Origin of the sequence: Stenotrophomonas sp. YIM B06876 (assembly GCF_030711595.1) — a bacterium.
Classification (GTDB): domain Bacteria; phylum Pseudomonadota; class Gammaproteobacteria; order Xanthomonadales; family Xanthomonadaceae; genus Stenotrophomonas.
Genome location: NZ_JAUJUJ010000005.1, coordinates 53,769 through 110,895 on the forward strand (window position 1 = coordinate 53,769; position 57,127 = coordinate 110,895).

The 57,127-nt window shown below is 66.5% G+C and carries 48 protein-coding genes, 1 tRNA gene and 1 pseudogene (2 of these 50 only partly in view); 29 read left to right on the plus strand and 21 right to left on the minus strand.

Going from position 1 to position 57,127, the window contains the following annotated elements; translation table 11 throughout:
- Positions 1 to 159, minus strand: the 5' end (the start) of a protein-coding gene (locus tag QZH66_RS04090; RefSeq protein ID WP_305804682.1) for a DUF885 family protein. It extends 1,725 nt beyond the left edge of the window; only the first 159 of its 1,884 coding nucleotides appear in the window; it begins with the start codon at positions 157 to 159; its stop codon lies off the left edge, out of view.
- Positions 160 to 490: 331 nt separating this feature from the next.
- Positions 491 to 1,168, minus strand: coding sequence for a DUF502 domain-containing protein (locus QZH66_RS04095; protein ID WP_305804683.1), 678 nt, complete (start codon positions 1,166 to 1,168; stop codon positions 491 to 493).
- 78 nt (positions 1,169 to 1,246) lie between these two features.
- Here QZH66_RS04095 and QZH66_RS04100 point away from each other — a divergent pair, with 78 nt between their 5' ends.
- Positions 1,247 to 2,554: a hypothetical protein gene (locus QZH66_RS04100; RefSeq protein ID WP_305804684.1), complete on the plus strand. Its 1,308-nt coding sequence runs from the start codon at positions 1,247 to 1,249 to the stop codon at positions 2,552 to 2,554.
- Here the strand turns inward: QZH66_RS04100 and QZH66_RS04105 are convergent, their stop codons facing one another.
- The 3 genes from QZH66_RS04105 to trxA form a co-directional block, all read right to left on the minus strand.
- Complete coding sequence (locus QZH66_RS04105) at positions 2,555 to 3,016, minus strand: DUF4442 domain-containing protein (protein ID WP_305804685.1); 462 nt, start codon at positions 3,014 to 3,016, stop codon at positions 2,555 to 2,557.
- Positions 3,017 to 3,082: 66 nt separating this feature from the next.
- The gene (locus QZH66_RS04110; protein ID WP_305804686.1) at positions 3,083 to 3,655 is read right to left on the minus strand and encodes a GGDEF domain-containing protein; all 573 of its coding nucleotides are present in this window, start codon (positions 3,653 to 3,655) and stop codon (positions 3,083 to 3,085) included.
- Between the two features lie 294 nt (positions 3,656 to 3,949).
- Positions 3,950 to 4,813 carry a thioredoxin gene (gene trxA / locus QZH66_RS04115; protein WP_345783823.1) on the minus strand — a complete coding sequence of 288 codons (864 nt, stop codon included), beginning with the start codon at positions 4,811 to 4,813 and terminating at the stop codon, positions 3,950 to 3,952.
- Between the two features lie 297 nt (positions 4,814 to 5,110).
- Between trxA and QZH66_RS04120 the strand changes: the two genes are divergently transcribed.
- Positions 5,111 to 5,716 carry a DUF998 domain-containing protein gene (locus tag QZH66_RS04120; RefSeq protein WP_305804688.1) on the plus strand — a complete coding sequence of 202 codons (606 nt, stop codon included), beginning with the start codon at positions 5,111 to 5,113 and terminating at the stop codon, positions 5,714 to 5,716.
- Between the two features lie 24 nt (positions 5,717 to 5,740).
- Here the strand turns inward: QZH66_RS04120 and QZH66_RS04125 are convergent, their stop codons facing one another.
- Entirely contained in the window at positions 5,741 to 7,033 is a 1,293-nt protein-coding gene (locus tag QZH66_RS04125) for an amidohydrolase family protein (RefSeq protein ID WP_305804689.1), read from the minus strand.
- A gap of 217 nt (positions 7,034 to 7,250) precedes the next feature.
- On the opposite strand from QZH66_RS04125, the gene leuS reads away from it, so the two are divergent.
- The 7 genes and pseudogenes from leuS to QZH66_RS04160 all read left to right on the plus strand — a co-directional run bounded on the left by leuS (position 7,251) and on the right by QZH66_RS04160 (position 13,486).
- Complete coding sequence (gene leuS / locus QZH66_RS04130; RefSeq protein ID WP_305804740.1) at positions 7,251 to 9,893, plus strand: leucine--tRNA ligase; 2,643 nt, start codon at positions 7,251 to 7,253, stop codon at positions 9,891 to 9,893.
- 89 nt (positions 9,894 to 9,982) lie between these two features.
- Positions 9,983 to 10,495: pseudogene (gene lptE, locus QZH66_RS04135) on the plus strand (LPS assembly lipoprotein LptE); the annotation flags it as partial.
- 114 nt (positions 10,496 to 10,609) lie between these two features.
- Positions 10,610 to 11,653 carry a DNA polymerase III subunit delta gene (holA, locus tag QZH66_RS04140; RefSeq protein WP_305804690.1) on the plus strand — a complete coding sequence of 348 codons (1,044 nt, stop codon included), beginning with the start codon at positions 10,610 to 10,612 and terminating at the stop codon, positions 11,651 to 11,653.
- 22 nt (positions 11,654 to 11,675) lie between these two features.
- On the plus strand, positions 11,676 to 12,356 hold the full coding sequence (gene nadD, locus QZH66_RS04145; protein ID WP_305804691.1) for a nicotinate-nucleotide adenylyltransferase: 681 nt from the start codon (positions 11,676 to 11,678) through the stop codon (positions 12,354 to 12,356).
- Positions 12,357 to 12,414: 58 nt separating this feature from the next.
- Positions 12,415 to 12,828, plus strand: coding sequence for a ribosome silencing factor (rsfS, locus tag QZH66_RS04150; RefSeq protein WP_305804692.1), 414 nt, complete (start codon positions 12,415 to 12,417; stop codon positions 12,826 to 12,828).
- A gap of 88 nt (positions 12,829 to 12,916) precedes the next feature.
- The gene (rlmH, locus tag QZH66_RS04155) at positions 12,917 to 13,387 is read left to right on the plus strand and encodes a 23S rRNA (pseudouridine(1915)-N(3))-methyltransferase RlmH (RefSeq protein WP_305804693.1); all 471 of its coding nucleotides are present in this window, start codon (positions 12,917 to 12,919) and stop codon (positions 13,385 to 13,387) included.
- Between the two features lie 22 nt (positions 13,388 to 13,409).
- A tRNA-Asn gene (locus tag QZH66_RS04160) sits at positions 13,410 to 13,486 on the plus strand.
- 214 nt (positions 13,487 to 13,700) lie between these two features.
- Here the strand turns inward: QZH66_RS04160 and QZH66_RS04165 are convergent.
- The 3 genes from QZH66_RS04165 to QZH66_RS04175 all read right to left on the minus strand — a co-directional run bounded on the left by QZH66_RS04165 (position 13,701) and on the right by QZH66_RS04175 (position 18,329).
- Entirely contained in the window at positions 13,701 to 16,526 is a 2,826-nt protein-coding gene (locus tag QZH66_RS04165) for a TonB-dependent receptor (protein ID WP_305804694.1), read from the minus strand.
- Positions 16,527 to 16,738: 212 nt separating this feature from the next.
- Positions 16,739 to 17,392, minus strand: a complete 654-nt coding sequence (locus tag QZH66_RS04170) for an energy transducer TonB (RefSeq protein WP_305804695.1) — start codon at positions 17,390 to 17,392, stop codon at positions 16,739 to 16,741.
- Between the two features lie 202 nt (positions 17,393 to 17,594).
- Entirely contained in the window at positions 17,595 to 18,329 is a 735-nt protein-coding gene (locus QZH66_RS04175) for an SIMPL domain-containing protein (protein ID WP_305804696.1), read from the minus strand.
- Between the two features lie 128 nt (positions 18,330 to 18,457).
- On the opposite strand from QZH66_RS04175, the gene QZH66_RS04180 reads away from it, so the two are divergent.
- The 4 genes from QZH66_RS04180 to tldD are packed head-to-tail and all read left to right on the plus strand — an operon-like array spanning position 18,458 to position 25,956.
- Complete coding sequence (locus tag QZH66_RS04180) at positions 18,458 to 19,078, plus strand: Maf family nucleotide pyrophosphatase (protein ID WP_305804697.1); 621 nt, start codon at positions 18,458 to 18,460, stop codon at positions 19,076 to 19,078.
- A gap of 5 nt (positions 19,079 to 19,083) precedes the next feature.
- Positions 19,084 to 20,574: a ribonuclease G gene (gene rng / locus QZH66_RS04185; protein WP_305804698.1), complete on the plus strand. Its 1,491-nt coding sequence runs from the start codon at positions 19,084 to 19,086 to the stop codon at positions 20,572 to 20,574.
- Positions 20,575 to 20,625: 51 nt separating this feature from the next.
- Positions 20,626 to 24,459, plus strand: a complete 3,834-nt coding sequence (locus QZH66_RS04190) for a YhdP family protein (protein WP_305804699.1) — start codon at positions 20,626 to 20,628, stop codon at positions 24,457 to 24,459.
- A gap of 51 nt (positions 24,460 to 24,510) precedes the next feature.
- Positions 24,511 to 25,956 (plus strand): metalloprotease TldD, encoded by a 1,446-nt coding sequence (gene tldD, locus QZH66_RS04195; RefSeq protein ID WP_305804700.1) that lies wholly within the window; start codon positions 24,511 to 24,513, stop codon positions 25,954 to 25,956.
- Between the two features lie 98 nt (positions 25,957 to 26,054).
- Here tldD and yjgA read toward each other — a convergent pair whose 3' ends face one another.
- Complete coding sequence (gene yjgA / locus QZH66_RS04200) at positions 26,055 to 26,636, minus strand: ribosome biogenesis factor YjgA (RefSeq protein WP_305804701.1); 582 nt, start codon at positions 26,634 to 26,636, stop codon at positions 26,055 to 26,057.
- Positions 26,637 to 26,701: 65 nt separating this feature from the next.
- Between yjgA and pmbA the strand changes: the two genes are divergently transcribed.
- Both pmbA and QZH66_RS04210 read left to right on the plus strand, forming a co-directional pair.
- On the plus strand, positions 26,702 to 28,069 hold the full coding sequence (gene pmbA / locus QZH66_RS04205; RefSeq protein WP_305804702.1) for a metalloprotease PmbA: 1,368 nt from the start codon (positions 26,702 to 26,704) through the stop codon (positions 28,067 to 28,069).
- A gap of 84 nt (positions 28,070 to 28,153) precedes the next feature.
- Positions 28,154 to 28,531 (plus strand): DUF4870 domain-containing protein, encoded by a 378-nt coding sequence (locus QZH66_RS04210; RefSeq protein WP_305804703.1) that lies wholly within the window; start codon positions 28,154 to 28,156, stop codon positions 28,529 to 28,531.
- Between the two features lie 275 nt (positions 28,532 to 28,806).
- On the opposite strand, the gene QZH66_RS04215 is transcribed toward QZH66_RS04210, so the two are convergent.
- The 4 genes from QZH66_RS04215 to QZH66_RS04230 form a co-directional block, all read right to left on the minus strand.
- Entirely contained in the window at positions 28,807 to 29,685 is an 879-nt protein-coding gene (locus QZH66_RS04215) for a farnesyl diphosphate synthase (RefSeq protein WP_305804704.1), read from the minus strand.
- Positions 29,675 to 29,935, minus strand: coding sequence for an exodeoxyribonuclease VII small subunit (locus tag QZH66_RS04220; RefSeq protein WP_305804705.1), 261 nt, complete (start codon positions 29,933 to 29,935; stop codon positions 29,675 to 29,677). The genes QZH66_RS04215 and QZH66_RS04220 overlap by 11 nt, the downstream gene beginning before the upstream one ends.
- A 31-nt stretch (positions 29,936 to 29,966) precedes the next feature.
- Complete coding sequence (tilS, locus tag QZH66_RS04225) at positions 29,967 to 31,262, minus strand: tRNA lysidine(34) synthetase TilS (protein ID WP_305804706.1); 1,296 nt, start codon at positions 31,260 to 31,262, stop codon at positions 29,967 to 29,969.
- Between the two features lie 352 nt (positions 31,263 to 31,614).
- Complete coding sequence (locus QZH66_RS04230) at positions 31,615 to 33,324, minus strand: alkaline phosphatase (RefSeq protein ID WP_305804707.1); 1,710 nt, start codon at positions 33,322 to 33,324, stop codon at positions 31,615 to 31,617.
- 149 nt (positions 33,325 to 33,473) lie between these two features.
- Here QZH66_RS04230 and QZH66_RS04235 point away from each other — a divergent pair, with 149 nt between their 5' ends.
- The 7 genes from QZH66_RS04235 to QZH66_RS04265 all read left to right on the plus strand — a co-directional run bounded on the left by QZH66_RS04235 (position 33,474) and on the right by QZH66_RS04265 (position 40,796).
- The gene (locus tag QZH66_RS04235) at positions 33,474 to 34,796 is read left to right on the plus strand and encodes a dicarboxylate/amino acid:cation symporter (protein WP_305804708.1); all 1,323 of its coding nucleotides are present in this window, start codon (positions 33,474 to 33,476) and stop codon (positions 34,794 to 34,796) included.
- 661 nt (positions 34,797 to 35,457) lie between these two features.
- On the plus strand, positions 35,458 to 35,955 hold the full coding sequence (locus QZH66_RS04240; RefSeq protein ID WP_305804709.1) for a hypothetical protein: 498 nt from the start codon (positions 35,458 to 35,460) through the stop codon (positions 35,953 to 35,955).
- Positions 35,956 to 35,966: 11 nt separating this feature from the next.
- A complete protein-coding gene (locus tag QZH66_RS04245) occupies positions 35,967 to 36,602 on the plus strand; it encodes a hypothetical protein (protein WP_305804710.1) in 636 nt (211 codons plus the stop codon).
- A 46-nt stretch (positions 36,603 to 36,648) separates the two neighbouring features.
- Entirely contained in the window at positions 36,649 to 37,839 is a 1,191-nt protein-coding gene (locus QZH66_RS04250) for an adhesin (protein ID WP_305804711.1), read from the plus strand.
- Positions 37,840 to 37,977: 138 nt separating this feature from the next.
- Complete coding sequence (locus QZH66_RS04255; RefSeq protein WP_305804712.1) at positions 37,978 to 38,679, plus strand: C39 family peptidase; 702 nt, start codon at positions 37,978 to 37,980, stop codon at positions 38,677 to 38,679.
- Positions 38,680 to 38,691: 12 nt separating this feature from the next.
- Entirely contained in the window at positions 38,692 to 39,456 is a 765-nt protein-coding gene (locus QZH66_RS04260) for a hypothetical protein (protein WP_305804713.1), read from the plus strand.
- A gap of 92 nt (positions 39,457 to 39,548) precedes the next feature.
- Positions 39,549 to 40,796 carry a hypothetical protein gene (locus QZH66_RS04265; protein WP_305804741.1) on the plus strand — a complete coding sequence of 416 codons (1,248 nt, stop codon included), beginning with the start codon at positions 39,549 to 39,551 and terminating at the stop codon, positions 40,794 to 40,796.
- A gap of 41 nt (positions 40,797 to 40,837) precedes the next feature.
- On the opposite strand, the gene QZH66_RS04270 is transcribed toward QZH66_RS04265, so the two are convergent.
- The 3 genes from QZH66_RS04270 to QZH66_RS04280 all read right to left on the minus strand — a co-directional run bounded on the left by QZH66_RS04270 (position 40,838) and on the right by QZH66_RS04280 (position 43,885).
- Complete coding sequence (locus tag QZH66_RS04270) at positions 40,838 to 42,172, minus strand: sigma-54 dependent transcriptional regulator (protein WP_305804714.1); 1,335 nt, start codon at positions 42,170 to 42,172, stop codon at positions 40,838 to 40,840.
- Between the two features lie 323 nt (positions 42,173 to 42,495).
- Complete coding sequence (locus QZH66_RS04275; RefSeq protein ID WP_305804742.1) at positions 42,496 to 43,182, minus strand: C40 family peptidase; 687 nt, start codon at positions 43,180 to 43,182, stop codon at positions 42,496 to 42,498.
- 169 nt (positions 43,183 to 43,351) lie between these two features.
- A complete protein-coding gene (locus QZH66_RS04280) occupies positions 43,352 to 43,885 on the minus strand; it encodes a C40 family peptidase (RefSeq protein ID WP_345783824.1) in 534 nt (177 codons plus the stop codon).
- A gap of 109 nt (positions 43,886 to 43,994) precedes the next feature.
- On the opposite strand from QZH66_RS04280, the gene QZH66_RS04285 reads away from it, so the two are divergent.
- From QZH66_RS04285 to QZH66_RS04310, 6 genes are all read left to right on the plus strand, one after another.
- The gene (locus tag QZH66_RS04285) at positions 43,995 to 44,474 is read left to right on the plus strand and encodes a peptidylprolyl isomerase (RefSeq protein WP_305804716.1); all 480 of its coding nucleotides are present in this window, start codon (positions 43,995 to 43,997) and stop codon (positions 44,472 to 44,474) included.
- Positions 44,475 to 44,656: 182 nt separating this feature from the next.
- On the plus strand, positions 44,657 to 45,880 hold the full coding sequence (locus tag QZH66_RS04290) for a DUF418 domain-containing protein (RefSeq protein WP_305804717.1): 1,224 nt from the start codon (positions 44,657 to 44,659) through the stop codon (positions 45,878 to 45,880).
- A 265-nt stretch (positions 45,881 to 46,145) separates the two neighbouring features.
- On the plus strand, positions 46,146 to 47,498 hold the full coding sequence (gene gorA, locus QZH66_RS04295) for a glutathione-disulfide reductase (RefSeq protein WP_305804718.1): 1,353 nt from the start codon (positions 46,146 to 46,148) through the stop codon (positions 47,496 to 47,498).
- 181 nt (positions 47,499 to 47,679) lie between these two features.
- Positions 47,680 to 48,591 carry a DMT family transporter gene (locus QZH66_RS04300; RefSeq protein WP_305804743.1) on the plus strand — a complete coding sequence of 304 codons (912 nt, stop codon included), beginning with the start codon at positions 47,680 to 47,682 and terminating at the stop codon, positions 48,589 to 48,591.
- Positions 48,588 to 48,932 carry an MGMT family protein gene (locus QZH66_RS04305; protein WP_305804719.1) on the plus strand — a complete coding sequence of 115 codons (345 nt, stop codon included), beginning with the start codon at positions 48,588 to 48,590 and terminating at the stop codon, positions 48,930 to 48,932. The genes QZH66_RS04300 and QZH66_RS04305 overlap by 4 nt, the downstream gene beginning before the upstream one ends.
- Positions 48,933 to 48,973: 41 nt before the next feature.
- Positions 48,974 to 49,642, plus strand: coding sequence for a rhomboid family intramembrane serine protease (locus QZH66_RS04310; RefSeq protein WP_305804720.1), 669 nt, complete (start codon positions 48,974 to 48,976; stop codon positions 49,640 to 49,642).
- Between the two features lie 132 nt (positions 49,643 to 49,774).
- Here QZH66_RS04310 and QZH66_RS04315 read toward each other — a convergent pair whose 3' ends face one another.
- Together QZH66_RS04315 and QZH66_RS04320 are read right to left on the minus strand one after the other, a co-directional pair.
- Complete coding sequence (locus QZH66_RS04315) at positions 49,775 to 51,784, minus strand: M13 family metallopeptidase (protein WP_305804721.1); 2,010 nt, start codon at positions 51,782 to 51,784, stop codon at positions 49,775 to 49,777.
- Between the two features lie 275 nt (positions 51,785 to 52,059).
- Positions 52,060 to 54,162: a M13-type metalloendopeptidase gene (locus QZH66_RS04320; RefSeq protein WP_305804744.1), complete on the minus strand. Its 2,103-nt coding sequence runs from the start codon at positions 54,160 to 54,162 to the stop codon at positions 52,060 to 52,062.
- A gap of 155 nt (positions 54,163 to 54,317) precedes the next feature.
- On the opposite strand from QZH66_RS04320, the gene QZH66_RS04325 reads away from it, so the two are divergent.
- Positions 54,318 to 55,925: an NAD(P)/FAD-dependent oxidoreductase gene (locus QZH66_RS04325; RefSeq protein WP_305804722.1), complete on the plus strand. Its 1,608-nt coding sequence runs from the start codon at positions 54,318 to 54,320 to the stop codon at positions 55,923 to 55,925.
- 30 nt (positions 55,926 to 55,955) lie between these two features.
- Here the strand turns inward: QZH66_RS04325 and QZH66_RS04330 are convergent, their stop codons facing one another.
- Together QZH66_RS04330 and QZH66_RS04335 are read right to left on the minus strand one after the other, a co-directional pair.
- Positions 55,956 to 56,777, minus strand: coding sequence for a hypothetical protein (locus QZH66_RS04330; RefSeq protein WP_305804723.1), 822 nt, complete (start codon positions 56,775 to 56,777; stop codon positions 55,956 to 55,958).
- A gap of 119 nt (positions 56,778 to 56,896) precedes the next feature.
- A protein-coding gene (locus tag QZH66_RS04335) for a S9 family peptidase (RefSeq protein ID WP_305804724.1) crosses the window boundary here: on the minus strand, positions 56,897 to 57,127 show its 3' end. It continues 1,770 nt past the right edge of the window; only the last 231 of its 2,001 coding nucleotides appear in the window; its start codon lies off the right edge, out of view; its stop codon occupies positions 56,897 to 56,899.

Genomic DNA, 57,127 nt, shown 5'->3' on the forward strand with positions numbered 1-57,127 from the left:
CGCCCGCGGCTGGGGCCTGGGTTTGGGCTTTGCCGTTCGGGTCTGGGTGGCTGCCGGGCGCTTGGCTTTTTTGGTGGCGGCGGTAACGGGCATTGCCGCGGCAAAGGTCAGGATCGACGCCAGGGCAATCGCGATCACACGGGACAGACTGGAAGACATCGGTGGTTCCGGAAACACACAAGCTCCGGAGCTTGCCCCATATCGCTGCCTGCGACCAGAAACAAATGCGGCCGCTTGCGCGGCATACAGGTGGCGTTGGCACGCTGCGGCCGACGCCGCCCAGCCAGCGTCGCTTCGGTGAAGCCGGATCCTGCCGGCGGTGCCGGGTCCCGCCGGCATCCCTGACGAGGCGCATGTCTATTCCCCGGCAACCGCAGATTGCCGGCGTGAGCGCCGGGCAAACCGGCAAACCGGGGATCGGACGATCACGCCCGCCGGCATCCGCGGTCCGCTTCCGGCACCGGGATTGCGGCCGTCGCGGGGTCGGGGCTCAGAGATCGCCGGCGCGGGTGAAGGGAATGCTGTCCGGGGCGACCGCGCCGCCGGAGATGATGAAACTCATCGCCTGTTCCACGGTCCAGTCGGTCGGGGTGAGCAGCTCCACCGGCACGATTTCCAGATAGCCCGAGGTCGGGTTCGGCGTGGTCGGCACGTACACCGCCGCCAGTTCGCGGCCGCTGCCCTGTTCCTTGATGACGCGGGTGACCAGACCGATCGATTTCATGTCGCGGTGCGGGAAGTCGATCAGCACCACGCGCTGGGTGTTGCCGGGCTTGGTCTGCAGGATATCCAGCAGCTTCCTGGCGCTGTCGTAGATGACGCTGGCCAGCGGAATACGGCGGATCACCGCGCCGAACCAGCGCAGCAGCTGCTGACCGACCACGCGCCGGCTGAGCACGCCCACGGCCAGGATCACCAGCAAGGTGGCCAGCAGGGCGATGACATCCTGCATCCACTCGACCTTGATCCAGTCCAGATAGCCGGGGAACGAGGCGGCGATCTGTTCCGACAGCGGCACCACCAGCGGGCTGCTGATGCCGGACAACAGTACGAACACGAATTTGACAACCACCCAGGTCAACCAGATCGGCAGCAGCGTGAGCAGGCCGGTCAGAAACAGTCGTTGCAGGGAGGGGCGATGGGGGAGGGACACGGCTTCGGGCGACATGCATGGATTGTAACGGCCTGCGGCTGCGGGATAGGCTCGACTCCCCGACGGATACGGGGGCATGGGGAGAATGCTGTGTTGAAGGGAATGCGCTGGCTGGTGCAGGGGCTGTCGACGGTGGTGCTGCTGGTGGTCGCGGTGTGGGCGGTGTCACGGCTGTGGCCGCAGAACCGTGCGCAACGCGAAGCGGTGGCCCTGCTGGAGCAGGCAGCGCCGCAGCCGGGGAGCAACGCGTTTGCCCGGCTGTGGTTGCTGGGCTACGACGGCATCGCCGATGACCGGCTCGATGCGCTGCTGTCCGAGGATGTGGCCCTTCATCGGCAGGCCCTGGCCGCCCTTCCCGCGGATGCTTACCCGGGCGTGCCCGCGTTCGAAAGCGTGGCCGCCCGCCGCTACGAACCGGTGGCAGGGATGGAGAATTTCTGCAGCTGGCGAGAGCCCGGGTGCCTGCGCAAGGTCCGCCTGGATGAAACGCGGGTGGCGGCGGCGCTGGAAGGGCAACAGGCGCTGCTGCAGCGAATCGCACGGCTGGCGCAGGACGGCCACTATCGCAATCCGTTCGCGCCGGATGTGGCGATGCTGATGCCGCCATTCCAGTTGTTGACGCGGGCGCTGCCGGCGCATGCGCTGGCGCACGTGCAGGGACGCAGTGCTGAGGCGCTGCAGGGGCTGTGCACCGATACGTTGACCGCGCGCCTGCTGATGTCGCACAGCGACAGCCTGGTGGCGGCGATGATCGGCGCGGCGATGGTCGAGGGCAACGCCGCGCTGCTGGGTGACGTGCTGGCCGAGCTGCCACGGCAGTATCCGCTTCCCGATGTCTGTCACCGGGCCTTCGTGCCGGCAATGGCGAGCGAACTGGCGATATGCCAGCCGATGCGCGGCGAGTTCGCGCTTTCCAGTGCGGCGATCGGCCATTTCAGCAGCTGGCCACAGGGGTTGCTGCTGGATCGGGAGAAAACCCGTGGCCGGATCGCCCGGCAGATGGCGTGGCCGTGCGGCAAGGACGCGTTGGCGGCGCTGGCGGACGATAGGCCGGTGCGTGCGCCAGCAGTCTCCACTTCGCGGTGGCAACTGGAGTGCGCGGCCAATCCGGTCGGCTGCATCTTGTCCGCCATCGCCGGCCCGGCCTACGCCGATTACCCGCTGCGGCTGCAGGATGCCGGCGCGCACCTGCGGCTGGTGGCCGCCCTGCTGTGGTTGCGGGAACAGCCCGGCGATGGCCCGCTGGAAACATTGCTGGCCCGGTTGCCGGCCGGGCTGGCGGACGGACCGCGCAAAATCCGGGTTTCGGAGGACGGCCGCAGTCTGCAGCTGGACCGGTATGGGCTGAAGCAGGGAGCGGTGCTGTCGGTGCCGCTGCCGGAGGGGCTGGCGCGACCCTGATCAGGGCCTGTTGCGGGCTTCGGGCTTGCGGCGGATGTAGACCTGCTTGCGTACCCGGGCGACCACCTCGCCCTGGGCGTCGAAGATCTCGTTTTCGAACCAGCGCAGGTATTTGTCGCCGCTGGCAGTGGCATGGCGGATCTCATCGAGCACCGGCCCGTCCAGGCGGAATTCGGTCCACACGGTGCCGCGTCCGGGTTTGATGAAATCGATGCTGCCGCTCTTGTCCCACACGTAATAGTCGCGCCCCAGGTTGCGCAGCACCGCAAGCATCCAGAACGGGTCGGTCATCGCGAACAGGCTGCCGCCGAAATGGGTATGCACGTAATTGCGGTTCCACGGGCGCATGCGCAACTCCACGCGCACATGGCGGTAGTCCGCGGCGATGTCGGTGACCTGGATGCCGCTGAACAGGAAGGGCGGCCACAGGTTGATGCCGAGACGGAAGGTGCTGGCTTTCATCGGAATAGCGCCACGGAAGGAACAGTGGCCGAGTTTAACATTCGCAGCCGTATGGTGGCCTTCCGTTCAATCGGCGCTGACCGGGTCGGCGAAGTAGCCATCGCGGCCGGCGATCTTGGCCTTGTGCAGCGCGGCTTTGGCGCGTCCGCTGAACTGCTGCGCGGTGCTCCGTGCATCCGGAATACCGGTGTGCAGGCCGACACTGATCGAGAAGGGGATGGGCACGTCTGTGCTGCCGGCTACTGCCAGCCTCCGCACCTGTCCAATCAGGGTTTCCACCAGGTGGATGGCCCCTTCACGGGGGGTGTCGGGTAACACCAGCGCGAACCCGTCGCCACCCAGGCGCGCGGCCAGATCACCCGGACGGCGCACCTGTTCACCCAGCAGCGCGGCGATTTGCCGCAACCGGCGATCGCCGGCGGGTGGACCAGACGCGGTGTCGCGCGGATTCAACGGATCCAGCTCGATATGCACCAGGCTCAGCGGCTTGTGCAGCTCGCAGCAGTGGTCAAACTGCCGCCGCAGCGCCAGCTCGAACTGGCGCCGGTTGCCGAGCCCGGTCAACCTGTCGCGATGGCGCCAGCCATGGGCCCTGATGCCGGTCCACGCACCGTGCAGCAGGCGCTGATACCACGACATGCCAGGCCGGCTCATGGCCTCACACGCCGCATCCGGCCACATCCGACCACCGCAGAGGCGGTGGCGGCAGGGCCAGGCGGCCACACCAGACGGGGAGCGCATGGCGCAGTAGCGGCGGAGGATTGTTCAAGCATCACTGGACTGCGGGCCTGGTCCCTGCGCTGAAACGGTCAGGTGCCTCTGGTCTCCAATTCCCGCTGGAAGGGACCCGGGCAGAGCGCACCGCCATCGGCACCGATGGCGATGCCAGTTTCGGCCATCATCCCCTCCATTGCCATGGATACGGGGTTTGCCTCAGAACAGCAGCGAGGACATCCGGCGCCGGTAGCGGCCCACGAGGTCTTCATCCTCGATCACGCGGAAGGCGTCGATCAGCGCTTTTTTCGGCAGTCCGTCCTCGAAGCCGCGATCGCGGCGCAGCATCTCGATGAACTGCTCCAGGGCCTGTTCGTCCTCGCCGGCCAGCAGATGGCGCACCCCCAGCAGGTGGCGGGCCTGCAGGTCGCCGGCGTCGGCCGCAAGCCGCGCGGCCAGCGCGTCCGCCGGCGGTGCGGCGTCCAGTACCCTGGCGAAATCCAGCCGCGCGCGGGCGCGCACGGCGCGGTCGTCGGTGGACAGGTTGGCGGGCAGGGCGTCGAGCAGGGTGCCGGCTTCATCGACCACGCCGGTCTTCAGCAGCGCCATTGCCAGGTCAAGTTTCAGTTCTTCCTTGTCGGGGGCCGCGGCGATGGCGTCACGCAGCGCGGCCACTTCGGCCTGCGGGTCCAGCGGCAGTGGCACCGCGTCGGGCGCCGCTGCCGTTGGGGCGGGCAGTGGCTCGATGCCGTGCTGGGTCAGGAATTCACGCAGCTGGCCTTCCGGAATCACTCCGGGAAAGCCATCGGCGATCTGTCCGCCCTTCACCAGGAACACGGTCGGCACCGAGCGGATCTGGAACGCGGCGGCGACCTGCTGTTCCTGGTCCACGTCGACTTTGGCCAGCTCGAAGGCACCGTTGTACTCGGCCGCCAGCTTTTCCAAGAGCGGTCCCAGGGTCTTGCATGGCCCGCACCAGGGCGCCCAGAAGTCGACCAGTACCGGGGTCTGCATCGACTTCTGCAGGACCTCGGTTTCGAAGGTTTCAGTGGTGGCGTCGAAAACGTGGGGTTTGTCGGTCATGGCAGCGTTCGGTGGAGACAGTGGTGCCTCTATGGTGGCTGAGAGCGCGGGGTACAAGGCCATCGAAGCAATAGTTGACATGGATAGGGCGGGAGGTAAGGTCTTTCATCTTGTCTGCGGCGGGGTACGGCACGGATACGCGTCCGCAGGCGCGGCCGGCGCTGGTGCGGCCTGCGGGGTGACCCGGCAGACGCTCATCGCGCTGCAAATGGAGAAGCAGGTGCCCTCGCTGGAGCTGGCGTTCGCTATCGCCACGACATGCAACGCAGGGGTGGAAGAGGTGGTGCGGTGGCGGGAATGAAAAACATGAAAGTGCATGCCGGGCTGCTGGCGGCGTTGTTTGGCGTCGCTGCGGTGTTGGGCTTCGGTGCAGCCTTGCCCGGCTACTCGCAGATGGTGCATCCGGTGTCGCTGCTGGGCGCCACCGGCGTTCCGCATGCGTTGGCCTTCAGCCTGCTGGGTTTTGTGATTCCGGGACTATTGGCGGCGGTGGTGGCCGTGGCGCTGTTGCAGCGGCTGCCGGCGACCGCGTCGTGGACGCTGCGCGTGGGGGGACAGATGATGGTGCTGGCGGCCATGGCGTTTGCCGCGATGGGGCTGTTGCCGCTGGATGGCAGCGATATCGAAAGCCGGGCCAGCCAGTTCCACGCCAGCGCCTGGATGCTGTGGGTGGTGGCCTTCGTACCCGGCGCGCTGATGCTGGCGGTGGGGGGCTGGAAGCAGCCACCGTGGCGTTCGGTGGCGGTGCTCAGCCTGGCCGCCGCGCTGGCGGTGGCGGTGGCCGCGTTCGTGCTGGACGTGCTGATGCCGGTGGCGCTTGCGCAGCGGCTGGCGTTCGCCAGCTGGCTGCTGTGGTTGGCGCTGGTGGCGCGCACCGGCCCGGGGACGCGCACCCGTCATTGAATGGCGCCGACGATTGCCGGCGGCTTACTGCGCCTGCTTGTAGATCACCCCGTCCTTCATCACGAACCGCACGTCCATCACCGCCGTGATGTCCTGTAGCGGATCGGCTGCCAGCGCGATCAGATCGGCGCGCTTGCCCGGTTCCAGCACCCCCTGGTCGTCCACGCCCAGGACGTCGGCCGCATGCACGGTGGCGGCCTGCAGCGCCTTGGCGGCGGGAATGCCGGCTTCGACCATGTAGATGAACTCGCGGGCGTTGTCGCCGTGCGGGCCTACGCCCTGGTCGGTGCCAAAGGCGATCTTGACCCCGTTGCGATACGCCTTGGCGGCGGTGTCCTGGATCTGGGCGCCGATGCGCGCGGCCTTGGGGCGGACGACAGCGGGGTAGTAGCCGTCGATCCTGGCTTTTTCGCTGACAAAGCGGCCGGCATACAGCGTCGGCACATACCAGGTGCCGTGCTGCTTCATCAGCCGCATCACCTCCTCGTCCATGTAGGTGCCGTGTTCGATGCTGGTGACGCCACCCAGCACCGCGCGCTTCATGCCTTCGCTGCCATGGGCATGGGCGGCGACGCGGAAACCGTAATCCCTGGCGGTATCGACGATGGCCTTGATCTCGTCCACCACGAACTGCGGCGCATCCGCGGATTTGGCATAGCTGAGCACGCCCCCGGTGGCGGTGATCTTGATCACGTCGCTGCCCTCCTTGTAGCGCTGGCGCACGGCCTGGCGCGCCTCGTCGGCGGAGTTGATCACCCCGTCGGTGGGGCCGGGCGGACCGATCAGGTGGGAGAGGTGCTCGTTGTAGCCGTTGGTCGGATCGGCATGGCCGCCGGTGGTGGCGATCGATTTGCCGGCGGCGAAGATGCGCGGCCCCTTCACCAGGTTCTGGTTGATGGCATCGCGCAGATGCGGGGCGATTTCACCACCCAGATCGCGGACGCTGGTGAAGCCGGCCATCAGGGTTTTTTCGGCAAAGCCGACCGAGCGGTAGGCGTAATCCACCGGGTCCAGGCGGAAGCCTTCGGAATAGCTGGCCGGGCTGGACTCGCTGCCCAGATGCACGTGCAGATCGGTCCAGCCGGGCAGGCAGACCTTGTCGCGCAGGTCGACCTCGCGCCAGCCCGCCACTGCGGCATTGCCGCCGCTGACGGTCTGCTGGATCCGGCCATCGACCACCAGCAACGTATGCGGCCCGCGCATCTGCCCGCTGCGGGCATCGAACAGCTTGCCGCAGTGGATCGCCAGCGGTGGTTCGGCGGCCATGGCCGTCCCGGTTGCCAGGGCGGCCACGCCGGCCAGGAGCATTCTGCGCATCGGTCATTCCCCAGGTGTCGAGCGCCGAGCATAAGCGCCGGCGCGGCGGTACGGCCACGGGATTGGCGCGGTTGTCCGGCAAGTGGCAATCGGGCGGTCGGGAAAAGTCCATGAATATCAACCGGATCGGGAATTTCGCCGACGCCGGACAGGGACGGTTTGGAGCGGCATGATGCACTGCGGTACCCTTTCCCGCTTTGCCGTCGCCAGCGTTGACATGTCCAGCGTCGAACCGAACTTCTACGATCCCAAGCAGATCGAATCCGCCGCCCAGCAGTATTGGGACACCACTCGTGCGTTCGAGGTCGACGAGACCTCGGAAAAGCCCAAGTTCTACTGCCTGTCGATGCTGCCGTATCCATCCGGCGCATTGCATATGGGCCATGTGCGCAACTACACGATCGGCGACGTCATCAGCCGCTACAAGCGCATGACCGGCCACAACGTGTTGCAGCCGATGGGCTGGGATGCGTTCGGCCTGCCGGCCGAGAACGCGGCGATCAAGAACAAGACCGCGCCGGCGAAGTGGACCTACGCCAACATCGACCACATGCGCACCCAGCTCAAGTCGCTGGGCTATGCGATCGACTGGTCGCGCGAGTTCGCCACCTGCACCCCCGAGTACTACGTGCACGAGCAGCGCATGTTCACCCGGCTGATGCGCAAGGGCCTGGCCTACCGCCGCAACTCGGTGGTGAACTGGGACCCGGTGGACAACACCGTGCTGGCCAACGAGCAGGTGATCGACGGCCGCGGCTGGCGCTCGGGCGCGCTGGTGGAAAAGCGCGAGATCCCGCAGTGGTTCCTGCGCATCACCGACTACGCCCAGGAGCTGCTGGACGGCCTGGATGAACTGCCGGGCTGGCCGGATTCGGTCAAGACCATGCAGCGCAACTGGATCGGCCGCTCGGAGGGGCTGGAAATCCAGTTCGACGTGCGCGACGTGGACGGCGGCGCGCTGGACCCGCTGCGCGTGTTCACCACCCGCCCGGACACGGTGATGGGCGTGAGCTTCGTCTCCATCGCCGGTGAACACCCGCTGGCGATGCATGCGGCGAAGAACAACCCGGCGTTGGCGGCGATGCTGGCCGAGCTCAAGCAGGGCGGCGTTTCCGAGGTCGAACTGGAAACCCAGGAAAAGCGCGGCATGGATACCGGCCTGAAGGCCGTCCATCCGGTCAGCGGTGAACAGGTGCCGATCTGGGTCGCCAACTTCGTACTGATGGGCTATGGCACGGGCGCGGTGATGGCGGTGCCGGGCCACGACCAGCGTGATTTCGAATTTGCCAGCAAGTACAACCTGCCCAAGAAGCAAGTGATCGCGCTGAAGTCGCCGAAGAACGACGACGAACGAACCTACGATGCGAGCCGTTGGCAGGACTGGTACGGCGACAAGGCGCGCGCGACCGAACTGGTCAACTCCGCCGAATTCGACGGGCTGGATTTCCAGGGCGCGTTCGAGGCGCTGGCCGAGCGTTTCGAGCGCAAGGGCCAGGGCCAGCGCCGGGTCAACTACCGCCTGCGCGACTGGGGCGTCAGCCGCCAGCGTTACTGGGGCTGCCCGATCCCGGTGATCTACTGCGACAAGTGCGGCGCGGTACCGGTGCCGGAAGACCAGCTGCCGGTGGTGTTGCCGGAAAATGTGACCCTGCTGGGCACCGGTTCGCCGATCAAGGCCGATCCGGAGTGGCGCAAGACCACCTGCCCGGACTGCGGTGGCGCGGCCGAACGCGAAACCGATACCTTCGACACCTTCATGGAGTCGAGCTGGTATTACGCCCGCTACACCTCCCCGGGTGCGCGTGATGCGGTGGACAAGCGTGGCAACTACTGGCTGCCGGTGGACCAGTACATCGGCGGCATCGAGCACGCGATCCTGCACCTGATGTATTTCCGTTTCTTCCACAAGTTGCTGCGCGACGCGCGCATGGTGGACAGCGACGAGCCGGCGCAGAACCTGCTGTGCCAGGGCATGGTGATCGCCGACACCTACTACCGGCAGAACGCGGACGGTTCCAAGGACTGGATCAATCCGGCCGATGTCGATGTGCAGCGCGACGAGCGCGGCCGCATCACCGGCGCCACCCTGATCGCCGACGGCCAGCCAGTGGTGGTGGGGGGCTCGGAAAAGATGTCCAAGTCCAAGAACAACGGGGTCGATCCACAGGCGATGGTAGGCAAGTACGGCGCCGACACGGTGCGCCTGTTCTCGATGTTCGCCGCGCCGCCGGAGCAGTCGCTGGAGTGGAACGAAGCCGGCGTCGATGGCATGGCGCGCTTTCTGCGCCGGTTGTGGACGCTGGTACACAAGCACATCGCCGACGGTGCCGCCCCGGCCCTGGACGTGGCCACGCTCGATGCCGGGCAGAAGGCGTTGCGCCGCAAGACCCACGAGACGATCGGCAAGGTCGGTGACGACTATGGCCGGCGCCATGCCTTCAATACCGCCATTGCCGCGGTGATGGAGCTGCTGAACTCGTTGTCCAAGTTCAACGACGACAGCGCGCAGGGCCGCGCCGTGCGCCAGGAGGCGCTGCAGGCCACGGTGCTGATGCTCAATCCGATCACGCCGCATGCCTGTCACGCGATGTGGCAGCTGCTGGGGAATGCCGAGACGTTGCTGGAAGACCAGCCGTTCCCGCAGGTCGATCCGGCGGCACTGGTGAAAGATGCACTGACGCTCGCGGTGCAGGTCAATGGCAAGCTGCGCGGCACCATCGAGGTGGCCGCGGACACCGCGCGCGACCAGATCGAAGCCATTGCGCTGGCCGAGCCGAACGCGGCCAAGTTCCTGGAAGGCATGACCGTGCGCAAGGTCATCATCGTGCCGGGCAAGATCGTCAACATCGTGGCCGGCTGATCCGGACGGATCTCAAGCCCTGTTCACGCGGCATCAGGCAGGCTTCCCTGCCTGTTGCCGCTCCCGGCCGGCTCCGCCAGACTGTGTCCATGATCCGATCCCTGTTCGCCCTCGTTCTTGCCACCAGCCTTGTCGGCTGCGGCTTCCATCTGCGCAGCAAGTTGACCCTGCCTGACGACACCCCGGCGGTAAAGGTGGAATCGTCGGTGCGCTACAGCGAACTGGTGAAGCTGCTGGAGCGGGGCGTGCGCGCCTCCGGGACGTCGGTGGTGGCTGCCGATGCCGGCACGGCGGGAGAGAAATTTGCCCGCCTGCAGGTCCGCTCCGAACGCTGGGGTGACCTGCCGATCGCAATCGATGCGCAGGGGCGCGCGCAGGAGTTCAGCCTGCGCTATGCGGTGGTGTTCGTGTTCTATCGCCACGATGGCAGCGTGCTGGTGCCGGAGCAGGTGATCGAGCTGTCGCGCGATTACGTCTCGCCGCCGGTGGATGCCACCGGTACCACCACCGAGCGCGAGATCCTGGCCGATGAGCTGCGCCGGGAAATGGCGGCGTCGATTCTTCGCCGGGTCGACAGCGTGGTGCGCGCGGAGCTGCAGCAGGAAAAGAAGTCACCGCTGGATGTGGCGCCGCCCAAGCAGGAAAAGCCGGATGGCAGCGTTGATTGAGTTCCGCCGCGGTTTTCCTGCCCGCTCGGCGCGGTAACCGGGCCGGTCATGGAACTTCGCCCTGAACAGCTGGCCGCGCAGGCGCTCTCGCAGCCGCTGGCACCGGCCTATCTGATAGCCGGGCCGGAAACGCTGCGGGTGCTCGAGGCAGCCGATGCGGTCCGCGCCCGCGCGCGCGCCGATGGGATCGGCGAGCGCGAAATATTCGATGCCGATGGCCGCGATTTCGACTGGGATCGGCTCGATTCCAGCTTCAATGCTCCCAGCCTGTTCAGTGCCAGGCGTCTGGTGGAGCTGCGCCTGCCCAGCGGCAAACCGGGCAAGGACGGCGCCGAGGTCATTTCCCGGTTCTGCGCGCAGCCCGCGCCGGATGTGGTGCTGCTGATCACCGCCAACGAGTGGAGCAAGTCGCATCAGGGCAAGTGGGCCGAGGCGGTTGGCCGTGTCGGGGTGATCTCGGTGGCATGGGCGATCAAACCGCATGAACTGTCTGACTGGATCGAGCGGCGTCTGCGCGGCAAGGGCCTGCGCGCCGATCCGGCGGCGGTCCAGCGCCTGGCCGAACGGGTGGAGGGCAACCTGCTGGCGGCCGCGCAGGAAATCGACAAGCTGGCGTTGCTGGCCGATGGCCAGCCGCTGGACCTGGAAAAAATGGAGTCGCTGGTGGCCGATGCCGCCCGCTACGACGTGTTCCGGTTGTCGGAAGCGGCGTTTTCCGGACAGGCGGCGGGCGTGATCCGCATGCTTGCCGGCCTGCGCGCCGAAGGGGAGGCGGTGGCGGCGCTGACCCCGATCCTGATCCGCGAACTGCTGATCACCGCCGGTCTGGCGCGGGTGCAGGCCGGTGGCGGCAATCTCGGCGCGGAAATGAAGAGCAAGGGCATCTGGGAATCACGCCAGGCGCCGTTCAAGCGCGCGCTGCAGCGTCACCCCGATCCGCGTCGCTGGGAGCGGTTCGTCGCCGAGGCCTCGCTGGTCGACCGCATGGCCAAGGGGCGCGCCGAGGGCGATCCGTGGCTGGCGCTGGAACGTCTGTTGCTGGCGTTGGCGGAAGCGCGCGCGCTGCGCCTGTTGGCGCGCAGTGCACGTTGAGCGGCCGCGGGGCGGGCCTGGCGTGAACGCGCCGCCGGCACTGCGGCTTTACTACGGTGGCACCTTCGATCCGTTCCATCTGGGCCATCTGGCCATCGCACGTTGCGCCCGCGACGAGCTGCAGGTGCCGGTGCGGCTGATGCCCGCGGCCGATCCGCCGCATCGTGCGGCCCCGGGCGCTACCGCCGCACAGCGGACGCGCATGCTGGAACTGGCCATTGCCGGCGAGCCGGGGCTGCAACTGGACCGGCGTGAGCTGCACCGCGCCCAGCGGCACCCCGGGGTGCCGTCCTGGACGGTGGATACGCTGCGCGAACTGCGCGCCGAAACCTCGCCCACCCAGCCATTGGCCCTGCTGGTCGGCGCCGACAGCCTGGCCGGTCTGCCCACCTGGCACGAATGGAAATCGCTGCTCGGGCTGGCCCATTTTGTGGTCGCCGACCGCCCCGGCAGCGGGCTGGACGGCCCGTTGCCGCCAGTGCTGGCCGGATACCTGCACGGAGCGTGGGCGCAGTCGCGCGAAGAACTCCTGCAGCACCCCTGCGGACGGGTCTGGCGGCTGCGCCAGCCGTTGCGGGGCGAGTCCGCCACCGGCATCCGCCAGGCGATCGGGCGCGGCGGGAATTGGCGCGCGCTGGTGCCTGCGGCGGTGGCCGATTACATCGTCCGCCACGGCCTGTACGGTTGCCGCGATCACCCGTGAATGGCGGTTGCGCCCGGGTTCTCTATAATCAGCGTCACATTCTTCGAGTTTTACCGCTTTGACCAGCCAAGCCCAAGTCATCAAGACCCAACTTCCCAGCCCGCCGCCGTCCGTTCCGGCCCTGCTGGCCTGCGTGCATTCCGCACTGGAAGAACTGAAAGCCAAGGATGTGGCCGAGATCGATGTGCGCGGCCGCTCCAGTGTCTGCGATTACATGGTGGTCGCGTCCGGCACCTCCAGCCGTCACGTCAAGTCCATCGCCGATGAAGTCGTGAAGTTCTCCAAGAACCTCGGGGTGATGCCCATCGGGGTGGAAGGCGAGCGCGAGGCCGAGTGGGTGCTGGTGGATCTGGGCGACGTTGTCGTCCATGTGATGCTGCCGCGCGTGCGCGAGTTCTACGCGCTGGAGCGCCTGTGGACCGTGGGCGACCAGCCGCCGACCGATCACGAAGACGGGTCGTTCGAGGACTGAACGGCGGCAAGCAGCATGCCGAAGCGGCGCCGCAGGGCGCCGTTTCCGTTTTTGTCCTGGGTGCAGGCGCTGATAGGGAGGGCTGCCAATGAAAGCCAGATTGATCGCGACCGGCGAGCGTGCGCCGGGATGGGTGGCGCAAGGGTTCGCCGAGTACCAGAAGCGGCTGTCGCACTGGCTGCCGCTGGAGCTGGTGGAAATCGAGCCGGGCCTGCGTGGCAAAGGGCGTGATCCGCGGCGGGCGACCGAGGACGAGGGCCGCCGGGTGCTGGCCGCACTGCCGAAGAACGCCTATGTGGTGGCGTTGGACGTCCCGGGAAAGCAGCTCAGCTCCGCGCAATTGGCGCAGCGGCTGGAGCACTGGCGCACGCAGGGGCGTGATCTGGCGTTCCTGATTGGCGGCCCGGAAGGCCACGCGGCCGACGTTGCAGCGGTGGCCGATGAGACGTGGTCGATCGGACCGCTGACCCTCCCGCACATGCTGGTGCGGCTGGTGGTGGCCGAGCAGTTGTATCGGGCGGCAGCGATGATCGCAAATCACCCTTACCATCGAGCGTAAAGCAGGTTAGAATGCGCGCCCCGCCCGAATAGCTCAGCCGGTTAGAGCACTTGACTGTTAATCAGGGGGTCGTTGGTTCGAGTCCAACTTCGGGCGCCAGTTCAATGAAGAAGCCGCGAGCAATCGCGGCTTCTTTGTTTTCCGGGTTTTGGCCATCGCGGCCCGGCCAGTCCGGGCCACGATGCACGCAGGTCAGCGGAACGTGTACTTGGCTCCCAGNGTTCAATGAAGAAGCCGCGAGCAATCGCGGCTTCTTTGTTTTCCGGGTTTTGGCCATCGCGGCCCGGCCAGTCCGGGCCACGATGCACGCAGGTCAGCGGAACGTGTACTTGGCTCCCAGCGTGTAATAACGGCCCACCGCGCCGCTGTAGTGCAGCGGGTTGTAGTTGACCGCGCCGTAGGTGGCCGGATCCAGCGGCGCGATCCGGTCGAACAGGTTCTGCACCGAGCCGAATATCTCCAGCGCGTCGGTCGCCTTCCAGTTGGCGGACAGGTCGAAGGTGGTGAACGAGCGGATCTCGCATCCGTTCGGTGCCGGGCTGCCGTCGGCGAACAGGTTGAGGCAGTCGGTCTGCTTGTCGTCGCCGGCCTCACCTATGTTGTCCATCTTGCCGATGTAGTTGACGATGCCGCTTACCGACCAGGCGGAGTAGTTCCAGGTGGCGCCGAAATTGACCCGGTCTTTCGGCGTACCGATGCAGTTGGTCACATCGCAATTGCCATGGGTGCCGGCATATTCGGAAGTGCTCCCGCCCTCGGTGCGTTCGAATTTGCGTACATGGCTCCACTGCATGTCCAGGCGCAGGTCGCCGGCGCTTCCCAGCGGAATGTCCTGGCGGATGTCGGTGTCGATGCCTTCAACCGTGGACTGGGCAGCGTTCACGTAAGCGGTGTTGACCGCCAGGATCGAGCCGGTGCCCGGGACGCCATTGAGCAGGTTGGAATCACGCAGCACGTTGCCGGCCAGAATCGCATCGCTGGTGCTGCCCTGGGCGATTTCGTTGGTGCGTTTGATCCGCCACGCATCGACCGTGATCGAGGTGGTGCGGGTCGGCTGCAAGACGATGCCAAGCGAGTAGCTCTTGGACTCTTCCGGCTTCAGGTCGGGGTTGGGCCTGGTGATGATCGCCACCTGCTTGGCGATGCAATCGTCGGCGGTGCCGCCCGGGGCCGGCGCGCCGTTGGGGCAGCGCACGGGATCTTTCGCATTGGAGAACGCGGCCAGCCCGCCATCGCCGTTTTCGGCCGGGTTGGGGGCGCGGAAGCCTTCGGCGTAAGTGCCGCGTAGCGCAAGCCATTCAACCGGCGTCCATTTGAAGCCGACCTTGGGCTTGGTGGCGGCATCACCGCTTTCATACTTGTCGTAGCGGACCGCGCCGGTGAGCTCCAGCGACTCCAGCACCGGCGCCGACAATTCGGCGTAGGCGGCATACACGTTCTGGGTCCCGCTATAAGCCGAGTAGCCCAGACCGATGATGTCGCCCCGGTCGGTATAGGTCTGCGGCGTCAGCGAATTGGAGGTCTTGCGCCATTCAGTACCCAGCGCCAGCCCCAGCGGGCCGCCCTTCAGATCGGTCAGGCTGCGCGAGATCTTGAAGTCGAACATGTCCAGCGCACTCTTGGCGTTGGCACTGATGGTCGGTGAAATGTAGTCGTACAGGCTCTGCGGATTGGTGCCCGAACCCTGGCCGATATTCCACACGCCATAGGCGCAGTTGGGGTTGCCCAGCACGCATTGCACCGCGCTGTAACGCAGGAAGCCGTCGCGCTTGTTCACCAGGTTGGTGCTGGAGTGCAGGTAGGCGGTGTCGTAGTCCCAATCGCCCCAGGTGCCTTTGACCCCGGCAAGGAAGCGGATGAAGTCGTTGCTGTTGTTGGTCACCCGCGGGCCGACATCGGCGGCCGAGTAGCGCACCCGCACCGGTACGCCATACGGGTTGTCCGGGTGGGTGGCGCTGAGTACCGTCGCGCCGGGGCCGCTGTTGGCATTGACCGGGCCGCCCGGATAACCCCAGCCGCCTGAGACGTTGGAGGGAGTGTTGCGGAACCTGGTGTGCTTCCTCGAATAGCCCATCTCGACATAGGCTTGCGAGGTCTCGCCGAAAGCGAACGAGGCGCGGCCGAATACGTTGACGTAGTCCTCTTTCGGGGCCAGGTCACGATAGGTGCCCACATCCCACAGGCAGCCACCACCCGGATCCTGCGGGGTGACCGCGGACAACCCGGCGCAGCCGGGGAGCGAGACCAGCTGTCCCGTCGCGGGATTGAACAGGCTGCCGGCCGGGGAATTGCCGCCACCATTGCGGGCCGCCCCGGTGATCGCGCCGCCCAGGAACTGGCTGCCCGCGACGCTGTAACCCCAGGGGCGCAGGTCTCCGGTGCCGATCCACTTGCGGTTGCGCCGGTCGGAAACGCGGATGGCGTCGGATTTGCCCACGTCCAGGCTGAAGAACGCATTCCAGCCGTCATCGGCCAGGCTGCCGGTACCGGCAGTCAGCGTCGCTTTGCGCTGGGCGCCATCGCTGTCGCCGGAAAGTCCATAGGAGCCGCGCAGGATTGCGCCGGTGAAATCCGAGCGCAGGATGATGTTGACCACGCCGGCGATCGCATCCGAACCGTAGATCGCCGAGGCGCCATCTTTGAGCACGTCGATACGCTCGACCGCATCCAGCGGAATGGTGCTCAGGTCGGTGAATACTTTCTGGCCGTCGTCAGCCAGGCCGTAGGTCGCCATGCGGCGGCCGTTCAACAGCACCAGCGTCGAGCCGGCGCCCAGGCCGCGCAGCGAGATGCCCGCGCCGCCGCCGGCAAAACCGTTGCCGAAGGTTTTGGGGATCGAGCCGGACCCGTCAGCGGTCAGGGTCTGCAGATACTCGGCGACGTTGGTCTTGCCGGTGCGATCGATCTCCTGCCGGGTGATGACCTGCACCGGGGAGGGCGTTTCGGTGTCGGTACGCGGGATGTTGGAGCCTGTGACGGTGATCCGGCCCAGCGTCGTCGCCTTCTCCTGCGCCTGCGCAAAGACGCTGGCCGGCAAGGAAGCGCCGGCAGCGATCGCGACGGTGGCGACGGCAAGGGAAATGCAGCGGCTGAGCGGGGTGCGACGGTGTGGCGATTGCCTGTTGATCGGACGATTCACAGCTTCTCTCCTGAAGGGTAGACCGTTGGTCGGCATAGATCGGTGTCGACGGCGCAATCTAGATTTCAAGGGTGTGCAAAAGCTGTGAAAAAAAGCTTAATTGGCCAGCTCAAGTGGCTGATTTGACAAAATATATTTATGAATGCGCTGCAACGTAAAAGGGCAGGGAATGCGGCCATTCCCTGCCCTCGGGGCGCCGGTGGCAGTGGCGATTACTGCACGTGGAAGTCGATCGGGATCAGCCCATAGGCCTGCACCGGCCGGCCGTGATCCAGCGCCGGATGGAATTTCCAGTAGCGGGCAACCTGGCTGCGGGCGGCATTGTCCAGGCTGCGATGGCCGCTGCTGCGCTCGATCGCCACTTCTACCGGTAGGCCGCGCTCATCCACGCGCACCCGCAGCACCACGGTGCCCTGCGCGCCGCTGCGCAGGGCCTCGCGCGGATAGGCCGGGGCCGGCGCAACGAGGTAGTGCAGGCTCACGCCTTCCAGAGGCACGCCGGGACTGGCGGGCACCGCGGTGGATGTCGCGGCCGTCGCAGCGATCGTCGCGGGGTCGGTGGAAATGACCGCCTCGGCTGTGAAGACCGGCAGCGGTGCGGATTGCAGCGCCGGCGGCAGCGCGAGCGGCCTGGGGGATGGCAGGGTGGGGGTGATCGGCGTCGGTACCGGCACCGGCGGTGGGGTGATGGGGACGATTTCCGGCATCGCCCAGCGCGGTTCGGGGCGGATTGCATCGTTGCGGACCGGAACCTGCGACAGCGGGATCAACAGCAGTGCCAGGGCCAGCGCGTGCAGTGCGATAGCGGTGCTGAAAGCGAGGATGCGGGAAATGTCGAAACGGATAGGGGTTGTGCCAACCTGCATACGGACCATGATCCACCTCCATGACGGGGTCGTAGCAAACAACGCGCGTTGCCGTGGGCCGGGGGTTGAGCGCGTGTGGCCCACGCGCTTCCACTGGGCCAACAAATCTCCGCGGCGGCAAGGCCCGGGCGCTTTCCAGTCAGCTGCCAGATAGGAAGACGGCGCCGCAGGCGCCGTCCAGAGCGGTCACCGGTGCGGGATCTCAGCGGCCGAGTTCAAACACCACATCGAGGTTGACGGAGATGGAGGTCTCGCCGGGCGACACCGCGGTATCCATTTCCATCTTGGCGCCGCGCGAGGCCATGGCCATCATCGGCATGGGCCGGAAGCCGCCCTGGCTGCCCTCGGAGATGCTGACAATGCGACGTACCCGCAGCCCCAGCGCCTTGGCGTAGGTCTGCGCGCGAGCCTGGGCTTTTTCCAGCGCGGCCAGGCGGGCTTCGTCATACACCGGCTCGGGTTTGTCGATCTCGAACGAGGGGCCGTTGATCTGGTTGGCGCCCTGTGCGGCGAGGCTGTCGAGCACCTTGCCGAGCCGGGTGATGTCGCGCACTTTCAGGCTCACGGTGTTGCTGGCCTGGTAGCCGGTGATTTTCGGCGCCTCGTTGTCGGCATAGCGGTACTGCGGGCTGAGGTTGATGCCGCTGGTCTGGATGTCGCGTTCGGCAATGCCGGCAGCCTTGATCGCCTTCATCACCTTGTCCATCTGCACCGCGTTCTCGCGCATGGCGGTATTGCCATCCACGGCCTGGGTGACGACCCCGGCCGACAGCGTGGCGACATCGGGTACGCGCCGGGCTTCGGCCTGGGCGGAGATGTTGAGCAGGGTGGCGTCGCTGGCCACCTGCGGCGCAGGGGACTGGGCGTGGGCGCTCATCGTGCCTCCCATGGCGAGGGAAAGGGAAACAAGCAGCAGGGACAGCGGGTTGTGGCGCATGGAGATCTCCTTGGGCGGGGCCAGAATGTTGGGACAGCGATGAACGCGTGGTGAGTCTGATCGGGGTTTGCCGGCTTTGCAGCGCTTTGCGGATCATTCAGCCAGCCGGCGCGGGTTATCCTTTGAAGATGTTCTATCTTGCCTCCCGTTCCCCCCGTAGAACCCAGTTGCTGTCACGTTTGGGTGTGCCGTTCCAGGCGCTTGATCTCGAGGTTGCTGAAGTGCGCGATCCGGCCGAGTCGGCCGCAGCGTATGTGCAGCGCGTGGCCGCCGACAAGGCACAGGCCGGCCTGGCCCGGGTGGCCGCCGATGCCGAGGCGGTGGTGCTGGGCGCCGATACCGAAGTCGTGCTTGATGACCGGGTGTTCGGCAAGCCGGTCGATGCCGCCGCGGCAGCGGCGATGCTGCGCACGCTGGCCGGGCGTAGCCATACCGTGATCACGGTGGTGGCGTTGGCCGCGCACGGACGCCAGGCGCAGGTGACGGTCGCCTCGGAAGTGACATTCGCGCCGATGACCGCCGCCGAGATCGGGGCCTATGTCGCCACTGGCGAGCCGATGGGCAAGGCCGGCGCCTACGCCATCCAGGGCGATGGCGAGCGGTACATCCGCCACCTGTCGGGCAGTTATTCCGGGGTGATGGGGCTGCCGTTGCAGCAGACCGCCGAGTTGCTGCGTGCATTCGGCGTTACCGGGGCGGCGCGCGGGCGGCCGGTGGCGGCAAACCTATCGATGGACAAGGGGGAATGAGGGACATGACGGAAGAGATCCTGGTGAATGTCACCCCGCGTGAAACCCGGGTAGCGGTGATCGAGAACGGGATGCTGCAGGAGCTGCATTTCGAACGCGGCTGGCGCCGTGGCGTGGTCGGCAACATCTACAAAGGCAAGGTGCAACGGGTGATGCCCGGCATGCAGGCGGCCTTTGTCGAAGTGGGGCTGGAGCGGGCGGCGTTCCTGCATGCCAACGATGTGATCCGGCCGGCCCCGGTGGCCGCCGAAGGCGTGGATGCGGCGTTGCCGTTGCCGCAGCCGTCCTCGGTGCCGATCGTGGAGTTGTTGCGCGACGGCCAGGACATCGTGGTGCAGGTGGTCAAGGACCCGATCGGCAGCAAGGGCGCGCGCCTGACCACCCAGATCAGCATTCCCTCGCGCTACCTGGTGCTGTTGCCGCAGTCCAAGGTGGTGGGCGTGTCGGCACGGATCGAGGACGAGGCCGAGCGACTGCGGCTGAAGACGCTGGTGACCGAACTGTCGGCCCAGCATGGCGGTTACGGTTACATCATCCGCACCAATGCCGAAGGGCAGCCGGCCGAGGCGATTGCCGAGGACGTGGCCTATCTGTCGCGGGTATGGAACGTGGTCGAACGACGCGGCCGCGAAGTGGCCTCGTGCAGCATCATCTATGAAGACCTGAGCCTGCCGCTGCGCTCGGTGCGCGACCTGATCCGCAAGGACGTGGACAAGGTGAAGGTGGATTCGAAAGAGACCTTCGCCCAGTTGCAGGCGTTTGTCGCCAAGTACATGCCGGTACTGGCCGAGCGGATCGAGCTGTATACCGGCGACCGGCCGATCTTCGACCGCTACGGCGTGGAAGACGAGATCGGGCGCGCGCTGGACAAGCAGGTGCCGCTCAAATCCGGCGGTTATCTGATCATCGACCAGACCGAGGCGATGACCACGATCGACGTCAACACCGGTTCGTTCCTGGGCCAGCGCAATCTGGAAGAGACGGTGTTCCGCACCAATCTGGAAGCGGCGCAGGCGGTGGCACGGCAGCTGCGGCTGCGCAACCTGGGCGGCATCATCATTATCGACTTCATCGACATGGACGATGTCGAGCATCGCCGCCAGGTGCTGCGCACGCTGGAGAAGGGGCTCGCACGCGACCACGCCAAGACCACGGTGTACGACTTCTCGCCGCTCGGGCTGGTGGAAATGACCCGCAAGCGCACTGTGGAGAGCCTGGAGCGGCAGCTGTCCGAGCCGTGCCCGGAGTGCAGCGGTCGCGGTTCGATCAAGACCGCCGAAACCGTGACCTACGAGATCTTCCGCGAGATCACCCGCGCCGTGCGCCAGTTCGATGCGGTGCGCCTGCTGGTGATCGCCTCCAACAAGGTGGTGGCGCGGATCACCGACGAAGAGTCGGCGGCGGTGGCCGAGCTGGAGGAGTTCCTCGGCAAGAGCATCCGCTTCCAGGCCGATGAGCAGTACCTGCAGGAACAGTTCGATGTGGTCCTGCTCTGAGCGATTGGCGCTGCCGGCGCCGTTCGAAACCCCGCATAACTTCACCTGCTGATGCCCACACCGTTGCGCCGCCGTTTGCGACTGACCCGCCGCTATGCCCTGTATGCGGCGGCGCTGCTGCTGGTGGGCGTGGCGTTGCTGGTCGGCGCGCTGAGCCAGCTGTTGCCGCTGGCCGAACAGCATCCGCAGCAGGTGGCGGCGTGGCTGAGTGAGCGCGCCGGTCAGCCGGTGACGTTCGATGCGCTGGATACCGCCTGGACCCGGCGTGGCCCGTTGCTGCGCCTGGAGGGGCTGCGCATCGGCGCCGGCGATGGCGTGAAGATCGGCCAGGCCGAGGTGCTGGTGTCCCTGTATGCGGGATTGTTCCCGGGCGCTTCGTTCACCGAGCTGCGCCTGCGCGGGCTGTCGCTGACCTTGCAGCGCGCGGACGACGGCCGCTGGTCGGTACGCGGGCTGCCATCCGCGCAAGGCGGCGGCGATCCACTGGATACGCTGCGCAATCTGGGCGAGTTGCAGATCATCGGCGGCCGTCTGCAGGTGGATGCGCCCTCGATCGGAATCCAGACCCGGGTGCCACGGGTGGATCTGCGCTTGCGCGTGGATGGGCAGCGTCTGCGGGTCGGCGCCAAGGGATGGATCAAGGAGTCGGCACCGCCGTTGACGGCCGTGCTGGATCTGGACCGCAGGCACGGCGATGGCAGTGCCTGGTTTTCGGCCGCCCCGGCTGAACTGGCGGCCTGGTCATCGTTGCTGCGCTTTGCCGGGGTCGGCCTGCAGCACGGCAAGGGCAGCTTGCGCAGCTGGATCCAGATGCGCGATCACCGCGTCATTTCAGTCACCGCCGATGCCGATCTGCGTGGTCTGCAACTGGCCGGGGCCGCCCTGGCCGGGCAGGGCGGCGTGCCCACCGTGGCCTGGGACAGCCTGCAGCTGCGCGCGCGCTGGGCGCTGATCGACGGCGGTTGGCGGCTGGATGCACCGCGCCTGCGCATCGGCGACGGCCGCCAGGTGCAGCAGCTCGACGGTCTGCTGCTTGCGGGCGGGGCGCGGTTCGCGCTGCAGGGCGAGCGGATGGATGTGACCTCGTTGCTGCGCGTGGCCGCGCTCAGCGACCAGCTGGATCCGGCCCTGCGGCTGTGGCTGTACCGGGCGCAGCCGACGCTGCGCTTCTCGCAGGTCAGCCTCGCCGGCAACCGGGGCGGTACGCTGCGCGGCAGCGGTGAATTGGACGAGGCCGCGTTCATTGCGGTGGATGACACCCCGGGAATCAGCGGACTGCGCGGCCATTTCGAGGGGGACGGTGCGGCGGTGGCGTTGACCCTGGAGCCGACGCATGTCCTGCGCTTTGATTGGCCCACCGGCTTCGGGGTGGTCCACGACGTGCAGCTGGCCGGGAAGATCGTGGGCTGGCGCCGCGGCGCCGGCTGGCAGGTGGCCACGCCGGCGATGCGCGTGCAGGGCACCGATTACGCCGCCGATATCCGCGGCGGACTCTGGTTCCAGGGCGATGGCACACGGCCATGGATGGATCTGGCAGCCAAGCTCGACGACGTGCCGATCACCGCGGCCAAACGTTTCTGGGTGCGCTCACACATGAGCGAGGCCGCCATCCACTGGCTGGATACGGCGCTGGTCGATGGCTATCTCCGTGATGGCCGCGGGCTGGTCACCGGTGATCTGGATGACTGGCCGTTCGACGGCCACAACGGCCGGTTCGAGGCCGGCGGCCATATCGAGCACGGCGCCATCCGCTTCCATGAGGATTGGCCGGTGATGCAGCAGGTGGACGCCGATATCGACTTCATCGCCAACGGCTTCCAGATCCAGGGCAAAGGCGATCTGGCTGGGGTGGCGGTGGAGCGTTTCGAGGCCGGAATCGCCGATTTCGGCCAGTCGCGGCTGCAGGTGAAAGCCGCCAGCCACAGCGACAGCAAGTACCTGCTGGCACTGCTGCGGCAGAGCCCGTTGCATGCGCGCTATCGCGACACCCTGGACAACCTGGTGGTCTCCGGACCGGCCGCGGTGACCTTCGACCTGCTCGAGCCGCTGCACGACGATGACGGCAGCGGGCGGCTGACGGGCGAGGTGGAGCTGCGCGGGGCGCAGCTGGCCGACAAACGCTGGGACCTGCAATTCGACAAGGTGCGCGGCAAGGCCCGCTATGGCGATGGCGGCTTCGAGGCGCCGGCGCTGGCGGTGCGTCATCGTGACCAGGATGGGGTGCTGAGCCTGCGCGCCGGTGACTATGTCCGCGATCCGGCCAAGGTGTTCGAAGCCGGGCTGAGCGCGGCGCTGGCGGCCGGCAATCTGCTCGACCATGCGCCGGAGCTGGCCTGGCTCAAGCCGTATGTGCACGGCACGTCGCAGTGGACCGTGGGCGTCACCTTGCCGGTGGTGCCGCAGGGCAGCAAGATCGAGCCGCCAACCACCTTGCAGCTGCACTCGGACCTGGTCGGCACGCAGCTGCGCTTGCCGGCGCCGCTGGACAAGCCGGCTGCCGATGCGTTGCCGACGAGTGTGTCGGCCGCGTTGCCGATGGGCAGTGGCACGGTGGAAGTCGCCTTCGGCCACCTGCTTGCGTTGGCCGCACGCAGCGAGGCCGGGCATACGGGGGTGCAGGTGACGCTGGGCGGCAACCGCGTCGATCGCGCGCCACCGGCCGACGGGCTGGTGGTCACCGGGCGCGCGCCTGCGCTGGATGCCCTGGAGTGGATCGGCCTGGCGCGCGGGCAGAACGCTGACGCGGCCGGCAGCGCGCCGGGGCTGGAGCTCAAGCACGTGGATGTACAGGCGGCCAGGCTGTTGCTGGCCGGCGGCGTGTTCGAACAGACCCGGCTGCAGCTGCGCCCCGCTGCCGACGCGGTGACCGTACAGCTGGATGGCCCGTCGCTTGCCGGGCAATTGCGCGTGCCCGAGGCCGACGGCGGTACGATTGTCGGCAAGCTGGCGCGGGTGCACTGGCAAGGCGTGCCCGCCGCCGCGAACGATGGCGCCGCCGCGGCCGCGGACGATCCGCTCGATCCGGCCAGGCTGCCGCCGTTGTCGCTGGATATCGACGACCTGCAGTTCGGCAAGGTCAAGCTGGGCCAGACCCGTTTGCGCACCCATCCCACGGCCTCCGGCCTGCGCTTGGAGCAGCTGCAGTTCCGCTCCGAGAAGCAGGCGATCGATGTGCAGGGCGACTGGCAGGGCACCGGCGCCCAGGCGCAGACCCGGCTCACCGCCACGGCGCAGAGCGAGGATCTGGGCACCCTGATGCAGAACCTGGGTTACGGCGGGCAGGTGCGAGGCGGCAACGGTCGCCTGCAACTGCAGGCCGGCTGGCCGGGAGGGCCGGCCGAGTTCGCGCTGGGCAACCTGCAGGGCACGCTCTCGGTGAACGCGCGCAATGGCCAGTTGCTGGAAGTGGCGCCGGGCGCCGGTCGCGTGCTGGGGCTGCTCAGCGTGGCCCAGCTGCCGCGCCGGCTGATGCTGGATTTCCGCGATTTCTTCTCCAAGGGCCTGGCGTTCAACGAGATCGACGGCCAGATCCGGTTCGCCGACGGCATGGCAACGACCGGGAAAATATCGATTGAGGGCCCGGCGGCCGATATCGTGATCCGTGGCCAGGCCGACCTGCGCGCGCAGCAGTTCAACCAGACCATCGACGTCAACCCGCGCTCGGGCAACCTGCTGACGATTGTCGGTGCGGTGGCCGGTGGTCCGGTCGGCGCGGCGGTCGGCGCGGCTGCCAACGCGGTGCTGTCCAAGCCGCTGGGCGAAATCGGCGCCAAGACCTACAAGGTCACCGGGCCATGGAAGGATCCCAAGGTGGAGGTGATCGAGCGCGATGTGCCGCGGATGCCGCCGCCGGTTGTGCCGGCCGACGACGCCAGTTCCCCCTGACACCCTGGGGCGCCGCTTGCGATTGGCGGCCGCGCCCCCATCTGGAAGCCCATGACCGACTCCGCACTGATGCTCGCCGAATCCCGCCTGCTGCTGCCTGCAGGCCTGGATGCCACTGGACTGGAACGCACGTTCGGCACCCTGCTGGGGCCGGGCATCGATTTCGGCGACCTGTATTTCCAGCACTCGCGGCGTGAGAGCTGGAGCGTGGAAGACGGCATCGTCAAGGACGGTGCCCACTCCATCGAACAGGGCGTAGGGGTGCGCGCTATTGCCGGGGAGAAGACCGGGTTCGCCTATTCCGACGATATCCACCGCGACGCGCTGCTGACCGCGGCCCGGTCGGCGCGGGCCATTTCCCGCGAGGGCGGGGCGCAGAACGCGCGCTCGCTGGTGCGTGGCAACGCGCGGGCGCTGTATCCGGCAGTGGACCCGGTGGACAGCCTCGGCAACGAGGCCAAGGTGGACGTGCTCAGGCGTCTGGACCGCTACCTGCGTGCGGCCGACCCGCGCGTGCAGCAGGTGATGGTCAGCCTGTCCGGTGCGGTCGATACGGTGCTGATCGCGCGCAGCGACGGTGTGCTGGCGGCCGACGTGCGCCCGCTGGTGCGCCTGAACGTACAGGTGATTGTCGAGCAGAACGGGCGCCGCGAGTCCGGCTATTCCGGCGGTGGCGGTCGCTACGGGTATGCCGAACTGTTTGCCGGCGATCGCCCGGAAGCGTTCGCGCGCGAAGCGTTGCGCCAGGCGCTGGTCAACCTGGAAGCGGTGCCGGCCCCGGCCGGGATGATGCCGGTCGTGCTCGGCCCGGGCTGGCCCGGCGTGCTGCTGCACGAAGCGGTCGGTCACGGCCTGGAAGGCGACTTCAACCGCAAGGGCACCAGCGTCTATGCCGGCCGCATCGGCGAGCGGGTGGCCTCCAAGGGGGTGACCATCGTCGATGACGGCAGCCTGGAAGGGCGCCGCGGTTCGCTCAATATCGATGACGAAGGCCACCCGACCCAGTGCACCACGCTGATCGAGGACGGCATCCTGATCGGCTATATGCAGGATTCGTTGAACGCGCGGCTGATGGGCGTGGCGCCGACCGGCAACGGCCGCCGCGAGACGTTCGCGCACATGACCATGCCGCGCATGACCAACACCTACATGCGCGCCGGCCAGCACGATCCGGAAGAAATGATCCGCTCGGTCAAGAAGGGGCTGTACGCGGTCAACTTCGGCGGCGGCCAGGTCGACATCACCAGTGGCAAATACGTGTTCTCGGCCACCGAGGCCTACCTGATCGAGAACGGCAGGATCACCGCGCCGGTCAAGGGCGCCACCCTGATCGGCAATGGCCCGGAAACCATGCAAAAGGTGCGCATGATCGGCAACGACCTGGCGCTGGACGAAGGCGTGGGCGTCTGCGGCAAGGATGGCCAGAGCGTGCCCGTCGGCGTGGGCCAGCCGTCACTGTTGATCGATGGCATCACCGTGGGCGGTACCCAGGCCTGAGCCGCGCGGTGAGTTCATCGTCTGCGGCCGGATACAGCGATGCCGGCACATGCCGGCATCGGGCTGGGCGAACGGCCGGGGCGGGCGTGCCGCCGGACTCAGGTGTCCTCGTCTTCGCTCTCGGCCGGCTCGCCGGTGGTGTCGCTGTCGCCACCGGCCTGACCGGGCAGCAGCAGCCCGCGCAATACCTGGAAAATTTCGCGGAACGCGCGCGGCGGCTTGTTCCTGGCCTTTTCGGCCTGCGCATTGCGCACCAGCGTGCGCAGCTGCTGGCGGTCGGCATCGGGATGTTCGTCCAGCAGCGCGGTCAGCGCGGCATCGCCTTCGGCCATCAGCCGTTCGCGCCAGTGCTCGACACGATGAAGGATGGCGACCTCGCGGCGCGACGTCTCGCTGTTGGCATCCAGTGCATCGCGGATCGCCTGCAGCGTATCGTCCTCTTCGCGGCGCATCTGCTTGGCCAGGAACGCCAGCTGCCGTTTGCGCGCGCCATGCGCGGTGATGCGCTTGGTGTACTCGATGTGCGGCATCAGGTCTTCCGGGATCGGCAGCCGGCTCAGCTGCGCCGGGGTCAGCTCGACCAGCTTTTCGCCCAGGGCAAGTATCTCCAGCGCCTCGCGCCGGTTCTGGCTGCGGCTTTCGCCAAGGAATTCACCGGTATCTTCGTCGCGTCCGCGCATCGTCTTTCCAAATCAGATCTGTCGCCCCGCGTTGCGCAGGGCCATAACCCCAACAGGATAAAGCATTGAACGCGATCACCACCGATGCCCGTGACACCGACGACAGCCTGCAACGGCTGGAAAACCTGGCTGGCATCTCGCAGCGGCTGCTGGAACGCGCGCGGGCGATGGGCGCCAGCCAGGCCGAAGTGAGCTGCAGCGAGGAGCGCGGACTGGAGGTGAATGTGCGCCTGGGCGAGGTGGAGACGGTTGAATCCACGCATGATCGCGGTATCGCCGTCACGGTCTACTTCGGGCAGCGCAAGGGCAGCGCCAGCACCGCCGACCTGCAGGAGGCAAGCCTGGAGTCGACCGTCGCACAGGCCTGTGCGATTGCCCGGCATACCGAGGACGACCCGGCCGCCGGTCTGGCCGATCCGGCGTTGATGGCGCACGACTTCCCGGATCTGGATGGCTGGCACCCGTGGGCGCTCGGCGCCGACCAGGCGCTGGATCTGGCGCTGGCCTGCGAGGCTGCCGGCCGCAGCGTCGATGGCCGCATCAGCAATTCCGACGGCGCCTCGGCCGCGACCGCGCAGAGCCTGTCGGTCTATGCCAATTCGCATGGTTTCATCGGCCGCGAACGCAGCAGCCATCATTCCATCGGCTGTGCCTTGATCGCCGGCCAGGGCGATGGCATGCAGCGTGATGGCTGGTACAGCAGCGCCATCGCCCGCGAAGACCTGGAGACGCCCGAAGCGATCGGTCGTCGCGCCGCCGAGCGCACCGTTGCCCGGCTGCAGCCGCGTTCATTGCCGACCGGGGAGGCGCAGGTGCTGTTTTCGGCCGAAGTGGCGCGTTCGCTGATCGGCCATCTGCTGGGCGCGGTATCGGGCGGCGCGCTGTACCGGCGTGCGAGCTTCCTGCTCGACAGCGTTGGCACCCGGCTGTTCCCGGACTGGTTCGGCATCGATGAGTTGCCACTGCTGCAACGCGGGCTGCGTTCCTGTGCGTTCGACAGCGAGGGCGTGGCCACCCGCAACTCGGCGCTGGTGGCCGGTGGGATATTGCAGCGCTACCTGCTGGGCAGTTACTCGGCGCGCAGGCTCGGGCTGCAGACCACCGCCAATGCCGGCGGTGTGCACAACCTGCAGGTGGCGGCCAACGCCGGCGACCTGCGCTCGATGGTCAAGGGCATGGGCCGCGGCCTGCTGGTGACCGAGCTGATGGGGCAGGGCGTCAACAGCATCACCGGCGATTACTCGCGCGGCGCCGGCGGGTTCTGGGTGGAGAACGGGGAAATCGCCTATCCGGTCGATGGCGTCACCATTGCCGGCAATCTGAAACAGATGTTCGCCGGCATGGAGGCGGTAGGCAGCGACGTCGATCTGCGCTCGCACGTGCGCACCGGTTCGATATTGATCGGAAAGATGACCGTGGCCGGGGCTGATTGACGTATTCTCCAGTAGGGGCAGCACATTCATGAATGCGTCGCTGCTGGTGCCTTCCACTATCAACAAGGACCTTGGGGACTCGATATGAGTGATTACGAAAACAACACCATCCCGCCACCGCCGCCCGCCAGTGCCAGTGGCGCCGACGACAACACGCTGGCCATGCTGGTGCACCTGTCGGGCATCGTCCTGGGCTTCATCGTCCCGTTGATCGTGTGGCTGGTGAACAAGGACAACCCGCAGAAGGCATACCTGACCGACCAGTCCAAGGAAGCGCTGAACTTCCAGATCACCCTGCTTATGGCGTATGTGGTCGGCACGATCCTCACCGTCATCCTGATCGGCTTTCTGATCAACTTTGCGGCATGGATTGCCTGCATCGTGTTCAGCATCATTGCCGGGTTGGCGGCAAACAAGGGCGAGGCCTATCGGTACCCGTTCGCGATCCGCCTGATCAAGTGATCGCCATGTGCTGGTAAACACAAAGCCCGGGAATCCCGGGCTTTTTTATGGACGCTGATCGGCCGCTTCCGGAGGACGTGGGCCTTCGGGCCCGAAAAAGCCGGCAAGCGCCCGCTGTTTTCGAAGCGGCGCGGCAGAAGTGAGCTGCCACTGGCAGTAGGTTCTTGCAGATGCATCCGCGCATGCAACGTTCGAGCGGAGCCACCAATGCGTGTTTCGCGATGACAGTGCCAACTGTGGCCGGGCATGGCCCGACGCTCACCCAAAGCCGGGTGTCAGTGATTGCGCTCCACCGCCAACTGTCCCAGCGCCCGTAGCGCATCGGCGCGTTCGCTGTAGCCAGCCAAGCTGTCTTGCATCTTTTCGAGCAGCGACTGCAGATGCTTCTTTGCGCCATCCACGCCCAGCAGTGCCGGGAAGGTGGATTTCTCCTGGGTCAGATCCTTGCCGGCGGTCTTGCCCAGCTGCTCGGAACTGGCCTCGATATCGAGGATGTCGTCGCGCACCTGGAAGGCCAGCCCGAGCGCGCTGGCGAACCGGTCCAGTGTCGCCAGTTCGGCCGGCGCGGCGCCGCCGCACAGCGCGCCCATGCGCACCGCGGCGCGGATCAGGGCGCCGGTCTTCAGGGCGTGCATGTGCTCCAGCGCGGCGACCGGTTGCTGCTTGCCGGTGGCGTCGATATCCAGCGCCTGTCCGCCGCACATCCCGGCCGCGCCGGCGGCCTGGGCCAGCGTCTGCAGGCAGGCCACGCGCAGTGCGTCGGAACCGGGCGCGGTGGCCAGCAGTTCGAAGGCGCGCGTCTGCAGCGCGTCGCCGGCGAGGATCGCGGTGGCTTCATCGAAGGCGATGTGGGTGGTAGGGCGGCCGCGCCGCAGGTCGTCGTCGTCCATCGCCGGAAGATCGTCATGCACCAGCGAATAGACGTGGATCAGTTCGACCGCGGTGGCCGGCGCATCCAGAAGGGTTTCGTCGGCATCAAACAGCTGGCCGGCGGCATAGACCAGCAGCGGCCGCATATGTTTGCCGCCACCGAGCGCTGCGTAGCGCATGGCCTGGTGCAGGCCGTGCGGCGGGGTTTGCGGATCGGGCAGGCTGCGGTGCAACTGGCGTTCGGTACGCTCACGCCAGCGGGCGAACACGACGTCAGTCGTCATGGCCGCTGCTGTCGAACGGCACGGACTGTTCCGGTTGCGCCGGGTCGGTGAGCAGGCGCACGCGCAGTTCGGCCTGTTCCAGCGCCTGCTGGCATTGGCGATAGAGGCCGACGCCGCGCTCGTAGGCGCCGAGCGACTGTTCCAGGCTCAGGTCGCCGGCTTCCATTTTTTCGACCAGTTGCTCCAGCTCTTCCAGCGACTGTTCGAAGTGGGCGACCGGGGAGATTTCGTTGGGGGACTTCTTGGGCATGGCGAAAGTGTGAGCGGCGCAGGCGGCGGGGTCAATTCGCGTCGTCGCCGGAACGCCACAGAAGGCGGGCACCCTTCCCGTCCAGCCAGTGCTGCAGGGTCGCCGAGACAAAACTGTCACCGGCGGCAAGCAGTTCATCTCCGGCATACAGCAACGGCAGTCGCGCGCGCCGCCAGGGCGGCAGTTCCGACTCCTGCAGCAGCTGTTTGAGGGAGTGCGAGTGGGTTCGCCCCGGCAGCTGCATACGTTCGCCACCGTTGCGGCCGCGCACGCTCACGGCGGCCGCAAAGGCGGCCGCGCCTAGCAGTTGCAGCTGGCCACCATCGGGCAGCGGCAATGGCGCGCGGCCATCCCAGACCGCCTGCCAATCCGGCGGCCATGCCGGCACCGGAACCATGCCGTGCAGCTGGTCGCGCCAGCGTTTCACCTGCACGCCATGCCAGGCGAAACACGGTTGCAGATCGGCGCGGGCCTTGAGCAATTGCCGCTCAATGGCACGCACGCCATGGGCGGGCAGGGGGGGGAATCCGAGTTGCCCGATCCACCTGCGCAAGACGCGCGCGCGGCGCGGTGCCGGCAAGGCGTTCAACGCCGGAACGGACAGGCTGCCGTCATGCGAACGCGCGCCCTGCAGATCGTGCTGGTCCTGCCCGGCCAGCAGGCTCGCGGCTTCGCCGGCAAGCGCGGCGCTGCGGGCAAACGCGCCGGCGACGTGCGGCCAGCGCCGGGCGAGCAGCGGCATGACCTGCAGGCGCAGGAAGTTGCGGTCGTAGTCGACGCACGCATTGCTGGGGTCCTCGATCCATTGCAGTCGATGGTGGCGGGCGTATTCCAGCAACGCCGCACCTGGCGTGTGCAGCAATGGCCGCCACAACTGGCCGTTGCCAAAGGGGCGCAGCGGCTGCATGGCCGCCAGGCCTTCCACACCGGAGCCGCGCAAGGCCCGCAGCAGGAACGTTTCGGCCTGGTCGTCGAGATGATGGGCCAGCGCCAGCCAGTCGCCGGGCTGCAGTACCGCGGCGAAAGCGGCGTGGCGGGCTTCACGTGCGGCGGCCTCCACGCCGCCGCTGCCGGCACCGCGCGCCACCTCGGCCCGTTCCACCTGCAGTGGCACCTGCAGCTGCTCACATACCTGCTGGCAATGCAGGGTCCAGGCGTCCGCCTCCACCTGCAACCCGTGATGGACATGCAGCGCGCGCAGGCCGCGGTGGCGTTGCCGCGGATCGGATGCCAGCAGGTGCAGCAGCACGGTCGAGTCCAGGCCGCCGCTGAAACCGACCAGGACCGGCGCGGGGGCAGCAGGGAAGGCAGGCAGGGGGATAGGCATCGGGTCCGGCAGGGTCGGTGTGGCCGGCAGTATCGGCGCTGGCGGCCGGCGCCGCCATGCGCGGGGCTACGGCGAGACGGCGTCGGGCGGGCGCTGGCCGTGGCGGCCGAGGCGGAATCTCTGACCTCGAATCAGCGCGATGGGGCCATCGGCAGCCATGGCAGACCTCGGCCATCGATCCGTTCCCAGCCGGATGGCGGTTGCGCGCCGTGTTCTGCGAACAGCACGTTGCAGGCCGGGCCGGTGGCCGATCCCGCACCGGCTGCGAGCAGGCCGGCCAGCGGAACAAGGGGCCGCCCAAGGCGGCCCCTGTCATCGAGGCAACGGGCCTGCAGCACGCTTGCCGTGTTTCCTACCGGGTTTCTCCGGCGCTGCGCTCGAACTTGCGCGGCTGCGGCAGTTCGACCGGCACCCCCTGCGCATCGCAGGTATCCGCCGCGCACAGGCGCTCCCGCAGGCGGGGCGTGGCCTGCACGATCAGGTGATAGATCGTGTTCTGCTCCAGCGTGCCGCGGATCGCGTTGCTGCCCGGGCCACGTGCCCAGATACCGACATCCTCGCCACCATGCGATTCGCTTCTGGCCGGAACCAGTGCTTCCTGCAGATAGTCGGGGTGTTCGGTGTCGACAGCGGTCAGGTCCGGTCGGCCGGTCGCCGCCTCGAACGTGCTCGGGGCATGCGGATGCTTCTTGGGCCCCGCCGGCTGCAGGTTGCTGGCGCCGGTGTAACCGGGGCCATTGGCATAGCTGAGCGTGGTGTAGGGCAGGCCGAGGCCGTCGCGGGCCAGGGCCAGGCCGTTGCCGGTACTGTCTTCGCCACCGTTGTCCATGACCTTGCCCAGGATCGGATTGCCGCGCGCCGGGTAGCCGACGAAGTTCAGCGTGTGCGAGTGGTCGGCGGTGACGATGATCAGGGTGTCCTCGCCCGCGCTCGCCTCGACGGCGGCCTTGACCGCATCGGACAGGGCGATGGTGTCGCCCAGCGCACGGGCGGCATTGCCACTGTGGTTGGCATGGTCGATACGGGCGCCTTCCACCATCAGCACATAGCCCTCCGGGTGCCTGGACAGATTGGCGATGGCGGTACGGGTCAGTTCGGCCAGCGACGGCTCGCCGCCCTTGTCGCCGGCACGGTCCAGCTCGTATTGCATGTGGTCGGGCTCGAACAGGCCCAGCAACGCCGGTGCATCGGCTGCAGCTTGCAACTGCGCCGCGTTCCACACGTAGGCGCCCTGCGGATGGGCCTGCTGCCATTCGCCGACCAGATCGCGCCCGTCCAGTCGCTTGCCGACCTTGTCATCGTATTCCGGGTCGCGCTGTTGGACCGTGGTGAACTCGCGGCGGCCGCCGCCCAGCGCCACCAGCGGGCCGCGCCCGTAACGCGACGTGGACAGCAGCTGCTGGGCGATATCCACGCAACCGGCGGCCTTGGCCGCTGCCGGCAGGGCGGTGTCGTTTTCCCACTCGCGGTTGGGTGAATGCGCGTAGGTGGCGGCCGGGGTGGCGTGGGTCAGGCGTGCGGTGGAGACGATCCCGGTGGCCATGCCGGCGCTGTCGGCCAGCTGCAACCAGGTGAGCAGGTGCTTGTCGATACTGTCGGCACAGTCGTTGCTGTTGCCGGCGCTGACGCCGATCGCGCCCATGTGGGTCTTCACGCCGGTGGTGATGGCGGTCATGGTGCCGGCCGAGTCCGGCGTCTGCGAATCGGTGTTGTAGGTCTTGCTGAAGGCGGTGGCCGGGAACTGTTCCCACGACAGCAGGTTCTCTTCGCCCGGATTGCCGTTGCGCTGGCCCTGCAGGATGCGCGCGGCGGCGACGGTGGTCAGGCTCATGCCATCGCCCAGGAACAGGATCACGTTCTTCGCCTTGCCGGCCATCGCGCCGTTGGCCGCCGCCTTGGCCGCCCCGCTGCGATACCACCATTGCGGGGTTTCACCGGCGGGGCGGGTAATGGCGGGAACCTCCACATTCACCGCGGCGGGAGCGGACGCTGGCGGCAGGCTGGCGCAGGCGCCAAGCAGCAGGGTCGAAAGCGCGCAAAACAAGGGGGTGACACGTGACATGGTGGTGATCTGGCCTCACATGAACAAGCGCCCATTATGACGATTGGGGAAAGTCGTGCAGATGACACGCAGCTTTTCTTCCAGGGGCATCGTCGCCGGCGGCCGCCTGCGCTATCGTGCCACTCCCTGAAACAGCCCCGGATCGACATATGAAGCTGGTCTCTGCCTGGTTGCGGATTCCTTTCTGGCAACGCGTGGTGGCCGGTTTCGCGCTGGGTGTGCTGGCGGGCTCGCTGATGGGGCCGGCGGCGGAGGTCTGGTTCGGGCCACTGGGCGAGCTCTACGTCACCCTGATCAAGATGATCGCCGTGCCGCTGGTGTTCTTCGCGGTGATCAACGCGATCTCCTCGTTGCACGGGCAGAAATCGGTTGCCGCGCTGGGCGGGCGCACATTCCTGTGGTTCCTGATCACCGCCGCACTCGCGGTCGGGGTAGGGCTGGCGGTCGGCACGATCATGCAGCCCGGCACCGGCAACCTCAGTCTCAGCATGGATTCGGCCTACACCCCGCGCGATGTGCCCAGCGCGGTCAAAGTGCTGATGGATGTGGTGCCGTCCAATCCGTTCTACGCATTGAGCGGGATCGGCACCCGGCTCAACGCGGCCGGTGAAACCGTGCTTGCTGCCGGCCGCGGCTCGATCCTGCCGGTGATCTTCTTCGCCGGCCTGCTCGGCTTTGCCATGGTCAAGCTCGGCGAGAAAGTGGGTGAAGCGCGCAAGCTGGTCGGGCAGATGAGCGAGATCATGATCCAGGTCACGCGCTTCGTGCTGGAAATGACCCCGATCGGCACCTTCGGCTTGATCGCCGGGCTGGTCGGCAGCTACGGCTTCGAGAAGCTGTTGCCGCTGGGCAGCTTCGTGCTGGCGCTGTATGTGGCCTGCGCTTTCCACATCCTCGTGGTGTACAGCGGCCTGCTGCTGTCGCACGGCTTGAATCCGCTGAAGTTTTTCCGCGGTGCGGCGCCGGGCATGCAGGTGGCGTTCGTCAGTTCGTCCAGCTTCGCGTCGATGCCGATGGCGATGCGTTCGATCACCGAGAACCTCGGCGTCAACAAGGATTACGCCTCGTTCGCGGTGCCGCTGGGCGCCAGCATCAAGATGGACGGCTGCGGCGCGATCTATCCGGCGTTGTGCGCGGTTTTCATCGCCCAGTACACCGGCGTGCCACTGACCCCGGAGCAGTACGTGGTGGTGCTGATCGCCTCGGTGCTGGGCAGTTTCGGCACCGCCGGCGTGCCCGGCACCGCGGTGGTGATGGCCACGGTGGTGCTCAGTGCCGCCAATCTGCCGCTGGAAGCGATCGGCTACCTGTATGCGATCGACCGGGTGCTCGACATGATGCGCACCATGACCAACGTGACCGGGCAGATGGTGGTGCCGGTGCTGGTGGCCAAGGAAAGCGGACTGCTCGACCAGCAGGTGTACGACGCAGGGAGCAATCCGGTCGGCGCCCGCGATACCGCCAGCGACTGAGAACGCCATTCCCCCGGTCATGCGGGCCAGCGGCATGCACCCATCGGCGACATGCGCCGCCCGGCGTTTTTCGCCATCCTCCCGCGGCGTCCTGCATGCCCCCTGCGCGTGCACCAGGCCGCGCGGCTGCCGGCCGGTTCGACGGGCGTTGACCTCATTCCCGCAGACCGCTTGCCGCTATTCCAGAGCGGCTGGGCTGCGCGCGGATCTCGCCCCACGGTGCCCGGCATAGGCCTGCGCTGAACGCCTGCGGCACACCGGCGCGCGCGCAATCCCTGCGTCGGGACTGCCGACCGCGGTGCGTATCCGCGTCCTGGCGCTGGGCCGTGGGCTTCGATCGGCAGCCGCATGAGTGTTGCCGGTTCTGTTGTTCGCGGCTGAGTTCCGGGTGTAACAGGGTGTTGCATCGGGGTGTATCACAAGCGTTACACCCGGCCAGCGCCACTGGCAGCAGGCCTGTCCGCCGGTGAATACGCGCCAGTTCGATAACCGGCGTTGAACACGTTGTTACATCCGCGTGGGATTTTTGTAATTCAATCTCTCCAAGTGTCTGTTTTAAAACATAAAAAAGTGTTGGCACGATAGCTGCGTTCTCCCGTCCTGAAGACAGGCAATGGATGGGGCAATGAACAGCAAGTACACATCTGCAAACATCGGTCTGATGACTGTCGTGGTTGCGCTGGCCATGTCGTCCTGGACGGCGCAGGCCTCCGGTGCGCGCCAAGGCGTGAAGGCCCAACCTGGCGAGATCGTGTTGCTGCGTGATGTGTCCGCGCGCCCGGCCTATCGTCCGGCCCCTCCCGGCATGGCGCTGATCGTCAATCCCTCACCCAGGCGCGAGCTGGGCCAGTCCCTCGGTGTGGGCACGGGCATGGATGAACTGGGCGATGACGACTACGCCACCCTCGGGTCCAGCCTGGGCGATACCCAGCCGCAAACGCAGACGACGGTCGAGCGGGTGACCGGCAACGCGCTGAACGGTGCACTGGGCCGGGTGACGGGAGAGGGCGGGGCGCTGTCTGGCGGCCAGCTCAGCCAGGCGATCGGTGGGCCCATGGGCGCCGTAACCGGGGCGACCCGCGGAATCGGTGACCAGGTACGCGGGGCGCTGGCGCAGTTCCCGCTGGCCCAGCCCGCTGCCGGCCCGGGCGGCCGGTGAGGGCCCGGCATATGAACCGGTTCCTTCTTGCGCTGCTGGTTGCCGCTTCGACTGCGGGCGCATCTGTCGCCCAGGCGCAGTCGGCCGACGGTTACAGCGGAATGCTTTCCTACCTGACGACAGCCACCCGTATTGACGGGCAGGCCCTGTCCGGCAGCAGCGGCGCGATCGCCGTGAACATGGCTGCGGGCGATCTCAACCTGCAGGCCAACCTGCACAGCATGGCGGTCGGCCATAGCGCTTCGGCCACGGTCAGCGCCCGGCAGCAACAGCAGGACAACATCCACGACATGCCGCTGCATGCCTCCGCCACCCTGGGTGGCCAGGCGCTGGCAGGAGCCAACGGCATCGCGTCAATCAATCAGGTCAGTGGCAGCGGCAACGCGGAACTCAATTCCGTGGTCGCGGTACTGGCCGACCAGGGCATACGCGAAACGACCGAAGAAGCACTGGCTTCCGCAGGTGCGGTCGCGTCGGCAGGGGGGCAGGGCACCGCCGGTGGCGCATCGTCACCGGGGACCCGCAAGGTCGGAGTTGAAGCCTCCGCATTGCGTGGCTTTGACGGTGTGTTGCAACTCAATCAGATCGCGGGATCAGGCAACGCGACGGACAACCAGCTGAGCATCTCCGTGCAACCCGTTCCGTGATGAAACGTTCCATCCACCCGATGTAGAACCAAAAGAAGAGGGCACCATGAAAGCGAATATGAAATGGACGGTACTCGCCATGGCTGTTGCCGGACTGACGGCCAGTACGGCAGCTTTTGCACAGAGCGAGGGTGGCGACCGCCACCGTGGTGACAGGGACCGGCATAACGTTGAGGTGAACCTGAAGAAGGATCTGAGCCTGAGTTCGGATATCGACTTCTACGGCGATCCCGAGGTCGATGGCTATATCTATCTGGATTCGGCCGCGATTGCGATCGTCGACAACCGCCAGTCGGTTTCCGGCAACCACGGAACGAACGACAAACTGACCAACGATGCCTCGATCAGCGAGGATGTCGCCGCGGGCGCGTCTGGCAACCTGGGCTTCAACGTTGCCGCCGGCGACAACAACGCGCAGGACAATGCCGCCTCGCTGTCGGCCGCTGATGCTTCTTTCAGCTTTGGTATGGCCGATGCGGAAGTGTTCGTAAACCAGAGCGGTACGCGGAACACCACCACCAACCATGGTGTGATCAATAACGCCGGCCTCAGCGGCAGCGCGTTTGCGGGTGCCAGCGGCAACATCGGTGTCAACGTGACCTCGGGCAACAACAACGAGCAGAAGAACGCGCTCGCCGCTTCCGTGGCCACCAGTGCGTATGCCCAGTCGAGCATCAGCTCGAACCAGGTGTCCTCGGACAATACCGTCAGCAACAACGGCATGGCTGAGCGCCACGAAAGCACCATCGATGTCGCGATGCACGGCACGGTCAGAGGCTCGACCAGTGGCACCGCTACGGGCACCTATGAAGGTCGGGGCAACTCCTACCAGAAGACCAACTTCTACGTGGACAACTGGTCGTCGGAGACACATCCGGGTGGAAATGGGACCGGCCACAGCGATTGGGACATCGATAGCCAGGGTGCCGTCCGCAATCCGTACAAGTCGGGCGTAGGCGGCATGGCGTGGGATACCGACGAGCATGGCAACCTGTCCTTGCGGGAAATGGGCACGGCTGACCTGACTGCCAGCCTCAGTGGCTCTATCGTCGATGTCGACTGGGTCGTGGTGAATGCCACCAACACCGCTGCGCTGTCCGGCAGTGCCTTCTCCGGCGCCTCCGGCAACATCGGTGTGAACATCTCGGCCGGTACCGGCAACCTGCAAGCCAACAGCCTGGCCTTGGCCGTGGCGCAACCGTCGACTGGCGGTGGCGGTAACCCGGGCGGCGAGTAAGCGTGTCCTGTTGATCAGGCAATACGCGTTCAGAGCAGAAAACCCGGTCATCCGCCAATGACCGGGCTACCCCGGGAGCTCCTGCCCCTCCTCCCCCTTGGGGCAGGGGCTCCTTTCTGACATGGAGAAGGTCCGGGTATGTTGCGCATCGTTGTGGTCCCGCTGTTGGCAATGCTTGCGTATGCCGGCCCGGTGCGTGCAGGTGACGTCGGCTTCAGCGGGGTATTGCCGAACGGCGCCATCTATACGCAGAAGATCGAAAGCATGCAGGAGCGGCGCTTCCGCAACCTGGTGCGGCAGCACACCGACTACAGCTGTGGGGCCGCCGCGCTGGCGACGATCCTTCGTTACGCCTACCACCTGGATGCCGACGAAAACACGGTGATCCAGGGAATGATGGCAGTGGCAGACCCGGCCCTGGTGCAACAGCGCGGTTTTTCGTTGCTGGATATCAAGCGCTATGTCGAATCGATGGGCATGCGTGGCCGCGGCTACCGGATCAATGAGGAACGCCTGCGCTCGTTGCGCGTGCCAGGCCTGGTACTGATGGATGTCCGCGGATTCCGCCATTTTGTCGTCCTCAAGCAGGTCCGCGACGACATGGCCGAAGTGGCCGATCCCATACTGGGGAATCGGGTGATACCGCTCAAGGACTTTCTGGCGGCATGGCCCTCCAGGGCGGTGTTCGTGGTTATCGGCAGCGACTTCGACCGCAATACGGTGCTGTTGCAGCCCAGTGAGAAACCCAGTGCCCGCGCGTTGTATGCGCGGCAGGGGCAAGGACCAATTACCGATGCCGAGCTGGTGGACTTCGGGTTCACCCATGCCGACCTGTTTTGAAGGAGTTCGATCATGAACATCGCAACCCCGGGTTGTATCGCGCTGGCGCTGATGCTCGCGATCCCCGCCCATGCCGCCGAAACCGACGGCAAGCCCGGTAAGGGCCTGCAGGAAATTCCCGATCCGGAGCTCAACCTGATGCGCGGCCGCTACACCGTGGGCGGCAATGCAGTGGCCTGGTTCGGGGTGACCATGATCTCCACCTGGCAGACCGCGACCGGGCAGAACCTGCAGGGCGCGATGACGCTGGGAATGGATTTCACCCAGGGCAGCACGCCCAAGGTCAGCTTCACCCCCAGCGTGAATATCACCGCCGCCAACGCCCCCTTGCCGGATACCGCCGGACGCAGTGTTGATGGCAGCGGGCTGCAGAACGTGGCCGGGCTGGTGCAGAGCGTGCAGGTGGCGGGTGACGACAACCGTGCCAGCAATGCCATGCATTTGAATGTGCGCGACGGCGGGCCGATCCCCGGCGGCAGCGGCACATCCACCGGGCAATCGGAAATGCACCAGGGCAACGCCAGTGCGCAAGTCAGCTTCGATGGCAGTGCCGCGAAGGTGCTGTTGCAGATCGACGGCCAAGGCGCTGTGCAGCAGTGGATGCGCAGTGGCAGCGTGGGCCAGAGCATCCAGTTGATGGCCGACGGGCAGCAGGCGGGCAACCGGCTGCAGATCGATCTGCTGAGGCAATCGCTGGTGGACAACCTGCCGCTGGCGCAAAACGTGGCCCAGGCTATCACGCTGACACGGGGCTTCGGCCCGGGCGTGGGCCAATGATCCAGCCAAACTGAGGCTGGCAACCGGAAAAATCCCTGCGGAGGAGTTCGAAAATGAAGCGACTGGCGATGGCGGCGCTGGTAAGCCTTGCGATGGTTTCGTCAAAAGTGGCGGCGCAAGAGCCAGCCCCGGGTCCGAGTAGTGACGAAGCCGATATGAAGGCGTTGATGGCGCAACTGGAAGCACTCAAGGCCAGCTATGCGCAGGAAGTGCGCCGGTTGCGTGAGCTGGATATGCAGGTGCAGGCGATGCAGTCGCGGATTGGTGGCAAAGCGGGGACGCCGCTGCCCGCCGCGCCGCAGACTGCGGCAACCCCGCCTGCCTCCAGCGAAGGGTATGCCAGCAGCGCTGAAGAAGCGCAGGAAGCCAAAGAGGCGACAAAGCGCAGCGTGAATGACGTCAAGCAACAGCAGTCCGCGCTGTTCAACCAGCGGCTGATCCTGGAGAACAGCGTCACCTACGCGCGCTATGACCGCAAGCAACTGACCCTCAACGGCTTTCTCGCGTTGGATGCGATCTTCCTGGGCAACATCGCGATCGAGAATGTCGAGTCCGATTCGCTGACCTACAACTTCGCCGCGCGCTGGGGGGTCAATCCCAAACTCACGTTGAACCTGGACGTACCGTATCTGGCGCGCAAAACCATCTATCAGAAGGGCGGCGCAGGCGGATCGGCCGCAGCGATCGCGCAGGAGGAAACCAATGGCAATGGCATCGGTGATGTCAGTGTGAGCGCCAACTACCGGTTGTTCCCGGAAGGTCGCCGGCGGCCGGAAACGGTGATGACCGTCGGAGTCACCGCGCCCACCGGGCGCGAGCCGTATGGCCTGGACTGGAAAGTGATCGAACGCGACAACGACGACTTCATCCGCTTTGCGGTTCCGGACCAGCAGCCCACCGGCAATGGTTTGTGGCAGGCGAACGTCGGTCTTTCCGCGGTAAAGACCGCGGATCCTGCGATCCTGTTCGGCAATATCGGCTACATCCGCTCGTTCAAACGCAGCTTCAATGACATCGACGTAAATCCGGACACGAAAAGCCCGGGTGAGGTGGAGCTGGGCAACTCGTACTATTTCGGCGCGGGCGTGGCCTTCGCCTTCAACGAGCGCACCAGCCTGAGCATTTCCTTCAGTGACCGTCTGAGCGCCCGCGCATCCACCCGGTTCAAGGGCGGGCAATGGACCAAAGTGATCGGCAGTGATGCCAATGCAGGCACGCTCAATCTCGGCGTGACCTATGCGCTGACCCCGCATACCACCCTGGTCAGTCTGCTGGGCATCGGCCTGACCCCGGACGCTCCGGATTTCACCCTGGCCTTCAAGGTGCCGTACATGCTGTGAGTCCGCCCGGGTCGGTGTGCATCGCACCGACCCTCTGGCGCTCAGCGCATCGTTTGCAGTTCCAGCTGGTGCTTGCGGCAGAGCCGGTAGACGGTAACGCGCGAGACCTGCATCCGCCGTGCGCAGGCGCTGATGTTGTAACGGCTTTGCTGCAAGCAGGTGAGAAGTGCCTCGCGCTCGGCCTGGATGCGGGCGCTCTCCAGCAGCTTGTCGCCACTCTCGTTGGCCGCTTTCAGTTCCAGGTCGGCAGCGCTGATCAGTTCGCCCTCGGCGGTAATCGCGGCGCGCTGGACGCGATTAAGCAGTTCGCGCACATTGCCCGGCCAGGGGAAGCTGTCCATCATCTGGCGGGCTTCGCTGCTGTAGCCGCGGGCACGGATGGTGTGCCGGGTACGGAAATCCTGCAGGAAGTGATCGGCCAGCAATTCGATATCGCTGCCGCGCTCGCGCAGCGGTGGCATCGGCAGTCGCAGCACATTGAGGCGGTAGTAAAGATCGCGGCGGAAGCGCCCGTGCTCAACAGCCTCTTCAAGGTTGACATGGGTGGCAGCCACGATGCGCACATCCACGTGCACCGGCTGGTTGCTGCCCACCCGCTCGATGGTGCCTTCCTGCAGAACCCGCAACAGGTTGGTCTGTACATCCATCGGCAGGTCGCCGATTTCATCCAGGAACACGGTGCCGGTGTGGGCGGTTTCGAACAGGCCCAGTCGCCGCGCGGACGCGCCGGTGAAGGCGCCCCGTTCATGGCCGAACAACTCCGACTGCACCAGCGTGGAAGGAATGGCGCCGCAATTGATCGCGCTGAACGGCCGGTCGCCGCGACGGGAGAGCCGGTGCAACGCATGGGCGGCTACTTCCTTGCCGGTCCCGGTTTCGCCGGTGATCAGCACGGGAAGCTCGACGGGGGCGAACTTGCGGATTGCCGCGCGCATTGCCAGCATCGGCGGGCTTCGGCCCAGCAGGCTGTCCAGTCCTCCGGTTTCTTCGGAGGGAATGTCACCCCCCAGCTTCTGCAGCCGGAGCACCATCTCGTTGAGGTCGGGTGGGCTGTCGAACTGCTGCACGCAGCGCGCCAACAGCCGGTCTACGCAGGGATCATGCTGGGGGGTCTGCGGGGAGGTGATCGCGATCAGCGCCATGTGGCGGTGCTCGCCGATTATTCTTTCAAGGTATTCCAGACAGCGGGCCGGTTCGCCCCGCAGATCCAGCATGCCCACGATATGGTCATCGCCGCGCATGCCTATCTCGGCCGGTTGGTCGTGATCTACCGACCGTACCTGCCAGCCGGCCGCGGCCAAGGTCATTTTTTCCTGCGTCTTGGGGTGTCCGAACCAGATCACACATCGCTTCGGTGAAACCGGGATAGCGGTCATACACGTGCACCTTCCTTAGGGCTCGGGCGGAGCGCAGTCGCCGAATATGAACCAGTGGACGTGCCGCCCCACGTCTGGTTCCAATCGCTTCCGCCTGCGGCAGAAACGTTGCCAAGGAAGTTTTCCGGAGAATTCTTCTGTGTATACGAAGTCGATACTTTCAATAAGAGGTATGGATGCGAACGCGCCAAGCGCGTTAGACCGGCCAACCTGCGGGTGGCATCGCTGCGATGCCGGCCTCCGGCAACGCGCACACCGGGAAGCCGCGGACACAAAAAAGCCGCGGACAATGCCGCGGCTTCCCGGTGGTGCCGACCGTGCGCTTACAGCGCGACGCGTCGCGCCTGCATGAACTTCTCGCCCCAATAACCGCTGAGCAGGGTGTCGGTGCGGACATCCTTGCCATTGCTGGGGGCATGCAGGAAGCGGCCTTCGCCGACATAGATGCCGACGTGGTCGACCCGGCCCTTGCGGCCGAAGAACACCAGATCACCGGCGGACAGCGAGGAGCGATCGTTGATCAGCTCGGCACTGGCTTCGCGGGCCATTTCGCGGGAGACGCGCGGCAGCTCGACGCCCAGCGCGGTACGGAACACATAACTGACCAGCCCGCTGCAATCAAAGCCCGCATCCGGGGAGGTGCCGCCCCAGCGATAGGGCGTGCCCAGCAGGGTCATTGCCCGGCGCAGCAGCGACTGCACCTTGCCGTCCTCGGCGACCTGGCCGGCCTCGGCGGTGCCTTGGCTGGCATCGTAGTTGGCCAGCAGGCGGCTGAGGTCACCTGCGAACATGGCCGAGCGATCGAGCAGGGGAATGGTGTCGTTGGCTGCCAGGTGGGGCAGAAGCGCGGCCAGGGTGGCGGTGGCGGCCGCGTCGGCCTTGCTGCGCTGGGTTTCGGGTTTGGCGGCGGGCTTGGCCGCCGGCGCAGATACCGCTGGGGTCTGTACGTCCGGGGCGCTTTGCGCCAGAGCCGGAAGGCTGGCCAGGCTCAACGCCACGGCGCAGAGCAGATGGCGGACCTTGCGGAAAGAAGGGTTGGAATTGCCTTGGAAAGACGTTTGATTGGTCGTCACGCGGCGGTCACAAAGAAAATCGATGGGCGATGATGCCTTGCGAACAGGGCGAACGGGTACAAATTCCGTTAAATTTTCGTTTTTATTAATGTGATTTTCATCACAATTACCGCAATACGCGTTTGGCGCCGGTGTAATGATCCCGCCAATACGCCCCGTCCAGATAGTCCAAGCGCACCGTTCCGCCGGTGCTGGGGGCGTGCACAAAGCGGCCTTCACCGACATAGATGCCGACGTGCCACACGTTGCCGCTGGTGCCGAAAAACACCAGATCCCCGGCGGTCAGCTGGCGCGGTTCGATCTTCGGCCCCTGCACCGCGGCCAGTTCCCTGGAGGTGCGAGGCAGATTGAGGGCCAGCATGTCGCGATAGACATAGGCCACCAGGCCGCTGCAGTCGAAGCCGGACTCGGGCGTGTTGCCGCCATAGCGGTAAGGGGTGCCGACCAGGCCCAGTGCCCGCATCAGTACCGCGTTGGACGCGGCCGGATCCCGTGGCGCGACCTGCGACCAGCGATGGCCCGCGGACGCGGGCGGCTTCTTCACTGCCGGGCCATGGCTGCAGGCGGCCAACAGGCCGATCAGCGTGGCGGCGGCCCAGGGCCGGGCGCGGCGGAACGGTGGAACTGGCGTCATGTGCATGGAGCCCGGATAATGCGCGACCTCAGAAGGCCGTCATCATGGCGGCGCACCCGGCGGCCGACAAGCCGTCCCACCGTCTGCCAACGGGCAGCCATCAGCAGAGTTGCGCATGAAGATCGAAAAAGACCGCGTCGTCCGTTTCCATTACACCGTCGCCGAGGCCGGCCAGGAGCCGATCGAGAGCTCCAAGGACCGTGATCCGATGGCGATCCTGATCGGTCACGGCAACATCATCCCGGGACTGGAGAAGGCGATGATGGACAAGGAAGCCGGCGAAAGCTTCGGCGTGGACGTGACCGCCACCGAAGCCTACGGCGAGCGCCGCGAGGGCATGACCCAGCGCGTGCCGAAGAAGCACTTCGGCGAAACCCGCCTGCAGGTCGGCCAGCAGGTGATCCTGCAGACCAACTTCGGCCCGCGTGCGGTGACCGTGCAGAAGGTCGGCATGACCGTGGTCGATGTCGACCTGAACCATCCGATGGCCGGCAAGGACCTGCATTTCGACGTGGAGATCGTCGAGGTGCGTGAGGCCAGCGAAGAGGAAATCCAGCACGGCCACGTGCATGGCGATGGCGGTCACCAGCACTGATCCGTCTTCCGGGTCACCGGAACGATGCAGACGGTCCGCGCAAGCGGGCCGTTGCTGTTTTCGGGCCCCGGTTTTTGGCCCCGTTTCCGGCCCGAGTGAGGCGGCGGCCGGGCGGCGCCAGATGAACCGGGCGCCGCGCGTGTTCTAATCGCGGCCTTCCTGTCCGTCCAGGCGTTCCTGTCGTGTCTTCTCCCGTCCTGCAGCCGGTTGCGCCGGCCGAGCGCATCGTCACCCTGGATGTGCTGCGCGGTTTTGCCCTGTTCGGCATCCTGCTGATGAACATGGAGGCCTTCAGTGGTCCGCTGGATCTGTCCTTCACCGGGATCGATCCGCACTGGCAGGGCCTGGATCGCTGGGCCGACGGGCTGGTCTATATCTTCGTGCAGGGGAAATTTTTCACCCTGTTCTCGCTGCTGTTCGGGGCCGGTTTCGCCTTGATGGCGCAACGCGCGGAGGTCGCCCGGCGCGATTTCACCGCGATATACCTGCGGCGCAGTGGGGCGTTGCTGCTGATCGGCCTGACGCATGCGCTGCTGATCTGGTCGGGCGACATCCTGTTCATCTATGCGTTGCTGTCGTTTCCGCTGCTGGCGTTTCGCGAGGCGCCGCGCAGCTGGCTGCCGGCGTTGGGCGGGCTGTGTTATCTGGCTGCGATCGGGGTGCTGCTCTGGCTCGGGTTGATGATGGCGCTGCTGGCGCAATCGCAGAATCCACCCGCGGAGCTGGGGTCGAGTGCGGCCTCGGCGCTGCAGAAGATCGAGCAGCAACGCCAGATGTATGGCCACGGCGGTTATTGGCAGGCGGTGGCACAACGCGGACGCGATTGGCTGCAGTCGATGCAGGGCCTGCTGCTGGTCGGGCCGGAGGTTTTCGGCATGTTCCTGATTGGCGCCTGGTTCACCCGCAGCGGCGCCATTGCCCATCCCGGGCAGTTCCCGCGGTTGTTTGTGATGCTGCGCTGGCTGGCGCTGCCGCTGGGGCTGGCGCTGATGCTGTTGAGCGCCTGGCAAGTGCCGTGGCTGCAGCCGGGCCGTTTCGACCTGCGATTGGCGGTTGCCTCCGCACTGGCGGCCGCGGCCGGGTTGCTGATGTGTCTGGGCTATCTGGGCTGGGTGGTGCGCTGGCGCGCTGGCCTGGCTTGGCTGGCACCGGCAGGGCGCATGGCGCTGAGCAATTATCTGGGGCAATCGCTGCTGTGTACCGCGATTTTCTACGGCTACGGGCTGGGTGCATTTGAACAGATGGGGCGCGCCTGGCAGCTGCTGTTTGCGGTAGTGCTGTTCGCGCTGCAACTGGGATTGAGCCATTGCTGGCTGCGGTATTTCCGATTCGGTCCGGTGGAATGGCTGTGGCGGGCGGCAACCTATCTGCACTGGCCTCCAATGCGCCGGCAGGCACAGCGCTGAACGTTGGGGTGAATTCCGCCCGCGATGGGCTGCCGGTCACAAAGGGCGTTACGGAGCCAGGCAATGGCGGTGGCATTGTCTGAAACCATGTGCAGCATGCGCTGCAAGCCGGGCGTCTGGTCGGCATCCTCACGCCTGGCTCGCTGCCGGCCATGGCATGCTCGGCAGCCACATGAGCTGTGCACATGGAGCCCCTGATGGCCGACCTCGTCACCGCGCAGATGCCCGCAACCGCGCTTGCCCGCAACGGCCGGGAGGGTTCCCGATGAGCGCCTACGACTACGACCTGATCGTGCTGGGCGGTGGTTCCGGCGGGCTTGCCGGCGCGTTCCGGGCCGCGGCGCATGGCGCACGGGTGGCGCTGCTGGAGCCCGGCGAGCTCGGCGGCACCTGTGTCAACGTCGGCTGCGTGCCAAAGAAGGCGATGTGGCTGGCGGCGGATTTGGCCGGCAAGATCGGGCTGGCCTCGGCGATGGGGTTTGCCGTGCCAGCCACGCCGGCGGTGGAGTGGAAAGAACTGGTCGTGCACCGCCAGCGCTACATCGCCGATATCCACGCGCGCTACCAGCAGCGACTGGATGAAACCGGCGTTGTACGAATTCCGCGCCGGGGTCGTCTGCTCGATGCGCATACCGTGCAATGCGAGGACGGGCTGCGCTTCAGTGCCGGCCATATCCTCATCGCCACCGGTGCCCATCCGCTGCGGCCCACGTTGCCCGGTGCCGGGCTGGGATTGCTGTCGGATGATTTCTTCAATCTGTGCGCGGCACCGGCGACGGTGGCGGTTATCGGCGGGGGCTACATCGCGGTTGAACTGTCCGGGCTGCTGCAGGCGTTGGGCAGCCGGGTCAGCCTGCTGGTCCGCGGTGAGCGGTTGCTGGACCGGTTCGACGCTGAACTGGCCGCGCAGCTGGCCGAAAACCTGCGCCAGCAGGGCGTGCAGCTGCATTTCGACTGTCACGTGCATGCGCTGGAACAGGCCTCAGCGCAGGTGCGGGTGCGCGGCGCGGAGAGCGTCGACTGTGGCGCCTTCGATGCCGTGTTCTTCGCCACTGGACGCCGGCCCAACAGCCAGCGGTTGGGGCTGGAGGCGCTGGGGGTGGAAATCGGCGGCAAGGACGAGATCAAGGTCGATGCCTTCCAGACCACCGCGCTGCCCAGCATCCACGCCGTGGGCGATGTGGCCGGCAAAGTCGGGCTGACCCCGGTGGCCATTGCCGCCGCGCGCAAGCTGATGGACCGCCTGTATGGCGGTGAGGCGCAGGCGCGGCTGGACTACGACAATATTCCCAGTGTGGTGTTCTCGCACCCGCCACTGGGCGCGGTGGGACTGGGCGAGGAAGAAGCGCGCAAGCGCCATGCCAAGGTCAGCGTCTACCACAGCCGGTTCCGGCCGATGCTGCAGGCGCTGGCCGATGGCCCGCAACGCAGCCTGTTCAAGCTGGTGTGTGCTGGCGAGGAGGAACGGGTGGTGGGCATCCATCTGCTGGGCGAGGGGGCCGACGAAATCCTGCAGGGATTCGCGGTGGCCCTGAAACTGGGGGTCACCCGGCGCCAGCTGGAAGAAACCGTGGCCATCCATCCCACCGCGGCCGAAGAAGTGGTGTTGATGCGCTGAGCAGGCCTTCCGGTTTGGCCGCCTGGCGGTTGCCGGCCGATAATGGGCCGGCCATCTCCCCCGGATGTCCCGATTTGTGAGTAGTTCGTCTGTGCGGCCCGCCGATGCGGCGGTGCCGGTTGCCCCGGTGGGCGCAGCCAGCGTTGACGCGGTCCCGCCACAAGCTGATACCGCCTCCCGCCTGCCCACCCGGTCGCGCCGGTTGCTGCTTGGCGGTCTGCTGCTGGCGGCCGTGGGCGCCATTGCCGCATCGGGCAAGGCGGTGATCGTCAAGCTGGCCTACCGCCACGGTGTCGATGCCACCGCGCTGCTGGCCTTGCGCATGCTCATCGCCTTCCCGTTCTTCGTGGTGATGGGCCTGTGGGCGGCACGTCGTGCCCGCACCGCGCTCAGCGCCGGCGACTGGGGGAAGGTGGCCGCGCTCGGCTTCAGCGGCTATTACCTGTCCAGCTATCTCGATTTCCTCGGCCTGAACTACATCACCGCCACGCTGGAACGGCTGATCCTGTATCTGAGCCCGACGCTGGTGATGCTGATCGCGCTGGTGCTGTTGAAGCAGCGCCCGTCGCGGCGGCAGCTGTTCGCGCTGGGGCTGAGTTATCTGGGGGTGCTGCTGGCGTTCGGCCATGACCTCCAGGTGGATGGCCGCCGCACCGTGATCGGCAGCGCGCTGGTGTTCGGCGGGGCACTCAGCTATGCGCTGTATCTGTTCGGCAGCGGCCAGGTGGTGGGCCGGATCGGCGCGGTGCGCCTGACCGCCTATGCCAGCGGCGTGGCCAGTGTGCTGTGCGTGGGCCAGTACCTGCTGTTCCATCCGCTGGCGGCACTGGGCACCTACACGCCGCCGGTGTACGGGTTGTCGCTGCTCAACGGCACCGTCTGCACGGTGCTGCCGGTGCTGGCGATCATGCTCGGGGTCAAACGCATCGGCTCGGCGCTGGCTGCGCAGGTCAGTATGCTGGGGCCGGTTTCCACGATTGTATTGAGCGTATGGCTGCTGGACGAACCGATGGGCCCGTGGCAGACCGCCGGCACCTTGCTGGTGCTGGCAGGCGTGTTGCTGGTGAGCAGCGGCGTGGCAAAGCGGCGGTGACCGCGGGCGATGCGGCGGCCCTGGCGCATGCGCGGATCCTGCAGGTGATCCGGGCCATTCCGCGCGGACAGGTGTTGGGCTATGGCGAAGTCGCCGGTCGCGCCGGGCTGCCGGGGCGGGCGCGCCTGGTCGCGCGCCTGCTGGCAGGCAATGACGATCCGGACCTGCCCTGGCACCGGGTGGTGCGCACGGATGGACGCATCGCCCTGCCGGAAGGCTCACCCGGCTGGTGCGAGCAGAGCCAGCGCTTGCGCGCCGAGGGCGTGGCGGTGGAAAAGGGCCGGGTGAAACGAGCGCCGCGGGTCAATGATCTGGATGTGCAGATCTGGGGGCCGGGCTAGGCACTGCGGCTATCATGGCCGCAGTTCCAATGGATCCGACCATGTTTTCCAGACTGCCTACTGTCACCAAAGCGCTGCTTGTCGGCAACGTCGTGCTGTTCCTGCTGCAGCAGCTGTTCCCTGAAGGCACGTTCGATCCCTTCATGCTGTGGCCGATCAGCGAACACGGCTTCGATCCGTTCTCGCCCGGGCAGAATTTCCAGCCATGGCAATTGCTGACCTACGGCTTCCTGCATGGCAGCTTCGGCCACCTGTTCTTCAACATGTTCGCCCTCTTCATGTTCGGCGCGCCGCTGGAGCAGACCTGGGGCGAGAAGCGCTTCCTCACCTATTACCTGGTGACGGTGGCCGGCGCGGGTCTGTGCCAGCTGCTGGTGGCGGCACTGGTTGGCGGTGGCGCGCCGGTGCTGGGAGCGTCGGGCGGCGTGTTCGGCCTGCTGCTGGCCTTCGGCATGCTGTTTCCCAACCAGCGGGTGATGCTGCTGTTCCCGCCGATCCCGATGAAGGCGCGCACCTTCGTCATCGTGTTCGGCGCGATCGAACTGCTGATGGGATTCACCGGCTGGCAGCCGGGCGTGGCCCATTTCGCCCACCTGGGCGGCATGCTGTTCGGCTGGCTGCTGATCCGCTACTGGCGCGGGCAACCGCCGTTCAACTCGCCGCGTCCACCCGGCGGCCCGCGGCCAAACCATCTGCGCCGGGTGAAATAAGCCCTATATGGAGTGCCGAGCCGTGCTCGGCACGGACGCTTCCGGTAGAGCCCAGCCGAGCATGGCCCGGCTCTGCAGCTGAAGAAAAGGCGCGGAATCCGCGCCTTTTCCGGGAGTCACTTCACGCCGCGATCAACGCCAGATCTGGATCAGCTCGGCGTCGGTGCGTTGCATCGGCTGGCCCGGCTTGCAGCTGAAGCTGGCGCCGAAGGCGGGTACGTTGGACAGCGTGCCATTGGTGCGCCAGCGGCCCGGAGCGCGGATCTCCGAGGTCAGCCGCTGTGCCGCCTCGCTCGGCGATACCTGCTGCGGCCACAGGCTGGCCCAGGCCTTGAAGAATGCCTGCCTGTCGGCCGGCTTGGCCGCGGACTGCACGGCGTTGAAGGCTTCCCAGCTGATTTCCACGCCGGACAGGTCAGCCAGGTTCTCGTCGCGGGTCAGCTCACCGTTGACCTTGGCGTTCTTCACGCCGGGGAAGGCGTAGCCGCTGAACTGGGCCGCCACGCGATTGCCCAGCAGGGTCCATGCGCTCTTGTCGGCCGGGGTCCACCAGCTGCGCAGTTCACCCTTGGCATCGACCAGGGCGCCCTTGGCATCGATGGCGCGGCTGATCTCGTGGGCCACCAGCGAGCCATAGGCGCCGTACTTGGCGGCGGTGCTGGCGGTATCGGTGAAGATCGGCCCTTGCAGGCTGGCGGCGGTCACGATCAGGCGGTTCTGCGCCAGGTCGTAGGCCAGTGCCGGCTGCTGCGGCAGCACGTCCCAGCGGCGGTCGGCATTGCCCTTGCCGATGCGCTTCATCTCCTGGGCATGACGCCAGGTCGAGGCGATCAGCATGTTGCTGCCGAAGCTGCCGCGGCCCATCGGCTGCACGGTGTAGTCCAGATCGCGGATCGGGGCGCCGATCTCGATCTTCATTGCCTGCAGCTTGGCCACGGCCTCGGCCTTGGCTTCCGGGCTGAGCCAGCTGCTGCGCTTGACCGCGGCGACCTGGGTCTCGCGGATCTTGTCGACGATGAGGCCGGCCTGGCGGCGTGCATCGGGGGTCAGATAGGCGGCGGCATATTCGCGGCCGAGCATCGGGCCGGCGGCCACGTTGATGGCATCGAGCACCTGCTCCCAGCGCGGTGCCGGCACGGTCTGCCCGCGCAGCACGCGACCGCGGAATTCGAATTCGGCATCGCGATAGGCCTTGGACAGGTACGGTGCCATGGCATCACCCACGCGCCAGCGCAGATACGCCTTCCACTGCTCCGGCTTGACCCGGGTGATCATGCCGTCAAGCTGCTTGAACAGCGCCGGATCGGACAGCGACACCAGGTCGTCGTTGACGCCCTGGGCCTTCAGGAACGCGTCCAGCTGCAGGTTCTTGTAGCTGGCGGTGAGCTCCCTGGTGGCGATCGGCTCGTAGTTGTTGAACGGATTGTTGATGCCGGCCAACGAGTGTGCGTTCCGCGCCAGCTCGGTTTCCAGCGCGATCACCGCCTGCGAATCGGCTTCCAGCCGGTTGGCCGGGGTGCCGGTCAACGCCAGGATCTGCTTGACGTAAGCGCGGTAGCGGCCCATCAGCGCGACGGTGTCGGCATCGGTGCGGGTGTAGAACGCCGGGTCCGGCAGGCCCATGCCGCCCTGCATGAAGTAGCCGATGTGGCGGTCTAGTGCCTTCAGATCCACGTCGGGAGCGAAATTGAACGCCACCGGAATGCCGACCTGGTGCAGCGCGGCGATCGAGGCCGGGATGTCCTTGGCCTTCTTGATCGCATCGATACGCGTGAGCAGCGGCGCGATCGGCCTGGAACCATCGGTTTCCACCGCGGCTTCGTCCAGACCGCTGGCCCAGAAATCACCCAGCAGCTTCTGCACGTTGCCTTGCGGCGTCTTCATCGCCGTATCCAGCAGCTGGCGCTGCTGCTGGCGGGCACGTTCGGCCAGCTGACCGATCGCGGTGACAGCGCCGGTCTGTGGCACCGGGTGGGCCTTGAGCCAGTCGGCATTGGCCACGTCGTAGAAGTCGGTGCAGGCGGCACTGGCAGCCGCGGCCTTGGCCGGCGCCTTCTTGCTGGCGGCAACGGCGTCCGGCGCTGACAGCAGGGTGGCCAGGCTGAGAGCAAGGGCGATGGAAAGCGGGCGTAGGTTGTGCATGTAAAGCGAATCCGCTGAGGATTGGAGTGCGCGGAGTCTATCAAGCCGCGTCCGGGCAACATACCGGCGTCCGTCACATTGGCGCGGCCCCTTGTGCGGTTTCGTTGCCGGGTTGCGGAAGCCGCGCCGCTTTCCCGTGGTCCAGCGCCTTTGCAGCGGCGGATTGGCCAAAATGCGAGTAGGCAGCCGCGGCCCGCGACGCGGGTCTGCAGGCAAAAAGAAGGCCCGGACAAGCCGGGCCTTCCTGCGTTGCTGGCCGGCAAGCGCCTGGCCGCTTACCAGATCACCACCTGCTTGTCGCCGGCGCGGACCATCGGCGAACCGGCCTTGCACTCGAACGCCGCGGCGAACGTGGGCAGGTTGGACGGTGCGCCCATCGCGCGGAACTGCGCCGGAGCGTGCGGGTCGGTGGCCAGGCGGACCTTGGCGTTCTCCGGGGTGTACTTGGTGCGCCACACTGTGGCCCAGTTGAAGAAGAAGCGCTTGTCGCGGCTGAGCCCGTCGACCAGCGGATCCGGGGTGCCGGCGGTGGCCTTCTGCAGCGCGTCGTAGGCGGTGGCCAGGCCGCCCAGGTCGGCGATGTTCTCGCCCAGGGTCAGCTTGCCGTCCACGTGCTGGTCGCCCACCTTGTACGCGTTGAACTGGTTCACCAGCTTGCCGGTCAGGCCGCTGAAGTTCCTGGTGTCGGCCGGGGACCACCAGTTCTCGAAGTTGCCGGTCGGCCCGAAGCGGCTGCCCTGATCGTCGTAACCGTGGGTCATTTCATGGCCGATCACCGCACCGATGCCGCCATAGTTGAGCGCGTCGTCGGCGTTGGGGTCGAAGAAGGGCGGCTGCAGGATGGCGGCCGGGAACACGATCTCGTTCTGCAACGGGTTGTAGTAGGCGTTGACCATCTGCGGCGTCATGCCCCATTCGGTCTTGTCCACCGGCTTGCCGATCTTGGCCAGGTTCCACTGGTAGTTGAACGCATCGGCGGCCCGCACGTTGCCCAGATAGTCGTCATGGGTGGTCTTCAGCCCGCTCCAGTCGCGCCACTTGTCCGGGTAGCCGATCTTCGGGGTGAAGGTTTCCCACTTGGCGATCGCCTTGGCTTTGGTCTCCGGGCTCATCCACGTCAGGTTCTCGATGCGGTCCTTCAGCGCGGCGGCCAGGTTCTTGACCAGCACTTCCATCTTGGCCTTGGCCTCGGGCGAGAACGCGACCTTGACGTACATCTGGCCGAAGGCTTCGCCGGCTTCGTTTTCAATCGTGCCCAGCACCTGCTTCCAGCGCGGCTTGATTTCCTTCTGGCCGTTGAGTTCCTTGCCGTAGAACGCGTAGTTCTCCTGCACGAAATCCTGGCTCAGGTATGGCGAGGCGCCGTCGACGGTGTGGAAGCGCAGGTAGGCGCGCCACACCGACGGGTCGGTATCGCCCAGCGCCTTGCTGACTTCCTGGTGGAAGGATGGGATGGCCAACGAGAACTTCTCCGGGGCGGCAATGCCCTGGGCTTCGAAGAACTTGTTCCAGCTGAAATTCGGGGTCAGCTTGTCGGCCTCGGCCACGGTCACCGGGTTGTAGAACAGCGACACGTCACGCGACAGCTCGACGCTGGACTTGGACGCCTTGGCCAGCCGGGTTTCAAACTTCACCACCTCGGCCGCCTGCTTGGCGGCATCGGCCGCGGCCACCCCGGACAGCTCCAGCACCTTGGCCACGTGCGCCTGGTAGGCCTTGAGCTTGTCGGCCTTCTTGGCGTCGGTGTAATAGGTGGTGTCCGGCAGGCCCAGTCCGCCCTGGCTGGCGTAGGCCATGTTCATCGACGAATTCTTGAAATCCGCTTCCGGGCCGAAACCGAACAGGACGTTCTCGCCCTTGGCCGCGCTGGTGCGCAGGTAGTCGGCAATGGCGGCACCATCCGTCAGGCCGTCGATCGCCGCCAGGTCGGCCTTCAGCGGGGTGATGCCGAGCGCATCAATCTTGGCCACGTCCATGCCGCTGGCCCAGAAATCGCCGACGATCTTCTCGATCCCGGTCGGGTTCTTCATCGCCGCCGCCTGCTCGGCGAGCTGGTGCTGCACCGCCACCGAACGTTCGTCGAGGATGGAGAAGGCGCCCCAGCTGCTGCGGTCGGCCGGGATTTCATTGGCGGCCAGCCATTTTTCGTTGACGTAGTCGCCGAAGTCGGAACACGCGTCCTTGCTGGTATCCAGGTCGGACAGCTTGAAAGAGTTGTAAGCCGGAAGCTTGCTCTCATCCAGCTTCAGTTCGGCCGGGGCAGTGGCCACCGGCGGCGCCGCGGTCTTGTCGGTCGTCGGGGTTTCATTGTTCTTGCAGCCGGCCAGTGCGGCGGCTACGGCCAGGGTCAGCAGCACGATCTTGGGTTTGCGGACGATCACAGGGTTGGCCTCCTGGCCTGATTCAACCAATGGGATGGCGCCAGGGAGGCGCCGGTGGACAGACGATACGCCTTGGCCGGATCCGTAAAGGGTGTCGAAGGTCATGCCGGTCAGACCGCGCGGGCGCTCGAAGAGGTGATATACAACACCGCATGACACGCACGCCTTCACGCTCGTGGGACGCGATCATCGTCGGCGCCGGCCACAACGGACTGGTCTGCGGTGCTTACCTGGCCGGTGCCGGCAAGCGGGTGTTGATCCTGGAGCGGCGCTCGGTGGTGGGCGGGGCGGCGGTCACCGAGGAGTTCCATCCCGGCTTCCGCAATTCGGTGGCGGCGTACACGGTGTCGTTGCTGCAGCCGAAGGTGATTGCCGATCTGGACCTGCACCGGCATGGCCTGCGGGTGGTGCCGCGGCGGATCAACAATTTCCTGCCGCTGCCCGATGGCGGCTACCTGCTGGCGGGGGCCGGGCGTACCCGCCAGCAGGTGGCCGGATTCTCCGCACGCGACGCCGCGCGCCTGCCCGCCTACGAGCAACGGCTGGAAGTCTTTGCCGATGTGCTGCGCGCGCTGGCGCTGCAGCCGCCGCCCAATGTCACCGAAGGCGGCTGGTGGCAGGCCTTGCCCGAGCTGTGGCGTGCGGGAAAGCTGGGGCGCCAGCTGCACACGCTGGATGCCGGGCTGCGGCAGGAGCTGCTGGACCTGTTCACCATTTCCGCCGCCGAGTATCTGGACCGCTGGTTCGAGAGCGCGCCGATCAAGGCGTTGTTCGGTTTCGATGGCATCGTCGGCAACTACGCCAGTCCTTACGCCCCCGGCACGGCCTACGTGCTGCTGCACCATGTGTTCGGCCAGAGCAATGGCGTCAAAGGGGCGTGGGGCCATGCCGTGGGTGGCATGGGGGCGATCACCCAGGCGATGGCGCGCGCGGCGGAGGCCGCCGGCGCGCAGATACGGGTCGGCAGCGACGTGCGGCAGATCATCGTGGAGCAGGGCCGGGCCACCGGGGTGATGCTCGGCTCCGGCGAGGTGCTCGGCGCCCGCGCGATCGTGGCCAACGTCAACCCGAAACTTCTCTACGAACGCCTGATCGACCCGGTCCACGTACCGGACGCCACGCGCGAGCGCATGGCGCACTGGCGCTGCGGCTCGGGCACTTTCCGGATGAACGTGGCGCTGTCGCGGTTGCCGGATTTCACCGCGCTGCCGGGACCGGGCGACCACCTGACCGCCGGCATCATCATCGCGCCCAGTCTGCAGTACATGGATCGCGCCTGGCGCGATGCGCAGGATTTCGGCTGGTCACGCCAACCGGTGGTGGAGGTGTTGATACCGAGCACGCTGGATGATTCGCTGGCGCCACCGGGGCAGCACGTGGCCAGCCTGTTCTGCCAGCACGTCGCGCCGCAGTTGCCGGATGGACGCAGTTGGGACGATCACCGCGAAGAAGTGGCCGACCTGATGATCGACACCGTGGAGCGCTACGCGCCGGGTTTTTCCGCGTCGGTGCTGGGCCGGCAGATACTGAGTCCGCTGGATCTGGAACGCAGCTTCGGCCTGGTAGGCGGCGACATCTTCCACGGCGCGCTGAGCCTCAACCAGCTGTTCAGCGCCCGGCCGATGCTGGGCCAGGCCGACTACCGCGGCGCGATTCCCGGGCTCTATCTGTGCGGCGCCGGCACCCATCCCGGCGGCGGCGTCACCGGCGCGCCGGGGCACAACGCGGCGCAGGTGCTTGCAAAAGACCTCGGCCGCTGAGGGCGGCCGAGGTCGTTGCCGCATGGCCGGTCAGGGCCTGTTCGAGCGTGATTCCAGCGTTGGCATCGCCTCGTCAGTCTGCGGCTCTTGCGCATCCAGCGCCGGTGCGACCTTGGGAATGCGGGTTTCCATTTCCGGATCTACCTGCTGTTTCACGTCGCCGACCTTCACCGTCGCCACGCGCGGTTTCATCCAGATCGAGTCGTGCCAGGCCTGATATTTGGCCGGGTCCCAATAGCGCTCGTCGTAGAACTTGGAACCATCGATCTCTTCCGGTCCGGCAGGCCCGGGGACGAAAATCCTCAGATTGCCGACAAATCCGGTGCGGCTGCCGGTGACACTTCTTCTTTCGCGCCGGAGTGCCGTTGCAATCCGGGGCTGGGCGGCTTCGTCGCCGTAGCGGGCATATATCTCTTCGCCGAGGCTGATGGCGCGCGCGCGTTTAGTTTCATCCAGCCCGAGCCAATAGTGCTCGCGCAATTGCACGAATCCTTCATAGCCACGCTCCGCGGCCAGGTCCATCCAGGCGTAGGCAAGGGCTTTGTCCTGTCCGGTACCCAGGCCGGTCCACAGCATCTCGGCGACCATCGCCTGGGAGGGCTTGTCGGCATAGAACGCCGCCCGCTGGAAGAATTTGAAGGCGTCTTCCTGCTTGCCTGCCTCGCGTTTTTCCAGCGCGAGCAGGCGGAAGCGCAGGTCTGGATGTCCGCTCAAGAAGCCCGCCGTGATCATCAGCGGATCCTGGGTCGGGTCCGGCGGCGGTGTGTTGGCACGTTTGGCGGCCAGGACCGGTGGTGCGGCCATCGCGGCGCAGAGCAGCAGCGTGGCAAGCTTCCATTTGCGCAGTTTCATTGACACTCCTGATTGACAGTCCCGCCCGGAGAAGTAGGACTTTTCCTGATATATCGCAAGCATGGGCGTTCGCCAGGGAATCTGTAAACGGGCCCGGCAGCGCCGGGTCCGTGCCCGGATCAGTTGCTGCGGCTCGGAGCGCCGACGCTGACGGTGCCCGTGCCGATATGCCGGTTGAAGAAATCCAGCATCTCGGTGTACAGATTGATGCGCGCCTCCTCCCCATAGAATCCGTGCATTTCACCAGGCTGGATGATCATGCCTTCGGGTTTATTGCCTGCGGCAATCAGGGCCTTGTTCATCAGCTCGGTCTGTTCCGGTGGTGTGCGTACGTCGCGGGCGCCGGCGGC

Excerpts from the sequence above, each read along its gene's own strand:
- QZH66_RS04095 (WP_305804683.1), bottom strand. The coding sequence starts at position 1,168 with ATGTCGCCCGAAGCCGTGTCCCTCCCCCATCGCCCCTCCCTGCAACGA.
- QZH66_RS04105 (WP_305804685.1), bottom strand. The coding sequence starts at position 3,016 with ATGAAAGCCAGCACCTTCCGTCTCGGCATCAACCTGTGGCCGCCCTTC.
- QZH66_RS04110 (WP_305804686.1), bottom strand. The coding sequence starts at position 3,655 with ATGTCGTGGTATCAGCGCCTGCTGCACGGTGCGTGGACCGGCATCAGG.
- trxA (WP_345783823.1), bottom strand. The coding sequence starts at position 4,813 with ATGACCGACAAACCCCACGTTTTCGACGCCACCACTGAAACCTTCGAA.
- QZH66_RS04120 (WP_305804688.1), top strand. The coding sequence starts at position 5,111 with ATGAAAAACATGAAAGTGCATGCCGGGCTGCTGGCGGCGTTGTTTGGC.
- QZH66_RS04125 (WP_305804689.1), bottom strand. The coding sequence starts at position 7,033 with ATGCGCAGAATGCTCCTGGCCGGCGTGGCCGCCCTGGCAACCGGGACG.
- leuS (WP_305804740.1), top strand. The coding sequence starts at position 7,251 with ATGTCCAGCGTCGAACCGAACTTCTACGATCCCAAGCAGATCGAATCC.
- holA (WP_305804690.1), top strand. The coding sequence starts at position 10,610 with ATGGAACTTCGCCCTGAACAGCTGGCCGCGCAGGCGCTCTCGCAGCCG.
- rlmH (WP_305804693.1), top strand. The coding sequence starts at position 12,917 with ATGAAAGCCAGATTGATCGCGACCGGCGAGCGTGCGCCGGGATGGGTG.
- QZH66_RS04170 (WP_305804695.1), bottom strand. The coding sequence starts at position 17,392 with ATGCAGGTTGGCACAACCCCTATCCGTTTCGACATTTCCCGCATCCTC.
- QZH66_RS04175 (WP_305804696.1), bottom strand. The coding sequence starts at position 18,329 with ATGCGCCACAACCCGCTGTCCCTGCTGCTTGTTTCCCTTTCCCTCGCC.
- QZH66_RS04180 (WP_305804697.1), top strand. The coding sequence starts at position 18,458 with ATGTTCTATCTTGCCTCCCGTTCCCCCCGTAGAACCCAGTTGCTGTCA.
- rng (WP_305804698.1), top strand. The coding sequence starts at position 19,084 with ATGACGGAAGAGATCCTGGTGAATGTCACCCCGCGTGAAACCCGGGTA.
- QZH66_RS04190 (WP_305804699.1), top strand. The coding sequence starts at position 20,626 with ATGCCCACACCGTTGCGCCGCCGTTTGCGACTGACCCGCCGCTATGCC.
- tldD (WP_305804700.1), top strand. The coding sequence starts at position 24,511 with ATGACCGACTCCGCACTGATGCTCGCCGAATCCCGCCTGCTGCTGCCT.
- yjgA (WP_305804701.1), bottom strand. The coding sequence starts at position 26,636 with ATGCGCGGACGCGACGAAGATACCGGTGAATTCCTTGGCGAAAGCCGC.
- QZH66_RS04210 (WP_305804703.1), top strand. The coding sequence starts at position 28,154 with ATGAGTGATTACGAAAACAACACCATCCCGCCACCGCCGCCCGCCAGT.
- QZH66_RS04215 (WP_305804704.1), bottom strand. The coding sequence starts at position 29,685 with ATGACGACTGACGTCGTGTTCGCCCGCTGGCGTGAGCGTACCGAACGC.
- QZH66_RS04220 (WP_305804705.1), bottom strand. The coding sequence starts at position 29,935 with ATGCCCAAGAAGTCCCCCAACGAAATCTCCCCGGTCGCCCACTTCGAA.
- tilS (WP_305804706.1), bottom strand. The coding sequence starts at position 31,262 with ATGCCTATCCCCCTGCCTGCCTTCCCTGCTGCCCCCGCGCCGGTCCTG.
- QZH66_RS04230 (WP_305804707.1), bottom strand. The coding sequence starts at position 33,324 with ATGTCACGTGTCACCCCCTTGTTTTGCGCGCTTTCGACCCTGCTGCTT.
- QZH66_RS04235 (WP_305804708.1), top strand. The coding sequence starts at position 33,474 with ATGAAGCTGGTCTCTGCCTGGTTGCGGATTCCTTTCTGGCAACGCGTG.
- QZH66_RS04240 (WP_305804709.1), top strand. The coding sequence starts at position 35,458 with ATGACTGTCGTGGTTGCGCTGGCCATGTCGTCCTGGACGGCGCAGGCC.
- QZH66_RS04245 (WP_305804710.1), top strand. The coding sequence starts at position 35,967 with ATGAACCGGTTCCTTCTTGCGCTGCTGGTTGCCGCTTCGACTGCGGGC.
- QZH66_RS04250 (WP_305804711.1), top strand. The coding sequence starts at position 36,649 with ATGAAAGCGAATATGAAATGGACGGTACTCGCCATGGCTGTTGCCGGA.
- QZH66_RS04255 (WP_305804712.1), top strand. The coding sequence starts at position 37,978 with ATGTTGCGCATCGTTGTGGTCCCGCTGTTGGCAATGCTTGCGTATGCC.
- QZH66_RS04260 (WP_305804713.1), top strand. The coding sequence starts at position 38,692 with ATGAACATCGCAACCCCGGGTTGTATCGCGCTGGCGCTGATGCTCGCG.
- QZH66_RS04265 (WP_305804741.1), top strand. The coding sequence starts at position 39,549 with ATGGTTTCGTCAAAAGTGGCGGCGCAAGAGCCAGCCCCGGGTCCGAGT.
- QZH66_RS04270 (WP_305804714.1), bottom strand. The coding sequence starts at position 42,172 with ATGACCGCTATCCCGGTTTCACCGAAGCGATGTGTGATCTGGTTCGGA.
- QZH66_RS04280 (WP_345783824.1), bottom strand. The coding sequence starts at position 43,885 with ATGCACATGACGCCAGTTCCACCGTTCCGCCGCGCCCGGCCCTGGGCC.
- QZH66_RS04285 (WP_305804716.1), top strand. The coding sequence starts at position 43,995 with ATGAAGATCGAAAAAGACCGCGTCGTCCGTTTCCATTACACCGTCGCC.
- gorA (WP_305804718.1), top strand. The coding sequence starts at position 46,146 with ATGAGCGCCTACGACTACGACCTGATCGTGCTGGGCGGTGGTTCCGGC.
- QZH66_RS04310 (WP_305804720.1), top strand. The coding sequence starts at position 48,974 with ATGTTTTCCAGACTGCCTACTGTCACCAAAGCGCTGCTTGTCGGCAAC.
- QZH66_RS04315 (WP_305804721.1), bottom strand. The coding sequence starts at position 51,784 with ATGCACAACCTACGCCCGCTTTCCATCGCCCTTGCTCTCAGCCTGGCC.
- QZH66_RS04325 (WP_305804722.1), top strand. The coding sequence starts at position 54,318 with ATGACACGCACGCCTTCACGCTCGTGGGACGCGATCATCGTCGGCGCC.
- QZH66_RS04330 (WP_305804723.1), bottom strand. The coding sequence starts at position 56,777 with ATGAAACTGCGCAAATGGAAGCTTGCCACGCTGCTGCTCTGCGCCGCG.